The sequence below is a fragment of the Streptococcus sp. HMSC064H09 genome, assembly GCF_001812625.1.
Taxonomy (GTDB): domain Bacteria; phylum Bacillota; class Bacilli; order Lactobacillales; family Streptococcaceae; genus Streptococcus.
Window position 1 is genome coordinate 184,381 of record NZ_KV809582.1, and the last position, 57,671, is coordinate 242,051.

At 40.1% G+C, this 57,671-nt stretch carries 50 protein-coding genes and 1 other annotated feature (1 of these 51 running past the window's edge); of the genes, 6 read left to right on the plus strand and 44 right to left on the minus strand.

Annotated features, from left to right (window positions below):
- The 13 genes from HMPREF2867_RS06350 to HMPREF2867_RS06410 all read right to left on the minus strand — a co-directional run.
- A partial coding sequence (locus HMPREF2867_RS06350; RefSeq protein WP_256263065.1) for an SH3 domain-containing protein occupies positions 1–1,360 on the minus strand: 1,360 nt, incomplete at its 3' end.
- Positions 1,361–1,644: 284 nt separating this feature from the next.
- Positions 1,645–2,202 (minus strand): transcriptional regulator, encoded by a 558-nt coding sequence (locus tag HMPREF2867_RS06355; RefSeq protein ID WP_070576508.1) that lies wholly within the window; start codon positions 2,200–2,202, stop codon positions 1,645–1,647.
- A gap of 97 nt (positions 2,203–2,299) precedes the next feature.
- Positions 2,300–3,619 carry a sensor histidine kinase gene (locus HMPREF2867_RS06360; protein ID WP_021144602.1) on the minus strand — a complete coding sequence of 440 codons (1,320 nt, stop codon included), beginning with the start codon at positions 3,617–3,619 and terminating at the stop codon, positions 2,300–2,302.
- A complete protein-coding gene (locus tag HMPREF2867_RS06365; protein ID WP_021144603.1) occupies positions 3,616–4,350 on the minus strand; it encodes a response regulator transcription factor in 735 nt (244 codons plus the stop codon). The genes HMPREF2867_RS06360 and HMPREF2867_RS06365 overlap by 4 nt, the downstream gene beginning before the upstream one ends.
- A 209-nt stretch (positions 4,351–4,559) precedes the next feature.
- On the minus strand, positions 4,560–7,115 hold the full coding sequence (locus HMPREF2867_RS06370) for an SH3 domain-containing protein (RefSeq protein ID WP_070576512.1): 2,556 nt from the start codon (positions 7,113–7,115) through the stop codon (positions 4,560–4,562).
- A gap of 175 nt (positions 7,116–7,290) precedes the next feature.
- Positions 7,291–9,909, minus strand: coding sequence for an alanine--tRNA ligase (gene alaS / locus HMPREF2867_RS06375; protein ID WP_060973372.1), 2,619 nt, complete (start codon positions 9,907–9,909; stop codon positions 7,291–7,293).
- Positions 9,910–9,933: 24 nt separating this feature from the next.
- A complete protein-coding gene (locus tag HMPREF2867_RS06380) occupies positions 9,934–10,419 on the minus strand; it encodes an LURP-one-related/scramblase family protein (protein ID WP_070576515.1) in 486 nt (161 codons plus the stop codon).
- Between the two features lie 337 nt (positions 10,420–10,756).
- On the minus strand, positions 10,757–11,899 hold the full coding sequence (locus HMPREF2867_RS06385; RefSeq protein ID WP_002886735.1) for a peptidyl-prolyl cis-trans isomerase: 1,143 nt from the start codon (positions 11,897–11,899) through the stop codon (positions 10,757–10,759).
- Positions 11,900–11,960: 61 nt separating this feature from the next.
- Positions 11,961–12,668, minus strand: coding sequence for an O-methyltransferase (locus HMPREF2867_RS06390; protein ID WP_070576518.1), 708 nt, complete (start codon positions 12,666–12,668; stop codon positions 11,961–11,963).
- A gap of 71 nt (positions 12,669–12,739) precedes the next feature.
- Complete coding sequence (locus HMPREF2867_RS06395) at positions 12,740–13,960, minus strand: L-lactate MFS transporter (protein ID WP_002890134.1); 1,221 nt, start codon at positions 13,958–13,960, stop codon at positions 12,740–12,742.
- Positions 13,961–14,176: 216 nt separating this feature from the next.
- Entirely contained in the window at positions 14,177–15,982 is a 1,806-nt protein-coding gene (gene pepF / locus HMPREF2867_RS06400; protein WP_070576521.1) for an oligoendopeptidase F, read from the minus strand.
- Between the two features lie 10 nt (positions 15,983–15,992).
- Positions 15,993–16,952 (minus strand): competence protein CoiA, encoded by a 960-nt coding sequence (locus HMPREF2867_RS06405; protein ID WP_070576639.1) that lies wholly within the window; start codon positions 16,950–16,952, stop codon positions 15,993–15,995.
- A gap of 1,300 nt (positions 16,953–18,252) precedes the next feature.
- The gene (locus tag HMPREF2867_RS06410; RefSeq protein ID WP_070576524.1) at positions 18,253–20,190 is read right to left on the minus strand and encodes a GbpC/Spa domain-containing protein; all 1,938 of its coding nucleotides are present in this window, start codon (positions 20,188–20,190) and stop codon (positions 18,253–18,255) included.
- Between the two features lie 644 nt (positions 20,191–20,834).
- On the opposite strand from HMPREF2867_RS06410, the gene HMPREF2867_RS06415 reads away from it, so the two are divergent.
- From HMPREF2867_RS06415 to HMPREF2867_RS06425, 3 genes are all read left to right on the plus strand, one after another.
- Positions 20,835–21,341, plus strand: coding sequence for a CPBP family intramembrane glutamic endopeptidase (locus HMPREF2867_RS06415; RefSeq protein ID WP_247914606.1), 507 nt, complete (start codon positions 20,835–20,837; stop codon positions 21,339–21,341).
- A 239-nt stretch (positions 21,342–21,580) separates the two neighbouring features.
- The gene (locus HMPREF2867_RS06420; RefSeq protein WP_002885507.1) at positions 21,581–22,477 is read left to right on the plus strand and encodes a LysR family transcriptional regulator; all 897 of its coding nucleotides are present in this window, start codon (positions 21,581–21,583) and stop codon (positions 22,475–22,477) included.
- 10 nt (positions 22,478–22,487) lie between these two features.
- On the plus strand, positions 22,488–23,333 hold the full coding sequence (locus HMPREF2867_RS06425) for an aldo/keto reductase (RefSeq protein WP_070576530.1): 846 nt from the start codon (positions 22,488–22,490) through the stop codon (positions 23,331–23,333).
- Positions 23,334–23,566: 233 nt separating this feature from the next.
- On the opposite strand, the gene metG is transcribed toward HMPREF2867_RS06425, so the two are convergent.
- The 21 genes from metG to gdhA all read right to left on the minus strand — a co-directional run bounded on the left by metG (position 23,567) and on the right by gdhA (position 46,459).
- Entirely contained in the window at positions 23,567–25,570 is a 2,004-nt protein-coding gene (gene metG / locus HMPREF2867_RS06430; RefSeq protein ID WP_070576532.1) for a methionine--tRNA ligase, read from the minus strand.
- A gap of 155 nt (positions 25,571–25,725) precedes the next feature.
- A complete protein-coding gene (locus HMPREF2867_RS06435) occupies positions 25,726–26,595 on the minus strand; it encodes a hypothetical protein (protein ID WP_070576534.1) in 870 nt (289 codons plus the stop codon).
- Between the two features lie 102 nt (positions 26,596–26,697).
- Complete coding sequence (locus tag HMPREF2867_RS06440) at positions 26,698–27,576, minus strand: hypothetical protein (protein ID WP_037601893.1); 879 nt, start codon at positions 27,574–27,576, stop codon at positions 26,698–26,700.
- 130 nt (positions 27,577–27,706) lie between these two features.
- Entirely contained in the window at positions 27,707–28,753 is a 1,047-nt protein-coding gene (locus HMPREF2867_RS06445) for a hypothetical protein (RefSeq protein ID WP_037601891.1), read from the minus strand.
- Positions 28,754–28,905: 152 nt separating this feature from the next.
- Complete coding sequence (locus tag HMPREF2867_RS06450) at positions 28,906–29,604, minus strand: hypothetical protein (protein ID WP_070576537.1); 699 nt, start codon at positions 29,602–29,604, stop codon at positions 28,906–28,908.
- A gap of 121 nt (positions 29,605–29,725) precedes the next feature.
- Entirely contained in the window at positions 29,726–30,790 is a 1,065-nt protein-coding gene (locus tag HMPREF2867_RS06455; protein ID WP_070576544.1) for a PhoH family protein, read from the minus strand.
- A gap of 79 nt (positions 30,791–30,869) precedes the next feature.
- A complete protein-coding gene (locus HMPREF2867_RS06460) occupies positions 30,870–32,117 on the minus strand; it encodes a LysM peptidoglycan-binding domain-containing protein (protein WP_070576547.1) in 1,248 nt (415 codons plus the stop codon).
- A gap of 238 nt (positions 32,118–32,355) precedes the next feature.
- Positions 32,356–32,571, minus strand: coding sequence for a YozE family protein (locus HMPREF2867_RS06465; protein ID WP_002885591.1), 216 nt, complete (start codon positions 32,569–32,571; stop codon positions 32,356–32,358).
- A gap of 8 nt (positions 32,572–32,579) precedes the next feature.
- The gene (cvfB, locus tag HMPREF2867_RS06470; RefSeq protein WP_070576550.1) at positions 32,580–33,437 is read right to left on the minus strand and encodes an RNA-binding virulence regulatory protein CvfB; all 858 of its coding nucleotides are present in this window, start codon (positions 33,435–33,437) and stop codon (positions 32,580–32,582) included.
- 89 nt (positions 33,438–33,526) lie between these two features.
- Complete coding sequence (gene frr / locus HMPREF2867_RS06475; protein ID WP_002885567.1) at positions 33,527–34,084, minus strand: ribosome recycling factor; 558 nt, start codon at positions 34,082–34,084, stop codon at positions 33,527–33,529.
- A 14-nt stretch (positions 34,085–34,098) separates the two neighbouring features.
- On the minus strand, positions 34,099–34,836 hold the full coding sequence (gene pyrH / locus HMPREF2867_RS06480; protein WP_002885551.1) for a UMP kinase: 738 nt from the start codon (positions 34,834–34,836) through the stop codon (positions 34,099–34,101).
- A gap of 236 nt (positions 34,837–35,072) precedes the next feature.
- A complete protein-coding gene (locus tag HMPREF2867_RS06485) occupies positions 35,073–36,296 on the minus strand; it encodes a sensor histidine kinase (protein ID WP_070576553.1) in 1,224 nt (407 codons plus the stop codon).
- Positions 36,297–36,309: 13 nt separating this feature from the next.
- Positions 36,310–36,987, minus strand: coding sequence for a response regulator transcription factor (locus tag HMPREF2867_RS06490; protein ID WP_060972076.1), 678 nt, complete (start codon positions 36,985–36,987; stop codon positions 36,310–36,312).
- A 1-nt stretch (position 36,988) separates the two neighbouring features.
- Positions 36,989–37,612, minus strand: coding sequence for a GTP pyrophosphokinase (locus HMPREF2867_RS06495; protein ID WP_070576554.1), 624 nt, complete (start codon positions 37,610–37,612; stop codon positions 36,989–36,991).
- 148 nt (positions 37,613–37,760) lie between these two features.
- Positions 37,761–38,384: a GNAT family N-acetyltransferase gene (locus HMPREF2867_RS06500; protein WP_037601875.1), complete on the minus strand. Its 624-nt coding sequence runs from the start codon at positions 38,382–38,384 to the stop codon at positions 37,761–37,763.
- 107 nt (positions 38,385–38,491) lie between these two features.
- On the minus strand, positions 38,492–40,270 hold the full coding sequence (locus tag HMPREF2867_RS06505) for an ABC transporter ATP-binding protein (RefSeq protein WP_070576556.1): 1,779 nt from the start codon (positions 40,268–40,270) through the stop codon (positions 38,492–38,494).
- Positions 40,260–42,074, minus strand: coding sequence for an ABC transporter ATP-binding protein (locus HMPREF2867_RS06510; protein WP_070576559.1), 1,815 nt, complete (start codon positions 42,072–42,074; stop codon positions 40,260–40,262). The genes HMPREF2867_RS06505 and HMPREF2867_RS06510 overlap by 11 nt, the downstream gene beginning before the upstream one ends.
- 3 nt (positions 42,075–42,077) lie before the next feature.
- Positions 42,078–42,521 carry a MarR family winged helix-turn-helix transcriptional regulator gene (locus HMPREF2867_RS06515; RefSeq protein ID WP_070576561.1) on the minus strand — a complete coding sequence of 148 codons (444 nt, stop codon included), beginning with the start codon at positions 42,519–42,521 and terminating at the stop codon, positions 42,078–42,080.
- Positions 42,522–42,709: 188 nt separating this feature from the next.
- Positions 42,710–43,120, minus strand: coding sequence for a peptide deformylase (locus HMPREF2867_RS06520; RefSeq protein WP_070576564.1), 411 nt, complete (start codon positions 43,118–43,120; stop codon positions 42,710–42,712).
- A 157-nt stretch (positions 43,121–43,277) separates the two neighbouring features.
- Positions 43,278–44,819, minus strand: a complete 1,542-nt coding sequence (locus tag HMPREF2867_RS06525) for a glycosyltransferase family protein (RefSeq protein WP_256263066.1) — start codon at positions 44,817–44,819, stop codon at positions 43,278–43,280.
- A gap of 287 nt (positions 44,820–45,106) precedes the next feature.
- Positions 45,107–46,459, minus strand: coding sequence for an NADP-specific glutamate dehydrogenase (gene gdhA / locus HMPREF2867_RS06530; protein WP_070576571.1), 1,353 nt, complete (start codon positions 46,457–46,459; stop codon positions 45,107–45,109).
- A 357-nt stretch (positions 46,460–46,816) separates the two neighbouring features.
- Here gdhA and HMPREF2867_RS06535 point away from each other — a divergent pair, with 357 nt between their 5' ends.
- The 3 genes from HMPREF2867_RS06535 to HMPREF2867_RS06545 all read left to right on the plus strand — a co-directional run bounded on the left by HMPREF2867_RS06535 (position 46,817) and on the right by HMPREF2867_RS06545 (position 49,315).
- Positions 46,817–47,923 carry an AAA family ATPase gene (locus HMPREF2867_RS06535; RefSeq protein ID WP_070576574.1) on the plus strand — a complete coding sequence of 369 codons (1,107 nt, stop codon included), beginning with the start codon at positions 46,817–46,819 and terminating at the stop codon, positions 47,921–47,923.
- Between the two features lie 58 nt (positions 47,924–47,981).
- Complete coding sequence (locus HMPREF2867_RS06540; protein ID WP_002890096.1) at positions 47,982–48,743, plus strand: NUDIX domain-containing protein; 762 nt, start codon at positions 47,982–47,984, stop codon at positions 48,741–48,743.
- Between the two features lie 68 nt (positions 48,744–48,811).
- Positions 48,812–49,315: an HdeD family acid-resistance protein gene (locus HMPREF2867_RS06545; protein ID WP_002886681.1), complete on the plus strand. Its 504-nt coding sequence runs from the start codon at positions 48,812–48,814 to the stop codon at positions 49,313–49,315.
- A gap of 85 nt (positions 49,316–49,400) precedes the next feature.
- Here the strand turns inward: HMPREF2867_RS06545 and HMPREF2867_RS06550 are convergent, their stop codons facing one another.
- From HMPREF2867_RS06550 to gtfB, 10 genes are all read right to left on the minus strand, one after another.
- Positions 49,401–51,281 carry an ABC-F family ATP-binding cassette domain-containing protein gene (locus HMPREF2867_RS06550; RefSeq protein WP_070576578.1) on the minus strand — a complete coding sequence of 627 codons (1,881 nt, stop codon included), beginning with the start codon at positions 51,279–51,281 and terminating at the stop codon, positions 49,401–49,403.
- Between the two features lie 83 nt (positions 51,282–51,364).
- Positions 51,365–52,567: a CCA tRNA nucleotidyltransferase gene (locus HMPREF2867_RS06555; RefSeq protein ID WP_049545669.1), complete on the minus strand. Its 1,203-nt coding sequence runs from the start codon at positions 52,565–52,567 to the stop codon at positions 51,365–51,367.
- A complete protein-coding gene (gene dapB / locus HMPREF2867_RS06560) occupies positions 52,564–53,331 on the minus strand; it encodes a 4-hydroxy-tetrahydrodipicolinate reductase (RefSeq protein ID WP_070576580.1) in 768 nt (255 codons plus the stop codon). Before dapB ends, HMPREF2867_RS06555 begins: the two co-directional genes overlap by 4 nt.
- Positions 53,332–53,391: 60 nt before the next feature.
- On the minus strand, positions 53,392–54,234 hold the full coding sequence (locus tag HMPREF2867_RS06565) for a DegV family protein (protein ID WP_070576584.1): 843 nt from the start codon (positions 54,232–54,234) through the stop codon (positions 53,392–53,394).
- Between the two features lies 1 nt (position 54,235).
- A complete protein-coding gene (locus tag HMPREF2867_RS06570) occupies positions 54,236–54,610 on the minus strand; it encodes a DUF1149 family protein (RefSeq protein ID WP_002885550.1) in 375 nt (124 codons plus the stop codon).
- A gap of 199 nt (positions 54,611–54,809) precedes the next feature.
- Positions 54,810–55,505 carry a GNAT family N-acetyltransferase gene (locus tag HMPREF2867_RS06575; protein ID WP_070576586.1) on the minus strand — a complete coding sequence of 232 codons (696 nt, stop codon included), beginning with the start codon at positions 55,503–55,505 and terminating at the stop codon, positions 54,810–54,812.
- A gap of 56 nt (positions 55,506–55,561) precedes the next feature.
- Complete coding sequence (rpmA, locus tag HMPREF2867_RS06580) at positions 55,562–55,852, minus strand: 50S ribosomal protein L27 (protein WP_002885483.1); 291 nt, start codon at positions 55,850–55,852, stop codon at positions 55,562–55,564.
- A 35-nt stretch (positions 55,853–55,887) separates the two neighbouring features.
- The gene (gene rplU / locus HMPREF2867_RS06585; protein ID WP_002885597.1) at positions 55,888–56,202 is read right to left on the minus strand and encodes a 50S ribosomal protein L21; all 315 of its coding nucleotides are present in this window, start codon (positions 56,200–56,202) and stop codon (positions 55,888–55,890) included.
- 40 nt (positions 56,203–56,242) lie between these two features.
- Positions 56,243–56,317, minus strand: a sequence feature (ribosomal protein L21 leader region).
- A 112-nt stretch (positions 56,318–56,429) separates the two neighbouring features.
- Positions 56,430–56,966, minus strand: a complete 537-nt coding sequence (locus HMPREF2867_RS06590) for a GNAT family N-acetyltransferase (protein ID WP_060972064.1) — start codon at positions 56,964–56,966, stop codon at positions 56,430–56,432.
- A 4-nt stretch (positions 56,967–56,970) separates the two neighbouring features.
- On the minus strand, positions 56,971–57,671 hold the 3' portion of the coding sequence (gtfB, locus tag HMPREF2867_RS06595) for an accessory Sec system glycosylation chaperone GtfB (RefSeq protein WP_060972063.1). 619 nt of this gene lie beyond the right edge of the window; only the last 701 of its 1,320 coding nucleotides appear in the window; the start codon falls outside the window, past its right edge; it ends in the stop codon at positions 56,971–56,973.

A 57,671-nucleotide genomic window follows, 5' to 3' on the forward strand; every position in this document is an offset into this window, starting at 1 on the left:
CTTTAACTTCTTTGCCACCACCTGAAACATTAGTAACGACAACATCAAAGCCATTAGACGTTTGGTTGTTAATGGTAAGATTACCAGAAATACGGTTTTCTTGTGGCTTAGACTCAGTAGCTTTCAAGGTAGCAATATCCGCATAACGACGTGTACCACTGTAGCTAATATAAGAAATCCATTGGTGGTTATCCGCAGTCAAGACCTTGTCATAGTTCACTTTGTAGCCTTTTTCCAAGGTATAAAGTGTTTCTGCTGAGGCCTTAGGTTCATTTTTAACATTCAAGCTACGTGTCACATTATAAGTACCACTTGCTGGAAGCTTTTCAGCACCAGTAACTTCTGGTTTTGCTTGATTAGTCTCTGTTGGTTTAACAGTTGGTGTTTCAGCTTTAGCAGGTGTCAAAGTCGCAACATCTGCATAATAGCGAACATAGTCATAACCAAGGTAAGAAATCCATTGGTGATTATCCGCAGTCAAAACTTTGTCATAGATAACATGGTCACCCTTACTGAAAACAAAAGTAGGTTTGAGGTCTGCTTTTGGTTCTTTCTTAATATCTGTGTCACGTGTAAAGTAGAAAGTTCCTGTCGCTGGGATGTTCAAAGCACCTGTTGTGGCTTGAGTGCCATTAGAAGGCTTGCCATCCCCATTACCACTATTACCGTTACCACTACCAGCTGCCACTGGTTTCACTGGCGCATAACGACGCACGCCAGAGTATGATTTGTAGCTAATCCATTGGTAGCCGTCAGCCGTCACGACTTGATCGTAGAAGACGCTATCCCCTGGATTTACATAAAATTCAGCCTTGGCAGACACCTTGGGTTGATTCTTAATCTCTGTACGTTCCTTGTAAACATAAGTTCCTTGACTTGGAAGGTCGCTGTCTGTAGTTGTAGCTGGTTGGCTCACCAAACTAGTATTGACAGCTGCTATCGTTAAGGAAGATAGCTCAAGGTTAGTGGCTGTTTCAGATGAAGCATTTGTGTTCCTTGTCGCTTCTGAGCTAGCAGTTGTTGATTCAGAAATTTTATCTGCTGCTTGTGAGGTACTAGCACTCACTTCACTTCTAGCCTCGCTAGTAGCAGTTTCACTAGCGGTTTGGCTAGTTGTTGAGACTTGGCTAGCTTTCTCACTTGATGCTACCCCACTGAAAATATCAGCTGCTGTCACAGCATCACTATCTGAGGTAGCACGCACAGTGGCATCTGAAGGTGTTGAAACTTCATGATGCTCATCAGCCAAAGCTTGACCTGCAAAGACCAAACTTGCTCCTAAAAGAACTGATGCTGCCCCAAATGAATATTTACGAATGGAAAAACGTTGTTGTTCGTGTAAAAATTTTTCTCGTTTCATATCAATTATTCTCTCTATCGAATTGATGTTACTGTTTGATTGTAACACTCAGTGACAAACATTACAAGTATTTTACAGAATATTACTGAATATTTCTCACTTGTCCATTAGTATACCAAATTTATTTGACTTGTTCACACCTAAATCATAAACTGTCCAATTTTTGTCATAATCGGAAAATGACTGATTATACTTATATATTCGTTGTTTTTCCAAAAAAATGGAAAATAAAGTAAAAACACGACAGCTTTAAATGCCATCATGTTTCATTTTTGAACCTTTTATCAATGTCCTACATCTGAATATGAAATGTAGTATCGTTGACCATCCTTAACAAAACTATACCAGTTTCCATCAGGTAAAATTTCATATTTGTCCCAATCAACATCCCCTGCAGGAAGTTTAGAAACAGCTCCACTGTCTTTATCTGGCGTAGCATAAACAGGCGTTTCCTCATCAAGTGTCAATGTTCCAGAAGTAGCTGTCCAAGCACCTCGACCACCTTCAACTTGAGAAGCTGGTGTTGTTGCTTCAGCCACTTGACCACCATCTGTAGCGCCTGCTTGAGCTTGTTCTTGAGAAGAAGCTTTAGGTGCTACTGCTGAGGTCTGATTGTCATTTTCTTCATTTGAAACTGATGAAGATGATGATTGAGTTGATTTTTTACCCTTCTTAACAGCCTTACTTGAGCTTGAAGATGATTTCTTAACCGTCTTGACTGGACTACTACTTGTGCTAACACGCGCCGACTCATGACTATTAAACTTAGTCACTAAGAAGACAGCGAGGATAACTACGATAAGAGCTGCCACGATACCAATGAGTTTACTTGTATTTTTCATGAGTGATATTCCTTTTCTGATAATTTACTAGGTTATTATAATATATAGACAGCTAAATTTTTCATTGAAGTCATAAACGGTGGTTTTTTCGTCATAATCAAACCACATCTTCTATTTTTAGTGTCTGTTTAAATCGATAGTCTCTAGATTGTGTTGACAAAGAACAATTAGGGTACTTCCCTAAAATCTCTCGAACAGTGGACAAACCTATACCGCGGCCCTCTCCTTTACTTGAGCGACCAAGTTTAAAGATACCGACTGTATTGATAGACTCTTGAGCAATGGTATTCTCCACTATCACCACCTTTGTCTCTCCACTGATAAGAGCAATGTTTACTTCTTTAGCACTGCTATCCAGACTAGCTTCAATAGCATTATCCAAAAAAATAGACAACACTGTTATGAAATCCAACAATTCCATCCTTGATACCTCAAAGACGTCGCTGACCTCAAGGTGAATGGTAATAGACTGTCCCTGTGCTTCCAAAATTTTACTAGCCAGGACACCTTTAACAGCTTCATCTTTAATATTAATCAAGTTGGCAATTTCGTACTGTTTTCCTTCAATCCGAGTCTTTGTTTTTTCAAGGATGTTATCGTAGATATCGGAAATAATAGCCATATCCTTGGAGTCAATGCCATATTTGATACTAGACAAGACATTTAGGTAATCGTGCCTGAAGCGACGAAGATCCGTATAAAGTTGCTCGATTTGTTGACTATAATGAGCCAAATCACTCATTTGCCTATCTTTTTGGAGTAGGACTTCTTCTTTTAGTCTCTCACTGAAGGTCGCATTGATATAAACAAGGGTCGCAAGAAAGAGTAAAGCATAGGTCACCACGAGATAAACATGCCAATCTCTTCCTCCAGGGCTCTGTTGCACAAAAAAGGTAATATATTGGAGAAGGAGGGCATAAGATAACATTGATATATCTATGAGTAATAAAAAGTACTTTGAAAATGACTTTCGAAAACCATAGTTCAATGCTTTGAAATCCACTTTTAAGGTCTTAATGATTAACCAAAACACAGGAAAGACTAGCAACTCAATGACAAGGTTTAAATGAAAATGGTTAAGTACAATCAGATAATGACGATTGATGACCAAGGCAATCCCATAAATAATAAGATTGTGAACAAGACTTTCTATGATGATTGGAAACAAGCCATAGAAAATATCTAATAACCTATTGCCATAACGATTTCTGTAGAGGGAATAAACAACCAAGAAGGCATGCCCTAAAACATAGGATAGCGCTGGAGAGAGCACAAACAAAAATCGGATAATCAAGGGGATGATGATATACCATCTTAGCTTTATCTTCTCGGAGGTAATGTATTGATAAATGAGAATAAAGAGGATAATCTCCGCTAAAAAATCTAGATTATCCAACAAAAAATTGATTGCTGTCATAGGCTGATTCTCTCAAGCAATTTCTTTAGTTTCAACTTTGAAACATAGCAAACGCCACCATTTTCAAAATAGACTGTCCCCGTACTTTTATCTAATTTGATGATATTTTCTGGGTTGATAAGGAAAGATTTGTGGCATTTAAACAGTCTAGGGTCACTCTTTTCGATTTGTGAGAGACTGCCATAAAACTCAATCTGCTCCTCTTTGGTATAAAGGATAACCTTGTGAACAATGTCTGATGTCTCAAAGTATAAGATATCATGAAAGGGAACCTGAATAACGGTCTTAGCATTCTCAATCCGAAAAGCATCTTCTGGATTCTGACTCTGTGTCTTTTTGCAGGTTAATAAGATAACACTTTCCACACGCTTTTGAAAGTCCTCACCCTCCAAAGACTTATCAATAAAGTCTAGAGCTGCCAGTTGGTATTGAAAAGTCAAGGGAAGATACTCTGAATGGGTCGTGAAGAAAACAATATTGGCATAGGGATCATTCCTGCGAATCTGCTTAGCCACTTCCAAACCTTTTTTAGTATCGTCTTTAATTTGAATGTCCAAGAAAAAGAGCTGATGAGACCCTCGCTCGGTAATAGACTCTAACAGTTGATTGGGTTTGTCAAAAACCTCAAAGTCCCCCACTTTAATATTATTTTTCTTAAGAATCGTATGAATAACCTCTTCAATACGATTTTGTTGGATAAAATGATCCTCTAAAACATAGATGTTAAGCATGGCATAACTTCCTTTAGCATAATCTTAAGAGAAATTCTAAGTTAGAGCATTTCTTTAATAAATGAACCTCTCTTATTTATTTAAAATGAGATTTTTTGTTCTCTTTACCTATTTTACATTTTTATTACAAAAAAACAATAGTTTGTAACATTTTTTTGCTTCATTCACCAAAAAAACACCACCCTCAAAAGAGAGTGATGTTACGAATCTTAAGAAATATCCACATAGCGTCTTGCACCGCTATAGGTTACATAAGACAACCAGGTATGGTCATCTGCTGTAAGGACCTTGTCATAGCGAACGGACATGCCTTTATCATAGTAGGCTAACTCTGGGCTTGCAACGCTTGGTTGAGCCTTGATAGAGCTCGGTTTGGTAAAGGTATAGGTGCCAGTTGCCGCTAAGCTTGGGCTTGCTGGTTGAGCAACTGCTGTTGCCTTAGCATCAATAGCAACGTATCGGCGGTTGCCTCCATGGCTGACATAAGAGAGCCAGGTATGACCATCTGCAGTCACCAATCTGTCATAGTTAACGGACATACCAGCATCATAGTAGGCCAACTCTGGACTTGCCACACTTGGTTCTGCTTTAATGCTAGAGCGTTCCTTGAAAGTATAGGTGCCAGATGAAGGTGTACTTGGTTGGACTGGTTGTTCTACAGGTTTAGTTACACTCGTTGGTGCGATAGCCACATAGAAACGATGTCCTGAATAGCTAAGGTAAGAAAGCCATGTATAGCCATCATTATTGACAACCTTGTCATAGTTGACTGACATACCAACATCGTAGTAGCTAACATCTGGGTTGGCTACCAAAGGTTGAGTCTTAATGCCAGAACGAGCAGTAAAGGTGTATGAACCTGAGGCTGGAAGATTGTGGCGAGTTGCATTTTGAACTGGAACAGTTGTGCTAGTGCCTCCAATACCTACCATCTTACCATCTTGAACATAGTAGAGATGGACAATGTATTCGCCTGCTTCAGCCTTATGATCACTAACATTGATGCGAACCTTGTAGCTACCATCACTTTGTCTGTCAGCTTGGTGCCATACAAGATCATCTTGGCCGTCCTTAGCTGTCCATACTGGAACACTTACGCCTTGGATAGCTTTATCTCCACCAGAAACATTAGTGATATGAACATCGAAACCGAGGTTAGAGAGATTTTCAATATTGATAGTACCACTTGGTTTGCTTTCTTGTTGAGCAAGTTTAGACACGGCTACATAACGGCGGTTGCCATTGTAGCTGAGGTAAGAAAGCCATTGGTAACCATCACCACTGACAATCTTGTCGTAGTTGACTGACATGCCAGCATCGTAGTAGGCCAACTCTGGACTTGCCACACGAGGTTCTGCCTTGATGCTAGAACGTTCTCTGAAGGTGTAAGTTCCTGCATCAGGAAGGCTATAGCTAGTAGTTGTATGAGTTTCTTCAACTTTGGCAGGAACTGTGTAAGTTGTGCCACCCACACCAACTAATTTACCATTAGTTTCAACATAGTAAAGATGAACATTGTAGAGGCCACGTTCATTCTTGTGGTCAGTTAGACTGACGTTAACCTTGTAGTTACCATTGTTAAGACGAGTCGCATTGTACCAGATGATGTCATCTTGACCATTCTTTTCAGACCAGATTGGAACAGATACTCCAAGGACACCGTTTTGATCTGAAACATTACTGATAACCACACTAAAGTCACCATTGTTATGACTTTCAATAGCGATATCGCCTCTTGGTTTAGCTACAGCCTCTGCAACAGCACCTAGGTCGACGTAACGACGAGTACCACTGTACGAAGTGTAAGAAATCCAACGGTGGTTGTCCGCAAGCAAAGATCTATCGTAGTTGACTGACATACCAGGATCAAAATTGAACTCAGTCTTAGCAGTCAAGCTAGGTTGGTTCTTCACATCTGCAGGTTTAGTGAAATAATAAGTACCACGTTCAGGGATAGTTTCATCTCTAGTCGCTTCAGTAGTGCTACTAGTATTTTCGGCCTTCAAAGCTGCGATATCAGCATAGTAGCGTTCATAGTCGTAACCAATGTAAGAAATCCATTGGTGATTGTCTCTCTTCAAGACCTTGTCGTAGATAACATGGTCGCCTGCACTAAAGACGAAGGTAGGTTTGATATCCATGATTGGCGCAGTACGAATTTCTGTTGTGCGACGGAAATAATAGGTACCGTTTGATGGAATATCAAGAGAACCATCAGCAGTCACTGGACCATCCACACCAGGTTGAGGAGTATCCACAGCTTCACGGTCAGTAACTCTAGCTTCTGCTACTTCTGAAGTTGCTGAACGGTTAGTCTCACTTGCTACTTCAGAGCTAGCTACTGATGACACTTCAGAACGTGGGCTAGCCACTTCTGATCTAGAAACAGTAGCAACAGCAGATGCAGAATGAGCAACCTCTGCCGGTACTTCCAAAGAAGCAGCCTCGCTAGCCACTACACTATTAGCTTCAGAAGAGGCAACCTCACTGCTAGCAAGCTTAGGTCTTGGCGCTTCAGATCTTGAAGCTGGTTGATTGAGGACATCGGTAACAGCTTCTGAAGTTGCCTGGTCGATTTGAAGTGGTTCAGAATTATTTACAAAAACTTCATAATCCTTGCTAGTACTTGTGCTGTTGGCTTGTTCCTGAGCCAAAGCATGTCCACCAAGCATCAAGCTCGCACCAATCAAGACTGATGCAGCTCCAAAAGAATATTTACGAATTGAGTAACGTTGACGTTCCTTAACAACATATGCCTTTCTCATTTTGATCACTCTCACTTTCTAGGCTGTTTGATAAACATTGGAACCGTTTTCATATTTCTATTATACCCCTTTGGAATATTTTTTACAATTATTTCAATATTATTACTAAAGTTTTTAAAGAAAAAAGATAGGATTTTCATCCTATCTTTTCAAGTTACTTTTATTGTATCACATCTTAGAGCTGTTCTGCTACTGCTGAAAGAAGATCTTGGATACCATTGGCATCGCTACCACCGGCCATGGCCATATCTGGTTTACCACCACCACGACCTGATACGATTGGTGCGAGAACCTTGATAACATTACCTGCGTGAACATCTTTAGACTTGCTTGCTACAAGAACATTAACTTTTTCGCCAATGTGAGCTGCAAGGACAAGGACGTCAGAGTAGTCTGCTTGTTTCCATTGGTCCGCGAAGGTACGAAGGGCACCTGCATCAGAAACTTCTACTTGGCTAGCAATGTAACGAACACCGTTAGCTTCTTTAACATCTTTGAAGACGTCACCAGCTGCAGCTGCAGCTGCCTTTTCTTTAAGCGCAGCATTTTCTTTTTGAAGGGCATGCAATTGCTCTTGAAGGCTAGCAACCTTGTTAGGCACTTCTTTCAATTGTGGTGCTTTAAGTGTTGCTGCGATTGCTTTAAGGGCATCTTCTTCTTCACGGTAAGCAAGGTAAGCTTCACGTGATGTCACTGCCAAGATACGGCGTGTTCCTGAACCGATACCCTCTTCTTTGACAATCTTGAACATACCGATTTCAGCAGTGTTGGCAACGTGCGTACCACCACAAAGCTCAACAGAGTAATCACCGATTGAAACGACACGAACATTCTTACCATATTTTTCACCAAAGAGGGCCATAGCTCCCATTGATTTAGCAGTGTCAATATCTGTTTCAATAGTTGTTACTGGAGTAGCTTTCCAAATTTCTTCGTTGACTTGTTCTTCGATAGCACGCAATTCTTCTGGAGTTACAGCCTCAAAGTGAGTGAAGTCGAAACGCAAGAATTCTTGTTCGTTAAGAGAACCGGCTTGAACAGCATGATCACCGACGATGTTATGAAGGGCAGCGTGCAAGAGGTGAGTCGCTGTATGGTTCTTCATGACACGGTGACGACGTGTGTGGTCAATTTCAAGTTTGTAGTTAGCTCCTACAACAAGTTCACCTTCAACTTCAACAGTGTGAAGGGCTTGTCCATTTGGTGCACGTTGAACATCAACAACACGCGCAACGACTGTACCAGCTGCATCTGAGATTGTACCGTGGTCTGCTACTTGTCCACCCATTTCAGCGTAGAATGGTGTTTGTTCAAAGACAAGAAGGGCTTGACCAGAGTTAACACTATCATGACGAGCATCATCAGCAACGATTACGCTCAAACGGCTTTCAGCAGTTTCCGCTTCATACAAGAACTCAGATGGTTCAGTGATGTTAGCGAGGGTTTCATTTTGCATCCCCATAGAACCACCTTTAACCACGCTAGCACGCGCACGGTCTTGTTGTTCTTTCATGGCAGCTTTGAAACCTTCATGGTCAATCTTGAAGCCTTCATCTTCAGCCAACTCTTCTGTCAATTCCACTGGGAATCCGTAAGTATCGTAAAGTTTAAAGATGTCTTTACCTTCAAGCGTATCTTTACCAGATTTCTTAAGGTTAGCAAGAAGCTCGTCAAGCATGCTTGAACCTGCATCGATAGTACGTGCAAAGGTTTCTTCTTCACGTTTAACAATCTTCTCGATAAAATCTTTCTTCTCAAGAACTTCTGGGTAATAGCTTTCCATAATTTGACCAACAGTTGGAACAAGTTTGTACAAGAAAGCATCAGAAATGCCGAGACGACGACCATGCATTACTGCACGACGAAGAAGACGACGAAGGACATAACCACGACCTTCATTACCTGGAAGAGCACCATCACCGATGGCAAATGCCAATGAACGAATGTGGTCAGCAATAACCTTGAAGCTCATTGTGTCACCATCTGGATCGTAAGTTTTACCAGACATTTTTTCGATTTCACGAATGATAGGCATGAAGAGGTCTGTTTCAAAGTTTGTTTTAGCCCCTTGCATTACGGCTACAAGACGTTCAAGACCCGCGCCCGTATCAATGTTTTTATTAGGAAGTTCCTTGTATTCTGAACGGGGAACTGCTGGGTCTGCGTTGAATTGTGACAAAACGATGTTCCAAATTTCAATGTAACGATCGTTTTCAATATCTTCTTCAAGCAAACGGATACCAATATTATCAGGGTCAAAGTCTTCGCCACGGTCAAAGAAGATTTCAGTATCTGGTCCTGAAGGTCCAGCACCGATTTCCCAGAAGTTATCTTCAATTGGAATCAAATGACTTGGTTCAACACCGCAGGCAATCCAACGGTTGTATGAATCTTTATCATCTGGATAGTAAGTCATGTAAAGCTTGTCTTTTGGAAAATCAAACCACTCTGGGCTTGTCAAAAGCTCATAACCCCATTCGATAGCTTCATCACGGAAGTAATCACCAACTGAGAAGTTACCAAGCATTTCAAACATAGTGTGGTGACGAGCTGTCTTACCAACGTTTTCGATATCGTTGGTACGGATAGCTTTTTGTGAGTTAGTGATACGTGGATTTTCAGGAATTACTGAGCCATCAAAGTATTTTTTCAAAGTGGCAACCCCTGAGTTAATCCAAAGAAGGGTTGGATCGTTAACTGGAACCAAGTTAGCTGATGGTTCAACAGCGTGACCTTTTGATTTCCAGAAATCAAGCCACATTTGACGAATTTGTGCTGAAGTAAGTTGTTTCATTGTTTCTCCTTAATCAATTGTTTCTTATTTTGAGCTATTCTCGAGCATTTCCACATAGTCAATAGCGACACATAGGGAAATGGCTAAATCGGCATAAGTATTTTCATAAACGATAACAGTATAGGTCGATGTTAGATGGAAGAGTTCCTTTTGAATCCTAGCAACTACCTGATCTTGACTATTAAGCAGTTGAAAATCCAGGTCCCAAATATTCCCCTCTATTCGCAAGCCAAGATTATCGACATCATACTTATCACGAAGAAAGGTTAATTTTTTACGAATGTAAAAACTCGAACCATCCTGTAAATTCACCGTAAATTTGGGTAAGAGACTAATAGGCTCCTTGGTGATATGACTGATCTCACGACCATCCTCGCCAAAAATCGTAAAGGTCTTTGGAATCTTAAAAAAGGATCCTTCAACCTGATAGGCAACTCTACCTTGATCATCCTTGATATCAAAGCGTTCACCACCCAATCGAAACTTCTGTTTGACAAAATAGGTTTTCATAAGCTACCTCCAATAATGTCATACATTCATTCAAAAAATACTAAAAGAATAAAAGACAAGGCCACTAAACGAAGGGCGACGTGAACCGCGGTACCACCTTCATTCAATGAACTTGTCATTCTTATTTGTCTTTAATTGTGAACTTTGAGTAGCAAGTAACCAGATTCGTCCGTGGCTCGCAGCGACCGCCATTTTTCTGTATCAGAAGCAATGATTACCAATCTCAAAGGGATGGCCAAAAATGTCATGATATTAGAACTTTCAGCCACTCTCCATTTTAACGTGTTTTAGGTCTTAGGTCAAGCTGATAATAGCATTATCAACTCTATCTTGTGATTTATTTGCTAGAGCTTGATGATGAACTTGATGAAGCTCCAGAACCAGTCACATACTGGTCAAGAATTGCGCTAAAGGCCTTGTCTACAACTTTAACATTATATTTCTTAAGGACCTTAGCAATCACTGAATTAGTGAAGTTAGTATCAGATTTCTTACCATTGATGATAACCTTAGTCAAATCATCCTTATAGTTTTTCCAATCTGCATTTTTCTCAGATTTTGAAACAGTTTTAACGATGTAGTAAGTTGCAGCACCAGTTGAGCTGTTTGAAACAGTCACTACGTCAGAAACAGCATTAGCATCTTGTTTGAAGGCTGCTGTCAAAACATCTGCTGGGAAGTCTTGAGAAGCTGAGTTAACTGTCTTAGAAGTTACTTCCAAGCTGTTATCTTTAGCAACTTGTGAGAAGTCTGCTCCTTCTGCCTTAGCTTCAGAGTCCACCTTATCTGCCACTGCTTTATCAGTAGTTGAAACCACTTGCACCTCAGTATTTGGTGTGTAGTTATCATAGGCAGCCTTGTAATTGGCTTCTGTCAAATCTTTTTGTGCGGCTTGGTTAACAGCATACTCAACCAATTTTTGTGTACGGATTTGAGTACGGTATGACTCTTCTGTTTGACCATAGGCTGCAAGTACTTGTGAGAATTGATCTCCGTATTGTTCTGAAGCTTGCTTATAAGCTTTGTCTACGTCTTCTTTGCTGACTTTGCTACCATATTCTTTTTCAAGAGCCTTTTGCAACGTTGCACTCAAAACACTTTGTTGTGTTTGGCTGCTACCTTTAAGTGAATCAAAGACATCACCGACAGTAACAGTATCACCTTTCATAGATACCAAAGTTGTTTCTTCAGTCGTTTTGTTCCCTAGAGAAACATACATAGCACCTGCACCAACGAGAGCTGAAACAGCTACAAGGGCAAGACCTCCAAGGAAGCGGCCACCTGAGCTTGGTTTACCAGCATCACGTGTCTTTTTCGTTTTAGCACGTTTAGCTTTTTCTTTCGCTTTTTCACTAGCGAGGGCGATGCTTTCCTCTTCTTCTTTTTGGCGATCAAGATGCTCTTGTTCTGCGTCTTTGTCTGCTACAACCTCTTCAACAGTTTCTTCTGTCGACTCAAGGTTTTCATTTTCTTTAGCCATTCTATCTACTCCTTAAATTGTCAATATCTTTGTTATTATACCACACTTACTTAAATAATGCTTAATCTGGCAAGATAATATTTTCAGAATTTTTCCGAAGCATAAGAAGTCCGTCACTCATAGGTACCAAACTAGCAGTCAAACCAGGGTTATCTAAGGTCGCATCAAAAAGACGATGCAAACCACGGTAAATCGTACGCTGACCACGACGAATCTCCATGATGTCTTTGGCAATATCCCCCCCTTGGAAGATATCATCAAAGACAATGACACCACCTACCTTGAGACGTTTTAGGATTTCAGGCAGAAAGACGATATATTTAGACTTGGCTGAGTCCATAAAAACAAAATCATAATCAGTGTCCAAATCTTGCAAAACTTCTGCTGCATCACCTTCGACCAAGGTAATTTGTTTGCGGCTGTCATACTTGGCTAGATTTTCCTTGGCAAAGCCAATCATTTCTTCATTACGATCAACCGTCGTAATCTGAGCATCAGGGGCGTACTCAGCCATAAGAAGAGCTGAAAAACCAATAGCAGTTCCTACCTCAAGGATTTTCTTAGGCTGCAAGGTCTGTAACAAAAATCGGAAATAAGCAACAACTTCGTGCTGGATAATTGGAATATTTTCCTTACGAGCAAAGGCCTCCAGCTCAGCCAAATGCCCTTTATTTTCCTGAAGATGCGTTCTCATGTAGGCCACGATATCCTTGTTTACCACTGGGCGACGCATGTTGTGATTTGCGTTTTTACTATATGATTTAACCATGTGTTTTATTATATAAAAAATCCCTAGCGAGTGCTAGAGATTTTTCTTATCTATAACTCAAATCCTCATCATTAGACTACTTGACGAATAACCTTCTTTTTCAAGAGGTAAGCAATAACTAAAGCTACCACGTAAAGAGCAATGAAAACAAGCAAGGTCATCTGGTAAGATTTTGTCAATTCATAGGTTACCGACAGGAGCATTGGTCCCACCAAGGCTGCCATAGCCCAGGCAGTCAGAATATAACCATGAAGGGTAGCCAATTCCTTTGCCCCAAAGATATCGCTAAGGTAGGGAGGAATCAAGGAGAATCCTGCCCCGTAGCAAGTCATCAGAACAGCCATCGCAACCACAAAGACAAGTGGAACTTGCAGGACAATTAGAAGGATAGCCATAACGATATTAACCACAAAGAGGAGGATAAAGGTCTTCGGACGCCCAATATAATCCGACAAGCCTGCCCACAGAAGGCGACCAAAACCATTAAAGATTCCCATAACACCTACAACAACCGCCGCTGATTCCGCTGACATCCCAACCATATCTTGAGCCATTGGAGAAATTGCAGAGACAAGGGCTAACCCACATGAAATATTGATAAACAAGATAAGCCATAACCAGTAGAAAGTTGACGATTTCAGAGCTTCATTAGCCGTAACCCCTTTGCTCAAATCAGCAGCCTGACGGTTCGGACTCTTGTCAGCCAACAGTTGTGCTTCCTCTACACTTGGTCGTTTAATAAATTGTGAGACAAAAAGCATCACAATAAAATAAACAACTCCCAAGATATAAAAGGTCTGCTCAACGCCACGTGCCTGAATCAGATATTGGGCAATAGGACTGGTTAGCAGTGAGGCAAAGCCGAAGCCCATGATGGCAAGACCAGTCGCAAGTCCACGCTTATCAGGAAACCACTTAATAATAGTTGAAACAGGTGTAATATAACCTACACCCAGTCCTAGACCACCAAGAATGCCGTAACCAAGATAAAGTATCCACAGCTCTCCCTGAGCAATGGCAACTCCTGTTAGAATGTTACCTCCGGCATAGAGAACAGCCGACATACTCCCAGTCACTCTAGGACCAAATTTTTCAACCAAACGTCCCATGAAGGCTGCAGAAAGACCAAGACAAAAGATGGCCAATGAAAAGGCAAAAGAAACTGAAGATTGATCCCAGCCAGTCTGGGCCATAATAGGATTACGATAGATACTCCAAGCATAGGTAGACCCCAACATAAGATGGAGTAAGACACCACACGTTGCTACAAGATAACGATTGGTTGTTTTCACAAAAAACTACTTTCTATTTCTGAACACTGTTCACTTATCAATTATAAAACGTTAGGTTTTTAGTCTATCATGAATATAAACAAGGAGCTATAAATATGCTCATTAGTGATTTTCCGTAGCAATTAGGGCTTGTATATTGTGAACGTTCGTTTTTTAGATGTAAAAAGAACCACTCTTATTCAGAATGATTCTTTCATATAGTATAGTAACTTCTTTTTAAGAAAGGTGAACACCTTTTTCAACCAAGGCTTCCAATTCAACGAGACGGTCTTCAAAAACTTTGAAGGCAGCATCCAAGTAGTCGGTATTGGTCATATCAACACCAGCTTTCTTGATAACTTCCAAAGGATAATCTGAGCTTCCCGCCTTAAGGTAAGTAAGGTAAGCTTCTTTATCCTCCTCAGTACCGTGAACAATTTTTTCAGCCAAGTAGCTTGCTGCTGCAAACCCTGTAGCGTATTGGTAGACATAGTAATTCATGTAGAAATGCGGAATACGTTCCCACTCAAACTGAATTTCGTAGTTATCTTCAGCTTTAAGGTTATAATATTTCTCATTGAGGTCTGCGTAAAGTTTATTCATGAAGTCGGCTGTCAAGATTTGACCAGAGGCATCTGCTTCATGGATAGCATGCTCAAACTCAGCAAATTGGGTTTGACGGAAAACAGTTCCCTTGAAACCATCCAAATAGTGGTTAAGAATAGCAAAACGTGTTTTGTCATCTTTTACCTCTTTAAGAAGCGTTTCTGTCAAGATATTTTCATTAGTTGTAGACGCAATTTCTGCCAAGAAGATTGGGTAATCTCCATAAACATATGGTTGTGTCTGACGTGTGAACGTTGAATGCAAGCTGTGGCCGGTCTCGTGAACCAAGGTAAAGAGATTGTCCAGAGTGTCTTGCCAGTTCAAAAGCATGAAAGCATTTGTATCATAGGCACCACCTGAGTAGGCACCTGAGCGTTTTCCTTTGTTAGGGTGAACGTCAATCCAACGTTCCGTAAAGGCTGCATGAACCCCTTTACTATACTCTTCACCAAAGATTGCCAAGACTTCTTCTGCTTTCCTGAGGGATTCTTCATAAGTAAGAGCAGTTTCAGTCTCAGAAAGTGGTGTATAGACATCATACATCTTAAGCTCATCAAGTCCCAAGACCTTCTTACGCAAATCAAGGTAACGGTGCAAAAGTGGTAAATGCTTGTTCACTGATTCCAAGAGTGAGTCATAAACACTCTCTGGAATAAAATTAGCCGCAAGTGCTGCATGACGTGCCGAATTATAGTGACGAACTTTGGCTTGGTAATTGTGAACCTTAACAACGCCTTGAAGTGTTTGTGCATAGGTATGTTGGAACTGCTCGTAAGTACCGTACATCGCTTCATAAGCACCCTTACGAATATCACGGTCCTTAGATTCCATGAGGGTGATAAAGTTACCATGTGTCAACTCAACCACATCCCCTTGGCCATCTGATACCCATGGGAAGAGGATATCAGCATTATCCAAGACATTAAAGGTATCCGTTGGACCGTTGAAAATATCACCGGCTGCTGCCAAGAGTTCTTCCGCTTCTTGAGAAAGAACGTGATCCTTGTTGGCCAAAAGACGTTCGAAATAGTGGTCATAAAGTCCAAGACCTGGCTCTTGTTCTTTAAATTCAGCTAATTTCTTATCATCCAAGGCCATAAATTCAGGCTCAAAGTAAGCAAAGGCTTCACTCAACTGTGAATAAAGGTTTGAGGCCTTTGCTTGGTACTCTTGATACAGACCTACTGTTGTGTCTTGGTCATTTTTCATTGACGCATAGACATAGATTTTCTCCAAGCGACGCATAAGGCTCATATAAAGTTCTGTTGCCTCAAGCAAGTTCTTAGCAGAATCCAAGAGATGACCTGCATAAGCACTAGCCTTCCTCAAATCCTGAACAGTGCTTTCATATTCGGTCTCCCAATCTGCATCTGTCGCAAAAATGGTCGTCAAATCCCATGTGTATTTTTCTTCTAAATGAGTACGATTGTCTGACATAATATTCTCCTTAATTGTGTCTATTCTTTTCTATTTTAGCATAAAAGGTGGGAGGGTAGAGAGTTTGTCGATAAGAAAAATGACTTTTTCGATAATATTGCTTAAAAAGCTTTTCAAAACCTTCAAGTGACTGTCTAATTTGTACAAAACCCTGCCTAGATTCAGGAAATCTTACTTGTGGGAAAAAATCCTGATCAGACAGACATAACAAATTCATTCCTCTAAGATAGGCTTCTTCCTGCCTTCTCATCCACCTTGGATTTTTCCCCATTAATTCTCGTTGAATCACATGTGAGACTTTCTTTCGCTGAGTCACTTGATAGGTCTCAACCTTTTCTGCTTGATAAGGATAACGTAGAACTGCCATCAGATTTTCGGTTAAAGGCCAGGTCTTAGTTAAGTAATAGACTTTCCCAAAAATATCCTCATAGATAAGATACTTAAGTCTAATTTCCTCTTTCTTCCAATCAAGCTCCCATAGATGAAATCCTATATTAGCCGTAAAATAGAGAAAGCCCCGCTGTAAGTCTGTTAAACGCCGTCCCAACCATAGGTCTTCCCCCAAAAGCCAACGCACTTCATAACCTGCTTGGTGATAGGCACGTGTCCTCTCTCTCAAACGTTGCTGAGATAAACGAGAACACTGAACTTCCAGAGCCAGGGAATCACCAACAAATAAATCTGCAATTTGCCCCATCTCGGACAAAACCTTTTCAATACAAACTCTTTCACCATGATTAACTAAGGACTTATATAAGGCTGCCTTAAGGGATAAATGTTGGGCCGATTCATTCTCCGAGAAGAACTGACAATCTTGTAAAGACTTATGAGCAAAATGCGGACACATTACCTGCCCCTGCCTCAATAGGACAACTCCCTGACAGCCCGGACAGCTGTAGGATTCCTTACGTTGCAAACTAGTTTCTAGAGCTGAAACGAGGTCTCCCTCCTGATTTTTTGCAATTAACACGACACCCTCCTTCATGCACTCTCTTACTTATTCGTAAAAGAATTCACAAAATAAAAAACATCTAGATTACTCTAGATGCGTCCCCCATTCAAACTGAAACTTGCTCCCTGATGTATGGAAACTTAGGTTTATAGGTGTATTGCTTACCTTGGGATACAAGTGCCGCTCAGTCCATTTGATCTCTTTTCAATAATCTCGATACCTAAAGGAAAATCCCCCAACTTTCCTAGGAATCAGGATCTTGAAAACAGTTTCTATTCCACACGACCTTTAAAAATAGTCAATGTAGCATAGACAGATGCTCTCACAAACATCTGGTCAAATTCCGTCACTGAAGCATCATCCCAATATGCTTATCACCCTTTTGTTCCGCAATCCCACTAAAAACTTAATCCTTGAGTTGATAATGAGATAAAACAATTTTTAGACTTTTACAAGTTAAAGTCTTTATTTACTAACATTGAACCACCATTTCCCTAGGTGCAGTTCAATACCAACAAACGCAAAACCGTGTTGGTCCAAAATGGTTTCTAGTCAAGAGTATCTTATGATTGATAGTCAGTCAATCTGAAGAACTTTCCCTCTAGCTCCTTGACGCAGAACGTCATACTGCTTACAAGATACTATTTCCTAGAAGAGTATTGGCTAAAAAAGCCACTCTCAAAACATACCACCTATCAGTCATTAGGTTTAATCCACCTTCTGATAGGTATATTAGCAGTTACTGCTTTATTTTCTTTCCCTCTTTGCTTTTGAAGATTAGTCTCTACCGATTCTGCTGTTTTTGAATCTGTCGTTTGCTCTACACGGATTAAAAATACCGCTAGCTCCCGCTACGATGATGCTGATGTTTTAAATCGATTAATCTGATTTGTTTGCTGTTTAAATCTTCTCTTTTTAAATCATCACAATGAAACATTGGAATTTGATAACTTAGAATTCCAGATTCTAAGCTAGTCTTTTTTTGGACTAGGGAGTCACCCTGCCAAAAAAACAAACTCTTCCTAACACAATCTATTATACTGTATTATAATTTTTTGTCAATTAATTTATTTCATATTTTTTGAAAATAATATTTAGACCCTTGTTTTTTACATGGTTAGCTATAGAGAAAAGCCTATAATATAGGCCTTGTTTGCAGTTTTGAAAAAATTAGAAAATGTATATCATTTTTTCTTTTTTGAGTCTAAATCAAGTAGTTTTACTAAATGTCAGAAAATTTCATCTTTCTTATTTCTAGCTATCTTGATTCTTCCAAACCAAAAAAGCTAGGAAAATTTCCTAGCTTTTTTGTATTATCTTAGTGTTTACGTTTGTAAGTTGAGATACCGAACAAGGCCAAAGCTGATGTCACCATAGCTGCACCTGCTGCTGCAGAAGCTGCTGTTGATTTTTCACCAGTAGCTGGAAGAGCTGGAACTTCTTCTTTTACAGGTACTGATGTTGGTGTTACAGGTTTACCTGGTGTAGGTTCTGTTGGAGTTGTTGGTACTTGAGGTTTTGGTTTCTCAGTTGTTTCTTCAACAGACACAAAGTTTTTGTGGTAAGTAACTGATGCTGAAACAGTATTTGGAAGAACTGGTTTATTTGGTTCTTCTGGCAATTCAGGAACAACTACTGTTGAGTTAGTTGCGAACCAGTAAGCAGTTGGAACGTTAAGGTTATTTCCGCTTACGATGAAGTCCATTGGTTCACCCTTGAAGATTGTTGCAGCAGCACCATAGTAGGCATTCTTCGTACGAGGTGTTCCATCTGGGTTAATCGCATCCCAACCTTCATCTGTGACTTCACCAGTTGTTGGGTCTACTGTTGAGTCACTGTTAAAGCGTGAACCGTTAGCCACAAATTCGTTATCGTTTGTTGCATAAGCATAACCATCCTCATGCAAAGTGATAGATGAACCAGGAATTTGAACGTATTCATTACCATTCAAACCAACTTTTTCAATGTGGTTCCCAAGCTCAGTATTCCAGTGGTTAAGTGATGAGATACTCAAAACTGATCCATTCTTAGACAAATCAAGTGGTGTCACTGATGATTCAGTTTCAAAGAAATTCAAGTTCATCTTAACATGAAGTTTTTTGTTAGTGTCGTCAGTTTGTGAACCAATGAAAAGTGTCTTCGTTGGATCGTGGTACAACTTAACAATGGCTGAACCATCTGTACTTGGTGTTTCTACCAAAGTGTAAGTTGCAACGATTTTCTTAACTGGAGTACCATTGAATGATGTTCCGTTTAGATTGTTGTATGTTACAGTCAACGTTTGACCTGTAGCCATCTTCAACCATACATCTTCAGTATATTCACCATCAGCATTGATAGTGTACTGTGTACCGTTAGCTGCACTGAAGTCACTTGGAATGTAACGAGATGTGTTGAATTGTTCAAGGATTTCATCTACTGAGTGACCTGATTGGATTGTTTTATCCAAGTAGTCAACTGAACCTGCTGAGTTTTCAACAGTCATAGTAGCATTAGATTCTGTTTTATAAATCAAGCCAGTGGCATTTTCAGCCAAGCCCTTTGTCAAAAGACGAGCTGTTGTTCCACCAGTATATTCCTTGTATGATTTTTCCCAAGCAGCATAAGCAAGAACGTCTTGGTAGTATTTGTCCAATTGTGTTTTGTAATCTGCAAGTTTTTGATTATATTCTGAAACCGCAGTTGTCAAAGCTGTTGTTTGAACTTTGTTGTCATTGTTAGCAGCTTCGACGCTAGTGTGTTTCACACCTGCTTCTTCTGTAGCTGTGAATCCTCCTGTTGCAACAACATTTGCTTTAGCAGATGTAAGAGCTGCATCAGCTTCTTCACGAGTCAATTTATTTTCAGAAACAACTGTATTTGAAGCTTCTTGAGCATCTTTAGCTGCTTGATCTTGAACAGCTTTAACATCAGCAGAATCTTTTGATGCTGCTGCAGTCGTTGTTGCAGCTTCAACAGCGTTATCGAAGTCAGGATTTGAAACTTCAGCAATAGCTTTAGTTGTTGTTTTTACAGTAGTATCTGTTTCAGTAGTAGTTTTTTCTTCTGTTCCAGGTACTGTAGTGACAACCGCTGCATCACCTGTTGTTTTAACAAGATTAGCACTTGATTCTGCAGTCGTATTTGATACGGTTGCATCAGTATCAATAGTTGCTGTTACATCTTTAGCTTCATCCGCAGCTGCTACGCTTGTAGCCGCGAGTCCTGCAAGCAATACGCTTGAATACAATGTTGTTTTAAATGGATTGACTTTCATTTACACTTTCTCCTTCTTGGTTAACATTTTATTAACCTATTTTCTTCACCGTTTAATATACTACCGTGATTTTCAAAATTTGGCAATAGTTTTCTGAAAAAAATATTATATATTTGCTACACGTTTTTAAAATTTGACACACTTTTGTTATAATTCAATCATTTCTTTACAATTAATTGTAATTCGTAAGGGAATCACAGAGTTTTCACTTATTACTTTCTTACAGCCGTTCATTTTTTTCTCATAAAGGACTGTTTCTAAGATAGCATATGTATTCTACTATATTCGGATTATCATGAAGTGACCTCTTCATTACTAAAAACACATAAAAAACACCTTCAAGACCTTGACTTTAAGCGTTTTTCGTAGTACGCTTGAAAAAAATGTTAAGAAAGTTGGGGGACTTTTCAATGACAAAAAAAGAAATGAGATTGCTGATTCTTCTTGGGGTTAGTTTTATTTTAGCGAACCTTGTACTGCGTTTGCTTCTTAGGCCTCTGCCTGAGAATATAGGTTATCTCATTAAAACGCTTGGCCTTATGTGTCTATACTATTTCCTCGTACAGAGACGCCTTGGATTAAAGATCAAATCGACTAAAAAGATAAGTTGGTCTGAAACCTTAGGGGTTTGTTGGTTTCTTCTTTTGGCAGATTTCTTCTATGTTTCTGCGGTTGCTTTTGGGATCAGTAAAGCACCTCACATGATAGGAACTGCCTTGGTTATTGCCTTAGGAGCCGGGTTTTTTGAGGAATATTTTTTTCGTGGACTTTTCCTTAAACTCGCCTTCCAAGATGGTATTAGATCTTCAAAACAGGTTTTAGGAGTCGTTTTCTTATCTGCCATAATTTTTGGACTAGCCCATCTTGGAAACCTCACTCACCAGCCCTTGAACGCTACCTTGTTCCAGGTTTATTATGCGACAGCTATAGGCATATTCTTTGCTGCTATTTACCTACGTACTGGTAGCCTCTGGTGGACTATTATTCTGCACTGTTTGGTTGATTTTGCCAGTGTCCTTCTCTCGCAATCAACACAGGCTGCACCAGCTACAAGTATCTGGCATTTCATTTTCTGGCTACCTTTAATTGCCCTAGGACTCTTCCTTATTCGTCCTAAAAAATTGAAAGCCATTAGATATCTTAATGACTAATATTTCAAACTGCATCCCACAAGTTAGATTTTTGGTGTCTAACCTGGGGATGCAGTTTTTCATTTATCAGCACCACATTCTTACAACTTATCTCAATTTCCATTATTACTCCAAAAACGATTTAATCATAGAAATTTCATATCAGGTCTTCATCTATTCCTATCAGAATTTTGCTGATTTTAGACTTCTCATTTTGTTATAATATGACCTACAATCATATTTTTTTAAAGGGGATGCTTATGAATTTTCAACAATGTCGCTATGTTCAGACTATCGCTGAAACAGGGTCTTTTAGTAAGGCTGCTAAAAAACTCTTTTTGACTCAACCTAATCTCTCAGCATCCATCCGTGATTTAGAGGAAGAACTTGGAGTCCAACTCTTTGAACGTTCCAATACAGGAGCTAAACTAACTGATGACGGTCATGATTTTCTCAAATACGCCAAACGTATTCTTGGAGAGCTAGATCTACTAGAAGGACGCTATCGCAAATCCTTTAAGAAATCATTCACTGTTGCCAGTCACCACTACGATTTCTTGTCACTTCCCATGGCTCACATTGCCCAACGTTTTCGTAGTGATTATCAAGAATTTCAACTGATTGAAACAACAACTAGGAAGATTCTCAAAAGCGTTGAAAGCTTCGAAAGTGATCTGGGGATTATTTATCTAGATGAAGATAACGACCATATCCTAGAACGCAGTTTCCAACACATGGATTTAACTTTTACCCCACTTGGAGAGTTTGAAACCAAGATTTTCTTAGGTCGCCAACATCCCCTAGCTCACAAAAAATCCCTCAACCTCAAAGATTTAGAGGGATACCCACAGGTCCGCTTTCGTCAAGAAAGCTCTGGAATTCATTTTGACGAAGATCCTCTCGAGGTTCTGCCTGACCAACAAGTGATTTACAGTAATGACCGAGGCAGTGTCATGAATTTGCTCTGTGCCTCAGATAGTTACGCTTCTGGCCTCGGTATTGTTAATAGTTTCATTAAGGACCAAATTGTTTTACTTCCACTGAAGAACAGTCCCAAGCACACCTTGGGGTTTGTGACAAATAATAAACAGAAACAATCCGCAATTATTCAAGCATTTATCGAGGAAATTCAGGATAGCTTACTACCCCACCACTAAGGAGAAGAAAATGGAATTTCAAACACTTAACAATGGCATCAAAATACCCGTGCTTGGTTTTGGTGTCTGGCAAATTTTCGATCAAAAGGAATGTCAAAAAGCCGTTGAAGACGCTCTTTCTGTAGGCTATCGATTAATTGATACTGCTAGTCTTTATCGAAATGAGGAGGCTGTTGGACGTGCCATTAAGTCATCTGGTATCCCTCGAGAGGATATTTTCTTGACTAGTAAAGCCTGGATTAGCCAGCTCGGCTACGAAGATACCAAATTAGCCCTAAAAGAAACACTTCGCAAACTAGATACTGACTATCTTGATTTATATTTGATTCATCAACCTTTTGGCGACTTACATGGTGCCTGGCGTGCTATGATTGAGCTTCAGCATGAAGGACTTATTAGAGTCATTGGGGTTTCTAACTTCTCAACAGGACGTTTGGCAGATTTTGCCTTGCAAACACCTGTTATTCCAGCAGTCAATCAAATCGAGTTGCATCCCTATAAACAACACAAACTGATTCAGAAAGCTGATAAGAAATTCGGTACCCTAACACAAGCCTGGGCCCCTTTTCACAGAGGAGAGGATGGTATTTTTCAGGACTCAACTCTGACTGCTATCGCTGACAAACATGGCAAGACAGTTGCTCAGGTCATCCTCAGATGGCAAACCCAACAAGGCATTCTGACCATTCCTAAAAGTACCCATATCGAACGGATGAAGGAAAACTTTAATAGTTTTGACTTCCACTTAGACCAAGCAGATCTTGATGCTATTAGTAGACTGGACCGATACCCAAATGCTTATGGTCCTGATGAAAGTGTGGAACGCATTAAGCATTTATTGAAATATAGTGTATAAGAAAACGAGTTCGACTGAACTCGTTTTTCTTATACTCTAGCTCCTCTTGTGGCTTTCTTTAAGTAGTGACGGAGCTTAGGTGATATTCTCCAGTAAATAATTTTCAGTTTTAAGGAATCAGAACTCCTAAGTGCTAGACTTAGATGTCTTTCAAGCGCTTTACTCACAACCGAAGTTTAGTAAAAAACAGTTTAGCAATTCTACGAATTGAAAAACTGTTTTTATATAATATTTTACCCAATCACACTTCCGTTTGGAACAGATGGATCTACTGTCAAGACAGTGAGTTTGCCGTCATGTTCTGCGGAAAGAATCATACCTTGGCTGACATATTTTTTCATCATCTTACGTGGTTTGAGGTTAGCCACGACTTGAAGTTTTTTGCCGACCAATTCTTGTTCGTTTGGATAGAATTTAGCGATACCTGAGAGGATTTGGCGGTCTTCTCCGTCGCCAGCGTCAAGACGGAAGCGAAGCAATTTGTCTGAACCTTCGACTTTTTCCACTTCTTTAACTTCAGCAACACGGATTTCAACCTTGTCAAAGTCGTCAAATTTGATTTGGTCTTTTTCAGACTTAAGTTCGACCTCTTCTGGGTTCCATTCTTTCTCTTGAGGTTTGCCTGCGTTCATTTGAGATTGGATGTAGGCAATTTCTTCGTCCATGTCAAGACGTGGGAAGATTGGAGTTCCTTTTGAAACGACTGTCACATTTTCTGGGAAGCCTGAAAGTTCAAGATTTTCAAGGTCAAATGCTACTGGCAAACCAAGTTGTTCCATAATGGCATTTGAAGTTGTCATCATGAATGGTTGGATGAGGTGGGCTACCACACGAAGACTAGCAGCCAAGTGAGCCATAACAGCTGCCAATTGTTCCTTGTTACTATCTTCTTTGGCAAGTACCCAAGGAGCTGTTTCATCGATATACTTATTGGTACGTGAAATGATGTTCCAAACGGCGTCCAAGGCACGTGGGAAATCTACAGCATTCATTTGTTTGTGGAATTCTTCAATATTTTCAGCCACAACCTTAGCCAAATCAGCATCAAAGTCTGTAACGTTCTCAACATAGGCAGGCACTTGACCACCGAAATACTTGTTAATCATGGCAACTGTACGGTTGAGGAGGTTCCCCAGGTCATTAGCCAACTCGTAGTTGATACGGGCCACATAGTCTTCTGGTGTGAAGGTACCATCTGAACCGACTGGCAAACTACGCATGAGGTAGTAACGGAGTGGATCAAGACCAAAACGCTCTACCAACATTTCTGGATAGATCACGTTTCCTTTAGACTTAGACATCTTACCGTCTTTCATGACGAACCAACCGTGGGCAACAAGACGTGTAGGCAATGGCAAATCAAGAGCCATAAGGATGATTGGCCAGTAGATTGAGTGGAAACGAAGAATATCCTTACCAATCATGTGGATAATTTCGTGGTTTTCATCATTTTGCCAGAACAAATCAAAGTTACCATGCTCATCCTGACCATAACCAAGGGCAGTAATATAGTTGATAAGAGCATCAATCCACACATAAACCACGTGTTTTGGATCTGACGGTACTTTTACTCCCCAAGTGAAGGTTGTACGTGACACAGCCAAATCTTCCAAGCCTGGCTCGATGAAGTTTTTAAGCATTTCATTCATACGACCATCAGGTTGGATAAATTCTGGGTGTTCTTTAAAGAAGGCAGTCAAACGGTCTGCGTAGTTGCTGAGTTTAAAGAAATAGGATTCTTCAGAAACAAGCTCTACCTCATGTCCTGATGGAGCTACCCCACCAATGACATTACCTTGATCATCACGGTAAACTTCTACCAACTGGCTTTCAGTGAAGAATTCTTCGTCTGAAACTGAGTACCAACCAGAGTATTCACCAAGATAGATATCTCCTTGTTCCAAGAGACGCTCGAAAACTTGAGCAATAACTTTTTCATGGTAATCATCAGTCGTACGGATGAATTTATCGTATGAGATATCCAAAAGTTGCCAGAGGTCCTTAACACCAACAGCCATACCATCCACATACTCTTGTGGTGTGATGCCTGCTTCTTCAGCTTTTTGTTGAATCTTTTGGCCATGTTCATCAAGCCCAGTAAGATAGAAGACATCATAGTTCATCATACGTTTGTAACGTGCCAAGACGTCACAAGCAATGGTTGTATAGGCAGAACCAATATGCAATTTACCAGATGGGTAGTAAATAGGTGTTGTGATGTAGAATGTTTTTGTCATTTTAATTTCCTTTCATGTGTTAACAAATGGGCTAACACTGATGATATAACATCTTATTATAGCACGTTTTGGACACTAAAAAAACCAGACTAGCTGGTTTTAAATAATATTAATTTGCGAGGAACATAAGATTCACTTTGAATGACATTCGCAACTTAAAAGCTTAATATTAACCTTTTCAACTCCCTATCCTTCTTAGAGAATTTATCATAGTCAGATTGTAATTTTTCCTCTTTTGCTTTGGACAAGCGTTTGAAGGTCCGCACAGAATGAATTTCCCCATCTCCATCATAGCTAATAATTGTTAGTCTGTCTCCTATTAACTTATAACGATAAGTCCTTTTCAACTCTGATTTATACCTTTTTCTATACTCTTTTATGTCTCTCTCAATTCCAGACTCAGTTTTAAGAGGAGCACCCTTATAGTATTTTCTTAGAAGCTTACCAACCATATCTTCATATTCTGAAAGTGTCCAAGTATGCTTAAGACTCCTTGACCAAGCGTCACAGTCGAAATTATAACCAGTCATATAATCTATCTTATAAACATAGCCTTCGCCATTACTTAAAAAATAATCACATGTTTTTAAATGATTGCCTCTTACTTTAACAAAGTCTCGAACATATATATCGATGGATTCATTATACTCTAAAACATCAACCATCTCTTTCTCATCTTTGTCATAATAATAGTGAGATTCAATTAGATAGGTTCCCTCAGGAATTTTACCTCTTTGCAGGTGTATAAAGGCGTAAGAACCTAAGGAAAGTGCCACTAGAAGGATTGTCCCAACTAGAGAAACTATTATGATTTTTGCCTTCTTAGACAATCCTGTTTTAGGAGTCCTAACTTGTGAAACTGGTTGTGTCACCTGTTCTCTGAGTTGAACTTGTGGCTTGACTTTCTCTACCTTAGGCCCTTGAGAAATAAAATCGCCACTAGATTTAGCCTGTTGGATTTCTTCCACTGTCGGTTGTCGATTATTGATTATTTCGAAATAGTCTAACCACTCTTTTTCATTCATGATAGTACCCCCTTCCCATTTCTACTTTCATTTTACCAGAAAAATACCTTCTTAAACGCTTTTCATAAAAGAAAAAACCAGCTAGGCTGGTTTTAAACATTACTAGTTTTGAAAGCGCTTTTTATCAGCTCTAACATCACGTTCATAGTCATAATCTAATTTCTTCACGTCATCCTCTGATAGGCGTTTGAAGCTTCTTTCTTCTGTAAGTTTACCTTTCTTATTATAAGTTGTGACGATTAATTTATCACCCTTAACCTTGTATCGAACGGTTTCTTCGAGAGATTCTTTGTAGGATTTAACGTAAATCTTTTTACTTTCATCGTTATCAGCCTTAGTTCGATATTCACTTATTTTGTATTGATTATCTACTGCCTGGTCAATGACTTTCGTATATTCAGATAGTGACATGTTTGGTTTAAGCGTTCTAGACCAAGCATCTGGACGGTATGCTTCGTCAGTATCATAGTCTGTAAAGTCAACCAGATTGTTCCCGCCAGCTAAGGTATAAAAATAAAATTTAACATTGTTCCCTTTGACTTTAACAAAATCATGAGCCTCTAGGCCACTTTCCTTGAAAGATTCCATACCATCAACCATTTTCTTCTTATCTTTATGGTAAAAGCGATAAGTTTCAAGTAGATAGGTTCCTTCAGGTATTTTACCACCTTGCAGGTGCATAAACGCATAGCCACCAAATGAAAGTGCCACTAGGACAATCGCTCCCACCACAGAAGCAATAATAATTTTAGCTTTCTTAGACAAGCCTGTCTTAGCAGGAGCAACTTGTGAAACGGCTTGTGTCACTTGATCACTCAACTGAGATTGTTGAGGATTAACACCCTCGTCCTTAGACTCTTGAGAAATAAATTCCCCATTAGCTTTTGCTTGTTGGATTTCTTCCTCTGTCGGCTTACGATTATTGATTGTTTCGAAATAATCTAACCACTCTTTTTCGTTCATAAAAGTCCCCTTTTTCATTGATATTTCCATTCTACCAGAAAAAAGACTCCAAAGCTATTTGACTATTTTCATAAAAAGAAAAGCGGTACCAAGATGGAGTTTTAGCTCTCCTTCTTGTACCACTTTGCTCATTTACATCATTGGCTGATTAAATTTTATCAATGCCTCTTTTGCTGCTTTTACTATCGTCAGAGCCTGATTTAGAACCACTACCATAGTCATCGCTGTAACCATAACCGTAGTCACCTCCATAACCATAATTAAAGTAATCCTTATACTCGTCGTACTGATCACTATAAGTCTTCAATTCTTTCTTATAATCTTTAATTGCATCCTTATAATCATCCCAACGCTCTTCAGCATCCCCCTTACTCATACGCTTAAAAGTAACACGGGATTGAAGCTCTCCATCCTTGTCATAAGTAGATAGCGTATACTCGTTACCTTTTTTGACGTAAGTTCGTTTTTCTTTGAGAGATTTCTTGTAAGATTTTACAGATTCTTTAACGGCTTCTTTTGTAGCGTCTTTAGTGTAAAAAGAATAATCCTTAGACATATCTTTCATGAAGTCTTTGACTGTAGATTCAAGCTCTTCAACTGTTAAAACTTCTGTCTGAGTTTTATTCCATGGATCGAACTGCTGAGGGATTTCATGTTCATACTCTAACAAGCTAACATAAGGTGATTTATTGTCCTCGAGATAAGAATAGTATCTAGATCTATTATTTTTTACTTCTACAAAGGAGTAGACATCATCAAATTCATCGAAAGCATTTACCATCTTATCTTTATCTTCATCACGATAAGAATAGGCCACTACCTCATATGTTCCATCCGCAATCTTACCTGATTGGTAGCGCCATAGTGAATAGCCTCCAACGATAAGTAAAATCGCTGCCAAGGAACCTAAGACTGATGCCAAAATAATCTTAGTTTTCTTAGACATACCTTTTTTAGGGGGTACTACTTGTTGGAAGGTTGCTGTTGCTTGGGCAAACTGAGGCTGTTGCGTCATAGCAATTACAGGTTCAGCTGGTTTAATCGGTCTTTGCTCCGTCACTTGTCCATTTGAGCTAAAAATATTAGGTCGTTCAAGGATAAACTCGCCTGCTGCTTGAGCTTGAGATAACTCTTCGGGAGTTGGTTTACGACCGTTGACTAATTCAAAGTACTCAATCCACTCTTGCTGGTTCATAATAATCTCCTTTTTTATTGGTCTACTGTTCTATTGTACCAAAATAAATGGTGAAATAGTATTTGACAATTATCATAAAGACTGTAAGTTTTTTTAATAAAACATTTGGCTATGATTCTCGATAGTAAAGAGGTACTTGGTCGGTAAGTAGTTCAACGCCAGATGAGATAATCCCCATCATGCCTTGAATAATTATAATACTTCAAGGAATACTCATAATCCCAATCATAACCACTTTTGACCTCTTTGGCTTCCTCTGAGCTCAATCGTTTAAAAGTTCTACGCGACTCAATATGTCCATCATCAGCATAAACAGTCAGAACGAGACCATTAGGTCGCTTTTCATAAGTTCTTTTTTGCTTCAACATTTTTTTATAATCGTCTACACACCTTTGGACAGATACTTCCTTTACGTTTGAGTACTCCTCTCCCTTTTTAGAAATCTTATCAATATGAGAAATCACTAGAGCTTTATATTCAGAGACTGTTAGATCCTGTTTCAAAGTCCCAGTATGTGGGTCAAAAGTCTGTGGAAGCTTTTCATCGTGCTCAAATGGTGAGACAAAAGGTTCCCCATCCCCCACAAAAACATAATAAAATTGAGATTTCATATTCTCAACAACTATAAAATCCTCATATAAACTATCATTATTCTCTCCCCGCTTAGTCCAATTTATCAATTCATTGGAATATGCTGATTTAGCCTCATATTTTACCATCTGATAGGTACCATCTGGAATATAGTTCTCTTGATACTTCCAAAACCTTCCCTCTATAATGGCTATTAAGACTACTGCCACAAGGCCAAGAACCGAAATAAGAGCAATCTTCCATTTTTTTGCCTTAGTCATACTTCTCCCCCCATTTTGGCCTATTCTTCAATACTATTTTACCAAAAATAGAGAGGAAATCTGTGACTTGACTATCAAAGAAAAAGAGGGGGAGAACACTTACTCTCAAACCTCTTTTCATCTATTTACTTTTAACATCCTCAGCACCAATGACTGGGTATTCGGTCAATCCTGATACTACTTCTTTAGCCTGGTCTGATTCTTCTGATTTTTTCTCAAGATCAAACTTAGGTGCATCTTTTTCATAAGCATTAATGATATCGGCAACAACTGGGTGACGTACGACATCACTGGCAGAGAAATGAACAAAATCAATAGCCTTGATTCCCTTCAATTTCTCCATGGCATCGACAAGACCAGATTTAACACGACGTGGAAGGTCAATCTGGCTCATATCTCCATTGACAATCATCTTAGAATTAAACCCAAGACGAGTCAAGAACATCTTCATCTGCATGATGGTTGTATTTTGCGCTTCATCAAGGATAACAAAGGCATCTTCGAGGGTACGACCACGCATATAAGCAAGAGGGGCAATCTCAATAATTTCACGTTCCATTAGGCGAGTCGTTTGCTCTTTGCCAAGAATTTGATAGAGGGCATCATAAACTGGACGAAGGTAAGGATCTACCTTTTCCTTGAGATCGCCAGGCAAAAAGCCAAGACTTTCACCTGCCTCAACCGCCGGACGTGTTAGAACAATACGTTTAACTTGACCACGTTTAAGAGCTGTAACTGCAAGGGTAACCGCTAAAAAGGTCTTCCCTGTACCGGCTGGACCAATCCCAAAGACCACATCATGATTTTTAATGCTATCAACATAGACCTTTTGTCCTAAAGTCTTCACTCGGATAGGCTTACCACTATTGTCCTTGATAATCTCTTCTTCATATAAAGCAACAAACTTATCAATCGAACCATCTTGAGCCATGGTCAAGGCTGCGACAACATCTGAAGTGTTAACTAACATCCCTCGCTCCACTAAAACAAGGAGGGCTTGAATGGTCAAGCGGGCCAATTTGACACTTTCTTCGTCATCTCCAAGGATTTGCACACGCTCTGTTCGAGCATGAATGATAACATTTAGGTTTTCTTCGATAAGTTTTAGATGGCGCTCATTGGTCCCAAAAAGTGACAAGACATCATCTGGGTGATTTAGGGTAATTTCAACAGAATACTCTTGCAAATAGAGTTCCTCTTTCTTTCGTCTTTTTCTCCATTATATCAAAAAAATCACGCCAGGCGTGACTTTTTGTAATTCTTAATTATGCGTTGAATGATACGTGAACGTGGTCATAGTGGTTTTCAGTAACGCTACCACGGTCAGGCATTTGGTTCCAAGTGTTGGCTGGTCCGTAGATATTATCTACTGGTGCGTAGAATTGTTGTCTGTAGATGATGTATGAAATACCTGCATTTGAGATATTGTCTACAGCATATTGTGCGACTTGATTACCAACTTCTGAACCAACTGGTACCATAACGTCAACGGCAAGTCCTTGACCATGGTCTTGTGGGTCACCTTCACGGTAACCACCGATATCAGTAAGACCGAATTGTGCTGCTACATCTTGACGGAAAGCTTCAGCTTGTGGTTGAAGGTGTGGATCCGTTGGAAGTGTATTTGTTGATGCAGGTTGTGCCGCTGGTGCTTCTGATGCTACTTCTGATGTTGCTGCTGGTTCTACCGCTGGCTGTTCTGCTGGCGCCTCTGAAGCCGCTGGTGCCTCTGAAGCAGCTTCTGATGTTGCTGCTGGCTCTGCAGCTGGTTGTTCTGCTGGTGCCTCTGAAGTTGCTGGTGCTTCTGAAGACGCTTCTGATGTTGCTGCTGGTGCTTCTTCTTTTACTTCAGGTTGTTCTGGTGTTGCAGCAGCTGGAGTAGTTTCTGCATCAGGTGTAGCTTCTGCTGACGCAGTTACATGATCAATAGCATCAGCAACTGGTTGTTCAGTTTCTGCGTATGCTGGTGCTTCTGATGCTGATGCGATAGCTTCTGTTACTTCTGAAACAGCTTGAGTTGATTCTTCTGTAGCAGGTGCTTGAGTAGCTGTTGTGCTTACTGTTTCAACTGGAGCCGTCAAGTCCGCCGCAACTACAGATTGACCGTTTACAGTCACTTCGTTAGTTGTCAAATTAGCTTCTGCAACTACAGGTGTGGTTGATGTTTCTGAAGCTGGAGTTTCAACTTTAACAGAGACTGCTTGATTATCAGAATTGTAAGTTGCTGTCAAGACTGTTCCAGGGTAAATCAAATCAATGTTTGTAATTTGATTGATGTTAGCCAAAACGTTCACATTGATACCCATTGCTTCAGCGATACTTCCCAAAGTATCACCGTATTGAACTGTATAAGTTTGTTGGTTATCACTTACAGCGATATCTGCTTTGATTTGATCTACTGAACGTGCTGCCCAGTTTGAAGTTTCATCGGCATGTACGTGACTTGCAGCAAAAAGTGAAAGTGCTGCGGTCGAGTATAGAAGAGCCTTTGTTGTTTTAGATTTTGATAACATGTATAATTCATTCCTTTTTAACAATTTTAACATCTACAATAATACCACACTTTCCATCAAAAAAGTTATGATTTACTGCTCTTTAAAGCAATTACTAACTAGTTGTAACAAGCCTAATTTATTGAAAAACATCTGATATATTTGTAAAAAAATGTAACAATTCATCCCATTTCAAATGGTAATTACTTTTTAAAGAAAATGCTAAAAGTCATTATGCTTATCGTAAACTTAGTCACTATTAATGGGCTAGATAATCTTCCCAAATCTGGTCAAACTGCCCTAGATTAAAGGAAAAGCTAGCTTGATCTTCCAAGTAACGACTGACTTCTTCAAAGTCATCAGTATGCTTCGGGAAGGTTGAATCTTCAAAAGCCAAATCAGCCAAGATTGCTACTGGTTCATTGGATTTGGGATTACGCTGGGCCATCAGCCAAGTATAAAAGGATTTTCTCATGCCTTCTCCTAACCGATTAATTCTGTTCCAAACTGATCTTGTTTGATTTTTTTTGCCTTCATTAGACCACCTAGAGCCTTCTTAAATTGACCCTTAGAAATACCGAAGGTTGCCTTGATATCTGCTGGTGATGACTTGTCATTAAGTGTCATAAAGCCACCATTGCTCTCTAAATAGGTCAAAATCATCTGAGCATCATTTTCAAGCATTTCAAAAGAACGTGGCTTAAGAGAAAGATTGAGGGTTCGGTCAACTTCTCTGAACCCAATCACACGCGCTTCAAGGACCTGACCTAAACGTGGCTCTGCATAACGTTCTGATGGATGGATGAAACCAAGCATGTTATTCTCTGGCAAATAAACAAAAGTTCCTGACAATTTGAGACGGTAGGCAATAGCTGGCCATTTTTGGTTTTGCATATTATCATAAGCAGGTCCAGCCATACGTTGAAAGACCTCAGGTTCGGCAGGAAGTCCCCAAATACGGTCTTTTTTGTCAACATCGAGTTTGATGAAGAGTTTATCCCCCTTCTTAGGCCAAAGCTCTTTGAGTTCTGGCAAAACATCGAGAGAGACAACAATCTCCTTATCTGGAATTCCTACGTCTACAAAGACACCCAAATCCTTACGGACTTCAGTGACCTCTCCCCAATCATAAGAATCACGAGTTGCCTTGATTTCCTTTTGTGTTAGACGTGATTTTTGCTTGCTATCTGTATAGGCGAAGCCTGTCACCATGTCACCAATAGCGTGTTCTCCTTCTTCTTTAGATAAAGCAAAAGTCACACCGTCCTTTTGTACAAAGTAAAATTTATCATTTTCATCAGTTACTAGGGCAGTAATGATCGTTCCAAGTAATGTATTCATCTTTTTCCTCTAAAAAGAGAGTCGGACAAGGAAGCTAACATAGTCCATGCTCTTTTGCTTCTGTCCCACTCTCCTTATTTTTCTATTGATTAAACAGTAAGGAGTTCTTTTTCCTTTTCTGCTGTCATGCTGTCAATCTTCTTAACAGCGTCATCAGTTGCTTTTTGGATATCTTTTTCCAAAGCTTTTAATTGATCTTCTGTGATTTCTTTGTCTTTTTCTTGCTTCTTAGCTTCATCCATAGCGTCACGGCGGATGTTACGGATAGCGATTTTAGCATTTTCGCCGACTTTTTTCACTTCTTTAGCCAACTCTTTACGTGTTTCTTCTGTAAGTGCTGGGATAACCAAGCGCACAACAGAACCATCATTAGCTGGGTTGATTCCAAGGTCAGATTCATTGATCGCACGTTCGATATCAGCAATTGAACCTTTATCAAATGGTGAAATCAAAAGGACACGTGCTTCAGGAACCGTGATTGAAGCCAATTGGTTAAGTGGTGTTGGAGCACCATAGTATTCTACAGTGATACGGTCAAGAAGTGAGGCATTGGCACGACCTGCACGGATAGAGCCAAATTCACGGGCCAATGACTCGTGTGAGTGGGCGAAACGTTCTTTTGCTTTTTCAATAATTGCGTTTGTCATAAATTCTCTCTTTCTTACTTGTGTGATTCTGCTTTGTTAGATACGGTTGTTCCAATTTGCTCACCAAAGATAACACGTTTGATGTTTCCTGGTTCGTTCATGTTGAAGACAACAAGGTCAATGTCATTATCCATTGAAAGGGTAGAAGCTGTGGCATCCATAATTTTCAAACCACGTTTGATAACTTCCACGTGTGTCAATTCATCAAATTTGACAGCATCAGCGTTTTTACGAGGGTCGTCATTGTAGACACCATCAACGCCGTTTTTAGCCATAAGAATAGCATCAGCTTCAATTTCAGCTGCACGAAGAGCCGCTGTTGTATCTGTTGAGAAGTATGGCGAACCAATACCTGCTGCAAAGATAACAATACGACCTTTTTCAAGGTGACGAAGGGCACGACCACGAATATAAGGCTCTGCCACAGATTTCATATCAATCGCTGTCTGAACACGTGTATCAACACCGAGTTGTTTCAAACTATCTGCCATAACAAGGGCATTCATAGTTGTTCCAAGCATACCAGTATAGTCTGCTTGAACACGATCCATTCCTGCTTCAGCTGCAGGTTCCCCACGCCAAAGGTTACCACCACCGATAACTAGAGCAATTTGAATACCTGAATCCGCTACCTCAGCAATTTCTTTAGCCATAGCTTGGACAGTTGGAAGATCAATCCCAACACCTCGTTCACCAGCTAGAGCTTCACCTGAAAGCTTAATGAGGACACGTTTGTATTTTGGTTCTGCCATGATTTCTCCCTATTAACTATTTTGTTTTATGATTTAATTCTTAGCTGAGATTCATCTTTCCTAAGTCGTCAATTACCATCCTTTTAAGGTGGTTAAGGGGCTTATTCAAGCAACTCCTTTTTATGATTAGGATAGGAAAATGTTCTCTTTTTTTGCAAAGAAAACACTAAATCTTCATCCTTACTATTTTATCATAAATTAGGGTTTTCACCTAGTCAAATATTTAAAAAATATCCTTACAAGATAACTGTAAAGGTGATGGTGTCATTTTTATAAGAGGCAAAGATACGCCCCTTAAATAATTTGACCATACTTTGAGCCATGGAAAGGCCAATGCCAAAACCTTTGTGTTCTTTGTTATTATGGGATTCTTCAATACGATAAAAACGCTCAAAAAACTTGCTATAGTCAACAGCCTTACCTTCTTTATAGGTGTTTGACACTTCTAAACGAGCCCGTTTTCGCGTTCTTCCAATCTGACGAAGTCTTACCGTAACTGTCCCTTCTGGATCACAATACTTGTTAGCATTATCCACAAGGAGAGTTACAAGTTCAAAGAGAGACTTCTCCTCAGCCTTTACATGGATATCTGGGGCGATATCCATAACGAAGGATTTGCCATCTCGGACGACAGGTCCCTTAAAGTCCTCGGCTGCATCCTCTGTAATATAGGAAAAATCCACATCTTGAAGAACAATGTCCGGCTGCTCTTCCAGACGAGATAGAGCCACAAGAGAATTGATTAGATTGGTCAAACGTGCCACCTGGTCATTAGTTGACTTGGTCCATTCATTCTCCCCTGTCATGAGTTCCTGTAGCTCCGTATTGGCAGAAATAATGGCCAATGGTGTCTTTAATTCATGACTAGCATTGGTAATAAAACGTCGCTGCTTTTCGTAGTTTCGAATGAAGGGACGAATGACGATTCCTGATAAGGCACTGACAATGACGACAAAAAAGATAAACCCAAACATTGATAAGAGGATAGAAAGACTGAGCAAGGCTTGGGAAGAATTGTAATAAGAGGTCGTGTCCAGGAAGACCACAAGAATCTTATTTTTGCTGACTTTGCTAACCTGATAACTCAGATTGATATTTTTTTCTCTAATTGTTCCAAGAGTATTCGTCATACGGCTAGCTGCAAGTGCATAGCTAACAGCTTCTTCATCATCTATTAAAGAAGTATGGCTGGTATCCTGACTGACCACTTTATCACCAGATAAGGTCACACTGAAAAAACGAAAACTATCCGATGGAATTTCATGCCCTTGATTGGTCTCAATTTTTTTAGTTTTTCCGAAACTACCATTATTTTCTGTAAGCGTGTTGAGAACCTTACTAATTTCCTGTTCTGTTTGAAAGGACCTCACAGTATTGATGATTCCCACTGTAAAAACCAAGATAAAGAGAATAGCCAAGGAAGCAATCGTAATAAATTGAAGTCGTAAACGTCTAAACATGAACTACTCCTCTCTAATTGGCAAGAAGGCAAAAGTCACCACCCTTTTCACCAAGAATGCTGATATCGGCCTGGATGGCTTGCAATTTCTGACGCAAATAGGAAATATAGACCCAGACAATCGACTCGTCCACATCTTCCTCATCATCCCAGATGGTCTTAAAAAGGTGCTCAGTCGTTAATTTCTTGGCAGGATTGAGCATGAAGTGAGCCATTAGCTTGGTCTCTCTGCTCGAAAGTCTAATGGCGTTGCCAGCTACCAACTCCTGTTCCTCCTGATCCAAACGTACAGAACCAAGTGTCAAAATTTTGGCAGTAAAGGTCTCACTAACACGACGCTCTAGCGAGCGCAAACGAGCCAAAAGTTCCTTAAGAGAAATCGGCTTGGTCAAGTAATCGTCTGCCCCAGCGTCAAGTCCTGTTACACGATCATCAACTTCAGCCATGGCCGTCAACATAATGACATGCGTCGTATTCCCAGAGGAGCGAATCTCTTTCAGGGCCTCAATACCTGTTTTAATGGGCATCATGATATCCATAATCATTACTTGATAGGCATTCTGTGCGGCTAGGTCAACTGCCTCTTGACCGTTAAAGGCCTGATCCACCTCATAGCCTTGATGCTCAAGAGCCGCCTTGTAAACTCGAGAAAGAGCTTCCTCATCCTCAGCTAGTAGAATTTTCAAAGCCATTCTAGTCCCCTCCTTCTTGAATTAAGTTACGGATGGTCTGCATGGTCAAATCACATGAAGCTAATTCATCCGCGCAGCGCTTAAGCTCACGGGTAATCATTTCTGGATTCTTGATATCGTGCTTGTACTTCATCTGATGCTCCAAACTGGCCCACGAATCCTGAGCGATGGTCCGAAGCTGAACCTCAACAAAATAGGTTCCTCTCTCATTTCCTAAGACATCTGGAAACTCGGTTTCTACTTCCAAAATGAGATGGTATGAACGATAACCATTAGGCTTAGCATTTAAAATGTAATCTTTCTCGTTGTAGATAGAAACACCAGGGATAGCCTTAATGACATCGATAGTCTTGTAAATATCATCGACAAAGCCACAAACAATTCGAATCCCTATACTGTCACGGATTTCCTTGAGGGCAGACTGGCTGGTTTCAGGTAAATTTTTCCGACGACACTTTTCACGCATAGAATCGCTCTCTTTGATTCGTGAAATAAAATGTTCATAGAGTTTGAAGCCTGTTTCTTTTTTGCTAGTAATATTAGCCGCAATAATTGGGTCTGTTATTTCTTGTAAAATCTTAGGGAGACACTGAGCATATTCCCCATAAATACTTGGAGTTGACATATAAACCTCCTCTAATAGCGTTTCTTAATTATAGCATAGATAGGCTTAAAAATAAGGAATGAGCCAGACAAGAAGGACTCTAAAGCTAAGAAAAAAATCCAGCCGAAGCCAGATTCAATTTGCTTATCTAAGTTCAATTAACACAAGGCTATGCATCAAGTGGTTTGACAAAAGGCCAGTTGCCTAGTTTGTGTGTTTCATAGGTCAAGACCTTATAACCACATTGCTTGTAGCCATTTTTCTCATAGAAAGGCACATTGTAATCGCGATTGGTAATCAAGCCAAGACTACGACCTCCTGTACTACGTACAAAAGGTTCAACCCCTTCAAGCAAGAAACGACTTCCTATACCTTTTCTTTGATAATCTGGAGTTACTGCTAACATCATCAGATACCAATCGTATTCTGCAGAATCCTCCAGATGTCTTTCAGACTCTTCAACAAAATTAAAGTACTTAAACAACTTAGTGATGCTTATGAAACGGAAAAGCTTGGTCGCTCCGTTCTGGAGATAGTTAAGCATAGAAATCGTCTGATGCTGTAAAATAGCTGCCGCAACAATGCGACCATCCTTTTCAGCCACCAAACACGAATCCATCTTTATAGCTAAACGCACCAACATTTCCTGCAAGGCTAAGACAAATTCCTCATACTGTTCAGGATTCTTTAAATTAGTGGCAATCATTGAAAGATAGGGATAATCTTCAAAGGCATCTGCACATACTTGTGCCACTTCCTGAACTTCGTCTAGTCTTGCTTTGCGATATTGCATCTTAATCTCCTAATCTGTCTGTTTTTTTCAGTATAACACAAAACGCATGACTGACAGTCATACGTTCTATGGCTTTTTGTAAAATCTTATAATTTTATAAGAAAAGTTTAGGCAACTTCTTCTGTAAATTGACTATTATAAAGATCAGCATAGAAACCATCTGCTGCCATAAGCTCATCATGATTTCCTTGTTCAATAATATTCCCATCTTTCATCACAAGGATTAGATCTGCATTTCGAATGGTTGATAAGCGGTGAGCAATGACAAAGGAAGTCCGACCTTCCATAAGTTTGTCCATGGCTTTTTGAATCAATTCTTCTGTTCTGGTGTCAACAGATGATGTCGCTTCATCCAAGATAAGAAGAGGGGCATCCTTAAGAAGGGCACGTGCAATGGTCAAGAGCTGTTTCTGACCAACTGATAATGTCACAGAATCATCCAAATAAGTGTCATAACCTTTTGGAAGTGTGGTGATAAAGTGGTGAACACCGACAGCCTTGGCTGCAGCAATAACTTGCTCGTCAGAGATATTTTCTTGGTTGTAAATTAAATTATCACGAATAGTACCTTCAAAGAGCCAAGTGTCCTGAAGCACCATAGAGAATTGATCATGGACAGTTTCACGTTTCATGTCGCCAGTATCCACACCGTCAATGGTGATATGGCCTTGATTGATGTTATAGAACTTCATAAGCAAGTTAACAATAGTCGTCTTACCAGCACCTGTTGGACCAACAATCGCAATCTTTTGACCTGGCTTAGCAAGAGCTGAAAAATCATGAATAATAGTCTTTTCAGGAGTATAACCAAAGGAAACATGATCAAAGACAACTTGACCTTTAGTATCTGTCAATTCAGCTGTCTTACTTGATTCGTCATCCATATCTTTTTCTTCCAAAAATTCAAAGATACGACCAATAGCTGCAGTAGCTGACTGGAGTTGTGTAATCCCTTGTGCAATTTGAGAAAGAGGTTGTGAGAAAATACGAACATAAGTCATGAAGGCTACCACATCACCAATAGTCAAGCTACCATCAATAACCTTAATAGCTCCCACAAGACAGACCATGACGTAACCAAAGTTCCCAATGAAAATCATAAGTGGCATCATAATACCTGAGATAAACTGAGATTGCCACATCGATTTATAGAGCTTATCATTAAGTCCCTTGAAAGCTTGACTACTTTCTTCAGATGCATTGTAACTCGTTACAACTGCTTGACCTGTGTAGATTTCTTCAATATATCCATTAATGTTAGCCAAATTTTCTTGTTGACGTTTGAAAAGGGGTTGTGAGAAACCCATGATGAAGGCTACTAGAACAAATCCTATCAAGACAGAACCAATCGCAGTAAAAGCCATAGTGACATTTGAGTAAAACATCATAATAATGGCTGCGACCAAGAGAATACTTGAAGTAATTAGGGTACCCAGACCTTGACTAAGAGATTGTCCCAAAAGGTCAACGTCATTAGTCACACGAGAGAGGGTGTCCCCTTGAGAATGACTGTCAAAATAATTAAGGGGAACACTGTTGATTTTCTTTTGGATAGCTGTACGGAAACGTTGTGAAAAGCGTTGTGTAACCGTCGCAACCGTAAAGCTTTGTAAGTAACCCACAATCGCTGAAATGGCATAGAGAACAGCCAAGGTCATAGCAATACTTGCCACCTTATCCAAATCAACACCTGGAATCGTCCCCATCTTGGTAGGTGTAATACCTTCAGTAATAGTATTGGTAATTTCTTTAAGCTTATCTGGTCCAATAACTGTAATGACTGCTGAAATAATTGCTCCAACAATCGCAAGGACAAAGGGAATTGGGAAACCTTTAATATAGGGTTTTAAGCGTTTATAGGACGATGTTTTTGGCTTATTTTCCATTTTCTAACTCCTCCTTAGACAATTGTGAATAAGCAATTTCTTGGTAAACCTCATTGTTAGCCAAGAGTTCCTTGTGGGTTCCTTGCCCGACTACTTTACCTTGATCAAGTACCAAGATTTGATCAGCATCCATAATAGTAGAGATACGTTGAGCAACAATCAACTTGGTCATATCTTGTGTTTTTTCAGACAATTCTTGACGCAGTTTACGATCGGTCTTATAGTCCAAAGCTGAGAAGGAATCGTCAAAAATCAAGATTTCAGGCTTACGGGCAAGTGCACGCGCAATAGCCAAACGTTGCTTCTGGCCACCTGAGAAGTTAGACCCAGCTTGAGCCACTTCTGCCTTAAGTTGGCCTTCTTTATTTTCAACAAAGTCTTTTCCTTGAGCCAATTCGAGAGCTTCCCAAATCTTAGCGTCATCTAGGGGACTGTTATTGCTCGTTCCCATTGTCATATTTGACGTGATATTACCTGAGAAAAGCACAGCCTTTTGTGGAATATAACCGACTATATTGTGCAAGGTTTCGTGGTCAAAATGTCGTACATCCACACCGTCAACCTTGATAGTTCCTTGCGTGGCATCATAAAATCGTGGGATAAGGTTGACAAGCGTTGATTTACCAGATCCAGTCGAACCAATAAAGGCAACCGTGTCACCCTTTTTAGCTTTGAAGCTAACATGCTCCAAAACAGGCTCTGAAGTTTCAGAATAACGGAAAGAAACATCATCGAATTCGACAGTGCCCACGTCTTTAGGTTTTTCAGAACTATTTTCAGGGTAAGAGACTGAAGATTGGGTATCTAGAACTTCATTGATACGGCCAGCTGCTACAACGGCACGTGGAAGAAGGAAGAAAACGACAATCATCATCATGAATCCCATAACAACCTGCATGGCATAAGACGAATAAACCACCATATCTGAGAAGAGATGGACCTTGTCTTCCATGGCACCAGCAATTTTCGTTGGATTAGTTGGAATCTTAACATCTTCAATCAGATGCGCACCAATCCAATAAATAGCCAGTGTCAAACCGCTGGATACAGCAGTCATTACCGGTGTCAGTAAAGCAAAAGAACGACCGATAAAGAGGTTGTTTTGGGTCAAATCAGTATTGGCCTTTTCAAATTTATCCTCTTGATAACTTTCAGCGTTATAGGCACGCACCACACGAATTCCTGTAAGAGATTCACGCGTTACGCTGTTCAGTTTATCGGTCAGAGTTTGAATCAAGCGTTGCTTAGGCATAACCATAATCAAGAGGAAGAGCATGAGAATGGCAATCACTGCCACAGCGACAAGCAAGGCAAGGAGCCAATTTCCATTTTTATCGGCAATCTTTGTAATCGCCCAAATGGCCATGATAGGCCCCTGTGTAATGACCTGCAATCCCATGGTAAGTACCATCTGCAATTGGGTAATATCATTTGTCGTACGGGTCAAAAGACTAGGAATTGAGAATTTCTTAATCTCTGCATCCGAAAAACCTAGAACCTGATGGAAGATATCATCACGAAGACGGGTGGTAAAACTTGCCGCTGTTCTAGCAGCTAAGAAACCAACCACTACAGAGGCCATAAAGCCTGCAAATGACATTAAAAGCATTCGCATCCCTGGGGCATCTGTATTCCAGGCAAAAATATCCGACGCCTTAGTTCCCTTAGTTGATAAGAGTGTCGTAATATCAGACATATAGTCTGGAATTTTCAAGTTTAGATAGACGTTCAAACAAACAAATATCACAGCTAAGATAATCATGCTTAACTCTTTTGTCGTCAAACGTTTAAAAATTTTAAACATAAGTTACTCCTTATTTTTTTCTAAATTCTTATGAATTTGGTGAAAGACCCGAAAAGCTGTTTCAGCATCCTCTTTCGAAATGCCTTCTAATAACTGTTCATGGATAGCCTCTCGGAAATGTCCAACATCTTGGGCCTTCTTTTTACCCAAGTCTGTCAGATGAACATACTTGTAGCGTTTGTCCTTGTCCGATGTCACCAATTCAACGAAACCGTTTTTCTCCATACGTTTGACCAAATTACTAGCCACTGATTTAGATATAGATAGCCTTTTCTCGATATCTTTGATAAAGATTTCTTTATCTTGGTTCTCAAACAAGTACCTGACGGCAAACCCTTGTGGACCAGCTAAATGCTCAACGCCGTAAGCTTTGCCTAGCTCTTGCACTCTAGATTCCATGGTATTGATGAATTTTTTGATTTCATTAAAAGGATCTTTTCCATGCATCGCAAGTTCCTCCTTAAATAATTCTCATGGATACTATTTTAGTTCTTATGAGAACTATTGTCAAGAAGAAAAGTTCTTATAAGAACTAAAAAAGAGTGAAAAAGAATATTGCTTTCCACTCTCACTCCCGTAACCGTGATTATTAAGGCTTTAGACTCTAAAACCTAACAACGCTTGAGCTAGGCTATCTAAATGATAATCCCCTCCAAATGATCCAATTCATGTTGAATAATTTGGGCTGGCATGCCAGAAAAACTTAGCTGTTTAGGCATCCATTGTTCATCTAAATAAGCTACCTCAATCGACTCATAACGTCTGGTTGGACGACTGCCCTCTAAAGACAAACAAGACTCCTCTGTTTGATAAGGTGAGGACTTGCTGACTAAAACAGGATTAAACATGACTAGATTAACAAAACCGATATTTACGATAATGACACGCTTTTTAACGCCAATCATATTGGCAGCCATACCCACACAGGCATCCTTATGAAACTCCAGTGTATCACGTAAATCTTTGGCCAAATAGAGGTCTTCTTTGGTCGCTTCTGTCGATTTTTGTCCAAGGAAAAAGACATCCTTTACGATTGTTTTTATCATCTATTTACTCCCTTTTCTTATCTAAACTATGGAATGATATATCCTTCTTTTATCGGAACCAAAGGTTTTCATTTCCATATTAATCACCTTGACCTATTATATCAAAAGGCGTCCCTTCTAGTAAAACAGACAAAAAAAGAAACCCGCAGGCTTCTTTTTAGTCATCTTTTTTCACTCTATACAAATAACCAATAAACGCCAAAAGACTAATAGTTGAAACACCCATCGCCAATTTGGCAACTGGGCTATAGCCATAGGTCAAAACGATACCATGCTTACCTGGTGGTAGACCTAGATTAGTTGGATTCTTTTCCTTAGCTAAGTAAGTAGTTACTCGCTTCCCATCAATCCTCGCTTCTTGTCCTTTATAGTAGAAAACTGGTAACGACAAAACCTTAGTTTCTTTTGACTCATTGTTTACTGTAAGTGCTAGCTCCTTTGGAGAACGGCTGATGGTTGACTTAATTTCCTGATTATCCAAGAAAAGATGTTTGTCAAAGACAAAGCCAAAAGGCACTCCTTTATTGGTATAATCCCCATTTATATTTTTATAAGTTCCCTTGGCCAGCATTTCTCTCATAACTTTTGTATCGCTTGGCAATATATTCTTGGCTTTAGTCATCTTATCTTGGACAGTAACAATCTGAAACATATTCAGACAAAGACCAAACAAGACAAGTATCGTCGCTGCCTTCATAGACATATTTTTCAAGATATTCGCTAAGGCTAAGCTGAAGAAAAGCAAGGCAAAACTCCATAATCTCCAAGGAAATTGAAGGTTGGACACTGGACTTGCCTGTAAGAACTGCCAAGGAAAACTATTCAAAGTCAAAAAGGCCAAAACAAAAGAAATAAAAAGGTAAATTCTAGCTTCCTTATCCTTCACAAAACGCTTAGCAAAAATCAGGCTTAGCAATAAGCCCAGGAGATAGAGAAGATTTACTGATGGAGTCCTTAAATCACTTTTTAGAATCAACTCCCAGTTGTCTGCCAGACTTAAAGCTGTCTTTGATAGGAGCGGTTTAAAAGTCGTTCGTAGAGTGACATACTTGAATTGCTCTATCATAGGAACAAAGAAAGCTAGAGACATACTAAGAGTGACAAGGGTGGCCTTAAGAAATCCTAGGACACGTTCTTTTTTATTATCCCAAATCCAAAAACTAGTTACCACCGCAAAGAAAATCCCAACAGAAGCCAAAAGGACCGATAAGACATGGGAATAAACTAAACCAAGCATCCCAAGAGTCAAAATCCACCATTTCTTGTAATCTCCAAAAGTTATCAAACGAACGCCAACGAAAACTAGAGGTAGAAAAATCATCGCTAGCGTTTCGCCAACGGCCGCCCGGTAATAAGAATTGTGCAAGAAATACCCCGAAAAGAGATAAAAGGTAGAAAATATCATCACCTGTTTATCAGAATATTTCAATAAACGTAATCCGTAAAAACTAAGCAAACAAGTTACAAAGCGAACAAGAAACTGAAAACTCATCCAGGCTACAAAGACCGACTGAGTCAGCTTATAGATTATGAAAATAGGATAATAAGTTAACCAGGGATAAAAGGTATTGATTAATTGTCCGGTCCCTCCGTTAGTCGTAAAATTAATAGGACTCTTCCAGACAGTATCCAAAGATAAGAGTCGGTTAATGTGAAAGACAATATCATCACCATAAAGCTTGTCCCTAAAAAAGAACATAGGCAGTATTGACACCATACTGATTAAGAAACTTATTAGAATGATTGTCTGATTAGTATACTTCTTCTTTTTTACCCCACAGGGACCCTTTCCAACACTCAAAATTATTCCTCTCATATTCTAATTCATAAAAATCTGCTCTAGAAAGAGATTTCTTACAAGGTCATTATACCAAAAAAAGCACGGAACTCCTCTTCCTCCTAAGTCTGTCTAAACAAAAAAAAGAAACCCGCAGGCTTCTTTTCTTATTTTATCGAGAGGCTTATTAATTAGGTCAAGGCTGTTAATTAAACAATACCTTGAGCTGACATAGCGTCTGCAACTTTAAGGAATCCAGCGATGTTGGCACCCACAACAAGGTTACCTTCATGACCAAATTCTTTAGCAGCTGCTGCAGCATTTTCGTAGATACCTTTCATGATATCGTAAAGTTTAGCATCAACTTCTTCGAATGTCCATTGTGTACGTCCGCTGTTTTGTGCCATTTCAAGAGCTGATACAGCAACACCACCAGCGTTAGCAGCTTTGGCAGGACCAAATGATACACCAGCTTTAAGGAAGACATCAATAGCTCCCAAAGTTGAAGGCATGTTAGCACCTTCTGAAACAGCCAATACACCATTTGCTACAAGTGTTTCTGCATCTGTTTCATCCAATTCATTTTGAGTTGCACATGGGAATGCCAAGTCAGCTTTGATAGACCAAACTGTCTTTTCACCACCAGCAGGTGTGAAGGTTGCATTTGGACGAGCTTCTGCATATTTAACGATACGTTCACGTTTAACTTCTTTGATTTCTTTCAACAAGTCAACGTCGATTCCGTCTGGATCATAAACAAAACCAGATGAGTCAGAACATGTTACAGCTTTAGCACCTAGGCTTTGCAATTTTTCAATAGCGTAGATGGCAACGTTACCAGCACCTGAAACAACTGCTGTTTTACCGTTAAAGTTTTCACCACGTGCATTAAGCATTTGTTCTGCAAAGTAAACAGCACCGTAACCAGTTGCTTCTGTACGAGCAAGTGATCCACCCCAGTTCAAACCTTTACCAGTAAGAACACCTGTGTACTCATTACGAAGACGTTTGTATTGGCCATAGAGGTAACCAATTTCACGTCCACCAACACCGATATCACCTGCAGGTACGTCTGTATCTGCACCAATGTGTTTGCTCAATTCAGTCATGAAGCTTTGGCAGAAACGCATGATTTCGTTATCTGATTTACCTTTAGGATCGAAGTTTGATCCACCTTTACCACCACCGATTGGTTGACCAGTCAATGAGTTTTTAAAGATTTGTTCGAAACCAAGGAATTTAATGATTGATTGGTTTACTGATGGGTGGAAACGAAGACCACCTTTGTAAGGACCAATAGCTGATGAGAATTGTACACGGAAACCACGGTTTACTTGTACTTGTCCTTTATCGTCAACCCATGGCACACGGAATGAAACGATACGTTCTGGTTCAACCAAACGTTCCAAAACGTTTTCTTCAATATATTTAGGATATTTGTCGAAGACAGGAACAAGTGAATCGAAAACTTCTTCAACTGCTTGAAGGAACTCAGCCTCATGGCCATTTTGAGCTTTCACTTTTTCAAAAACGCTAGCAACGTACTCTTTACCTGTTGTCATATCAATGTTTCCTTTCAAATAATTACCTTAGTAATTTAATTACATGAATAGTATAAATTTTCAGAATCTTCTTGTCAAGTATTTTCTGCTATTTTTTTGATTTTTATGTTAGGTTTTATGACATAACAAGTGATTTATCTTTTTTAAGCTACTCCTAAAAAGTTATCAATTCAACAATGTAAGCGAATTCTATTTTTCTAGTTTTTCTCCAAAATTTTTTAAACTTTTTTTCAACTTTAAAGCTAAAATAACCTAAAAACAATTTAGTAAATTTACTATTTTTACATTTACAAAGATCCCCAACTATGTTATTATGAATTTAGTAATTTTACTAAATCTTGGAAAGGGTCATTTTTTATGAAAAGAAAGCAATTATCAGGAAAGCACATCGGCATTGTTTTTGGAACTTTCGCTCCAATGCATGTTGGGCACGTTGATCTTATTACCAAGGCAAAACGCGCTAATGACAATGTGCTCGTCATCGTAAGTGGCAGCAACACACAAGAAGATCGAGGGACACGCGCAGGCCTATCACTCAACCGCCGTTTCCGTTATGTTCGAGAAGTTTTCTATGATGATGAATTAGTCGTTGTGGATAAACTGGATGAGGCTGGGATGCCAGCCTATCCCGAGGGATGGGTACCTTGGGTTAATCGTGTCAAAGAGCTTATCTCTAAAAATACGGATAATCCTGAAAAGATTACCTTTTATGTTGGAGAGCCAGAGTACGTGACCGAGCTCAATCGCTATTATCCTCAAGCTCAGGTAGAACTCATCGAACGCTCTATTATCAACATCTCTGCTACCGAGATTCGCGACAATCCTATGGAAAATTGGCGTTTTATCACCAAGCCTTTCCGCCGTCACTTTACTCGTAAGGTCCTTGTCGTGGGCTCTGCTAGTGGTGGAAAAACTACTCTTGTTAAAGATTTGGCCCGAACTTACAACGCTCCCTGCTCTCTTGAATATGCTAGGGAGTATCAAGAAAAGTATAATGTACGAGATGACGAGTTAGATACTAACGATTATATTCACCTCCTGACAGATCAATATGCCCAGACCTCTGATATCATTGATAAAGGGCAGCACTCAGGACTTATCTTTGCCGATACCAACTCAACAGTCACAAAAGTTTATATCGACTACTATTTGAAAGAAAATATTTCTAAAGAAGAATTTGATATGCTGGATCGGCTCTATCAGGTAACTCAAGCCCGTGAAAAATGGGATTTGATTTTTGTAATTCTGCCAAAATCAAACTATGTGGATGATGGCTTCCGTGACATGACTATGGCTGATAGCCAAACACGTGACTGGTTTACCAAGCATCTCTTAGACCTCCTATCACCATTCAAGGATAAAATCGTTATTTTAGGGGAAAATAGTAATAGTGACAGCTTCTTTGCGGACAACTACCACAATGCCAAAAAAGCAATCAAAGAACGTCTACACATCGATATTTAAAAGACCAATCCAACGTAATCATCGCTTAAAACTTACAACACAAACATGGAGGAAACATATGACTAGAACCTTCGAAAACTCTGGTAGCGAAAAGGAATTTTTGGACATCTATCAGCGAGAGGAAATGGATAAGTACGTTAAGCCCTCAGTGACCGTTGACTCGGTCATCTTCCGCTATTATGAAGGAAGAGTCCAAACCTTACTTATCAAGCGAAAAAACCATCCCTTCATGGGGAAATACGCCTTCAGTGGTGGCTTCGTTCAGGAGCAAGAAGATCTCAATCTAGCTGTCTGTCGCGAAGTACAGGAGGAAACATCCATTACACTCAATCCTGATCATATTGAGCAACTCATTACTGTGGGAACACCTTATCGGGATCCTCGAATGTGGACCATTACAGTGGCTTACCTCTGCTTCATGACCTTCAATGACATTCAAGTGGAAAAGGCTGCCGACGATGCAGCGTCTACGCATTGGTTAGACATTGCCATGGTAGACGGTCAACTGCAACTTGTTGATGGTGATAAGACGCTGTCACATGATGACCTTGCCTTTGACCATTGGGAAATTCTCTTAACAGCTATGGAACGTATCAAGGGACGACTCGAATACTATCCAACTATTCTTTCCATTATGCCCGAGGAAAACACCTTGACCACCTACCGCCAACTTTTTGGTACCTTCAATGAAGACTACCTCAAGATGGATTCCACAAATTTCTTGCGTCGCTTTAAACACCTCTTCCAAAAAACAGGTCGTCAGGTAGCTACTAGAACCAGAAAGGCTGCCACCTACACTTATCATATCAAGCCACTCTAAAGTAAGGTCTTTGTTTGACAATTTGATACTTACATAGTAGTATTAAGAAAATTAATAAGAGGTATCCTATGAAAAGTTTTACATTAATTAGTGGAATTCTCATTACACTCTTGGGTGTCTTTTTCTTCGCTAATCCTACAAATCTTCTTGCCATCGTTGGTTGGCTATTTGCCCTAGTGATGCTGGTATCTGGTGTTTCAAGTCTCATGGTTTATTTTAAACGAGATAACGAAAACCGCTCCTTCTTCCAACTACTTCAGAGTATCATTTCCATCGTTTTTGGTATTATCCTGCTATCAACATCAGCATGGGTGCTCTCGGGCGTAGCTGTAACCATTATCGCTTGGTGGCTTCTTGTCTCAGCATTTACGCAAGGCTTTCAAGCTTATCGCCAACGTCAATTCGGCTTCTCAGGTCAACCTGCCCTATCAATTGCCTTGATTTGTCTAGTCTTTGGACTCCTGCTCTTTAGTGCTCCGTTTTTCTCAGCCTTTCTTATTGGGCGCTTGGTAGCTTCCTTAATTATCTTCGCGGGGGTCTCTGTCCTCTCCTTTTCGTTCCGCTTGTGGTAGGAAGAAAATAGTCACTACATAAACATAAAAAAGCCTTGCAATTCACATTTGCAGGGCTTTTGTCATACTTTGATTACTAAAGAGCTTATCCTTCTAGCTCACTCAAATACTCATAACGTTCATACTTTTCAAGCAAGGTTTCGTTAGCAGCATCCAAGTCTCGTTGGAGGGTGGCTAACTGTCCATAATCACTAGCATTTTCAAGCATGGCTGCTTCAATCTCTTCGATTTTGGCTTCAAGGTCAGCAATCTCATCCTCGATGGTCGCCCACTCTTGTTTTTCAAAGTAGCTCATGCGTTTTTTGTCTTCTTTGACTTTCTCAACTTTAACGCTAGCTTGCTCTTTTTCCTTCTCTAAGAGGACTGCTTGCTCTTGGAAGAAGGCTTTTTCATCAAGGTAGTCAGTGTAGTTACCAAAGAACTCACGCACACCACCCTCTTCAAAGGCTAGAATCTTGTTCGCCACCTTGTCCAAGAAATAGCGGTCGTGACTTACGGTAACGACAGGGCCGCCAAAACCATTGAGGAAGTTTTCCAAAACTGTCAAAGTCGCAATGTCCAAATCATTTGTCGGCTCATCCAAGAGCAGAACGTTAGGCTTTTCAATCAGAATCTTAAGTAGATAAAGACGTTTCTTTTCCCCACCAGAGAGCTTGGCAATCTGTGTCCCATGGGTAGAACGAGTGAAAAGGAATTGCTCTAAGAGCTCTGTGATACTAGTTGTTCCAACCGTTGTCTTAACCTCATCTGCAACTTCTTGCAAGTAGTTAATGACACGCTTGCTTTCATCCATGTCCTTAATTTGCTGCGAGAAATAACCAATACGTACCGTCTCACCAATATCTAGGACACCAGCTGTGGGCACAAGGTCGCCATTAATCAGATTGAGCAAGGTCGATTTCCCGACACCATTATCCCCAACAATACCGATACGATCACGATTTTGCATGATAAGATTGAAATCACTGAGAATTTGCTTGCCATCTTCATAAGCAAAATCGACATGCTCGAAGTTCACTACTTTCTTACCAATACGGCTAGTCTCAAAGTTAATTTCAAGATCGTCATTATTAACCGTTTGGTGAACCTCACCCTTAAGCTCCTTAAAACGATTGATACGAGCTTGTTGCTTAGTCGCACGTGCCTGTGGTTGCGTTCGCATCCATGCCAACTCCTGCTTATAGAGTTGCTTTTTCTTGTGAAGAACTGCTGCATCTCGTTCATCTTGTTCAGCCTTTAGACGCACATAGTCTTGATAATTTCCCTGGTATTCAATCAGATTAGCCTGGTCTAGCTCAAAGATACGTGTGGCCACATTGTCCAAGAAATAACGGTCGTGGGTAATAAAGAGGACCGTTTTTTTAGAAGACTTGAGAAAATTAGTCAACCAAGCAATAGTATCAATATCCAAATGGTTAGTTGGCTCATCCAAGAGCAAGAGATCTGCATCATTCAAGAGAACCTGAGCCAACTGCACACGGCGACGAAGACCGCCTGAGAGGTCCCCGACCTTTTGCGAGAGGTCTGACAATCCCAACTTAGACAAGACTGTCTTAACCTCGCTCTCAATGGACCAAGCATCTAGACTATCCATCTCAGCCATAACCTTCTCCAAGCGAACCTGATTCTCCTCAGAATATTCTGCCATAAGGGTTTCATATTCTCGAATCAAAGCCATCTCACGAAGGTCTGATGACAAGACAGTTTCAAGAACCGTCTTGCTATCATCAAATTCTGGCTCTTGAGTCAAATAAGCAATCTTATAGCCATTAGCCTTGGTGAAAGGTGACACATCACCATCAAAACCAATACGCTCAGATACAACATCTAGCAAGGTTGTCTTACCTGTCCCATTGACACCAATAATCCCAATACGATCCAAATCATGGATATTGAATGAAATCTCTTTAAAAACCGTCTTATCTCCAACGGACTTGGTTAATTTTTCAACAATAAAATCTGACATCTTACTTCCTTCTTACAAATAACACCGCTACGGATCCTACGCATGCTCTGTAGCGGTGTGTCATTTTTATCACGTCTCTAGACTTATTTCATAGCTTGAACAAAGGCCATGATGGCTTCCTCGGCATTAGCTAGTTGACCATCAACGATGGCATTTTCGATAGCCTTAAGTGCACGACCAAGGTCCGGACCAGGTTTGAATCCTAGCTCCTTCATCAGTGTGCCACCATTCACAACGATTTCGTGCTTATCATGGATGAGCAACTGACCATCCAACTCGGCAATACGCTCATAATCGACGTCCAAGCCCTGAGCTCGTCTCAAGGTTTCAGCCTCCTCTAAGAGTTCCTTACCATACTGATAAACATCTTGCTTGGTCACAGCTCTCTCCAAACGGAAATTGAAAATGTCAACCAGGGACTGAACTGTCTTTTGGAAATTAACAGATGTCTTCCATTTTTTAAGAAAAGAGCGTGGATTATCGTGCTTGAGAGCCAGAAGAGTTGCTGCCCAGGCCTGCTCAGAACTTGTAAATCTAAAGTCATCAGCATAATCTGATACAAAAGACTGCCATTTCTCTGCTGTCTCTTGAAAATCTGGAAGATACTGATAAGCCTTAGTTGCTAGAAGTGCCTTGATTCCTTTTTTCCAATGTGGTGCCAAAAGCAACTTATCGAACTCGATGAAACTTCGCTCAATCGAAATCTTTTCCAAAAGAGGAGCATGGCTGGTCATAGCCTCAAAAGTCTTTTCTTCAATATCGAAATCTAAGCTCGCTGCAAAACGTAGGCCCCGCATAATACGAAGAGCATCCTCGTTAAAGCGTTCCTCAGCCTTACCAACAGCCCTTAAGACACGGTTGTCCAAATCAGCAAGACCATTGAACTTATCAATAATCTCAGCATTTTCATTAAGGGCAAAAGCATTGACTGTAAAATCACGACGCTTAAGATCCTCTTCCAATGAACGCACAAAGGACACGCTAGACGGACGACGGTAATCCACATAGACGTCCTCTGTTCGGAAGGTCGTCACCTCATACTCACCGCCATTTTCCAAGACCAAAACGGTCCCATGCTCAATACCAATGTCTACCGTACGCTCAAAAATCTGTTTAGTCTCCTCAGGATAAGAAGACGAAGCAATATCAACATCGTGAATAGGACGGTTGAGAAGGGCATCGCGGACCGATCCACCAACAAAGTAAGCCTCAAACCCTGCAGCCTTAATTTTCTCTAATATTGGTAAAGCCTTCTGAAATTCAGAAGGCAAATAACTTAATCTCATAGTAAATGTTCCAAACCATAAACAAGCTGATTACGTTTAACCACTTCCTTAATACCGAGGTTAACCCCACCCATAAAGGAAATGCGGTCGTAAGAGTCGTGACGCAAGGTCAATCCTTCTCCTTGGGCACCAAAGATAACCTCTTGGTGAGCCACAAGACCTGGCAAACGCACACTGTGAATGCGGAAACCATCAAACTCAGCACCACGTGCCCCAGCAAGTGTTTCCACCTCATCCTCAGCTCCCTGACGTTTAGTCTCGCGAACCTCACGAATAAGTTCAGCTGTTTTCACTGCTGTACCTGAAGGCGCATCTTTTTTCTTGTCATGGTGAAGCTCAATGATTTCAAGATCTGGGAAATATTTGCTAGCTTCTGCCGCAAACTTCATAAGAAGGATAGCACCAATAGCAAAGTTAGGCGCAATCAAACCACCAATAGACTTGTCTTTAGAAAGGTCTGTTAATTCCTGAATTTGTGCTTCAGTAAATCCTGTTGTACCCACAACTGGTGCAAAACCATTCTCCAAAGCAAAACGAGTATTTTCATAGGCAACAGCAGGCATCGTGAAATCCACCCAGACATCTGCATCAAAGCCAACCAAATCCGATTTATCTGTGAAGACAGGAATACCGTCCACTTCTTTTTCTGTCGCAAATGGGTCAAGCAAGGCAGCCAAAGTCAATTCGTCATCTCCCTTGACCATCTCAACCGCAGTTGAACCCATTCTTCCTTTAAATCCAGCAACAATAACTTTAATAGACATGTCATTTTTCCTCTCTATTGATTTTAATCATAGACAAGCCCCATCCCACATGGATAGTACTTATTTGGTAAATTTAGGTGTTAGACCTAATACTAGCGCTCCTTCACCCAAGTGTGTCGCAATTACGGCACATAAGGATACCACTGTTGAAACGCTAATCCCCTGTGCTTCTAGCTGTCTTTTAAATTCCTCAGCTTTTTCAGGAGCATTAGTGTGAAGGATACTAAGCTCCATTTCACGATTTTCCTCAGCTAGGGCAACCAAACGTTTCACAGCTTTCTTCTCTGTACGCACCTTTTCAAAAACAACGATTTTTCCTTCGTCATTAAAATTCAAAATAGGTTTGATAGACAAAAGATTTCCTAAAATCGCCGAACCATTCGACAAACGACCACCCTTAACCAGATGATTAAGATCATCCACAAGAATATAGGCCGTCGTTTGGTCAACTTGCTCCTCAAGCTTCTTCAAAATGTTCTCAAAAGACATTCCTTGGGCTGACCAATGCAAAACGTTTCTCACCATAGCTCCCATAGGAGCTGCTGTGATTTTTGTATCAGGAAAAGCAATCTTCAACTTGGCATGGTCCTCAATCAAAAACTGACTATTGGCCCAAAAACCAGAGATTCCTGAAGAAAGGAGAAGCCCAATGACATGGGTATAACCTTCCGCCTCCAACTCCATAAGCAAGTTATCCAAGTCAGCTAGATTTGGTTGTGATGTCTTGAGCAGTTCCTCAGAGTTTGCCATTTGTTCATAAAACTGATTGACATCCAAGTTTTTTCCTTCAACAAAAGGCTGCCCCTCAATGATGACTGGAATATCTAAAACATAAACATCAGCATGGCCCTGAATCTCAGCAGGGAGATTAACCGATGAATCCGTAATAACTGCAAGAGACATCTTAGAACTCCAAGTTGATACCTGGGCGATCCAAGGCAATTTCAGTTACTTCATAAGTCAAACGTTGAAGCGTATCCAAGAGCGGTGCAGCCAAGGCTTCTGCTTCTTCTTGTGAGAAGTCTTTTGGTTCATTGACGATACGGTTTTGAATATGGTCCATTTGAGAAACAATCCCTGAGATAACAAACTCATCACGGACAATCATAAATTGCAAAACAGCTACAACAGACGTATTGTTAGCTTCTTCATCTTTATTGTGCAACTGGAAAGTTACTTCAACATTTGTTTTAGGCACACCATTCTCTTTTTCCCACTCATGGTTACGAACATCATAGTGGTAACGGTTAACAAATACTTTTTCGCGAATTAAATCCATTAGTCATATTCTCCTTGATACAATTACTCTTTATTATAGCATAAATATGCTTTATTATGGGAATATTATTGACAGAAAAATGAGTATTTAGACTGATTTTGACAGCGATAATAACCACTAGAAAAGTAGGAGCTTTGATTTAGGACTAAGACTACTAAAATAAGGCTCCTTCATCAGAAGGGAGCCCTTATATTGCCAGCTAACAGTCCCTCAAAGAACGTTTCTGCTGTCCCTTTTCATCAAAATTCTCAGGAGCTAGCCAATTCTCAAATCGTTTCTTAAGTTCTGGCCACTCACTGTCAATAATCGAGAACCAGTCCGTATCACGGCTACGTCCCTTATAGATAGCATGGTTACGAAAACGCCCCTCATAGGTGAACCCTAAACGCATGGCTGCATTGGCAGAAGGGCGGTTGAGACTATCACATTTCCACTCATAACGACGATAGTTAAGATCTTCAAAGACATATTTCATAAGCAGGTATTGAGCTTCTGTGGCTGCTCGAGTCTTTTGTAAAGCAGGTGCCAAAATCACTCGCCCCATCTCAACACTGCGATTTTTGGGTGTAATAGCCATGAGTGAAAAGGTTCCTAGAACTTTACCTGAAGCCTTATCCCTGATGGCAAAGAAATAAGGATTCTGGGATTGCTCATAATCCTCCAAACACTGACGTACAGCTTCTTCAGATTCAAAAGGGTCCGCATACATATAGGTCCAATCCGAAAGAATCTGATTAGTAAAGTAAAAGTCTAAAATGTCCTCATAATGCTCTGCCACTGTCAAATGTTCAACGCTACAATAACGACCTTCTAATAGAGCAACATCTGGCATTTTACCTGGACTGGCATCTGCTAGACTTGGCCCTACTTCTTGTTGGTAGTGATTTAAAGGCATAGGATTCTCCTTTTTCATAAAGAAAAGCCTACACAAAAGTGCAGACTTTAGCTTAATTATTTAGCAACTGGGTATACAGATACTTGTTTTTTGTCGCGACCTTTACGTTCGAAACGTACAACACCTTCAACTTTAGCGAAGAGTGTATCGTCACCACCACGGCCTACGTTTACACCTGGGTAGATGTGTGTACCGCGTTGACGGTAAAGGATTGATCCACCTGATACAGTTTGTCCATCAGCTGCTTTAGCACCAAGACGTTTAGCCTGTGAATCACGACCATTGGAAGTAGAACCCCCACCTTTTTTGTGGGCGAAAAGTTGCAAGTTTTCAAGAGTTTTCAACATAAGATTGTGTCCTTTCTTAGTGATTAGTCGCTAACTTACGCGTTGATAGCGTTGATAACAACTTTTGTATAAGGTTGACGGTGACCTTGTTTACGGTGGCTACCTTTTTTAGGTTTGTATTTGAAAGTAACAACTTTCTTTTGTTTACCTTGTTTTTCGATAGTTCCGACAACAGTAGCTCCCTCAACAACTGGAGTACCTACTACAGTTTTATCACCACCGACAAGAACAACTTCGTTAAAAGTTACTTCTGATCCAGCTTCAGCGTTGATTTTTTCAACGTAGATCGCTTGACCTACTTCAACTTTAACTTGTTTTCCACCAGTTTTGATGATTGCGTATGTGCTCATGATGCACCTCCTATTAAAATTTTTAATTTGTCTGAGGTTTCCCTCTGTGAAGACTCGCCTAGTACTGCGGGGGCGAACCCACTTGTAAACAGTAGTCGTGCGGTTGCACAGGACGTGCATTTAGTCAACGTTACAATTCTATCATTTTTTCCCTCTAATGACAAGAGAAAAAGTTATTTTGATTATTCTTATTCTGCTCATTGAAATTTATCAAAGTAACGATTACCCTAATCAACTCTTATTCCATATTTTCCTAGGAAAGTCTTAGCTAGAGCCCGCTCCAGATCAACTAAGGAAAGGCTCTTATCCGTTGTCAAAATTTGATAGCGTTCACTTCCTTCGAAATAGAAGTGATTCAATGCCTGATAGCCATTTCGTTCATAAAATGCTAAACGTTTTAGACGTTGAACCCTATTAGAGACTTGCTCCTCATCCATAGGCTCAATCGTAAGCACACACGGTCGTTCTCCTGCTTCTTCCCTAACTTGTGCCAAAATCTGACTGCCATATCCCTGAGACTGTTTACTTTCTTTAACCGCGAGAAAGAGTAGGTAGACCAGGTTATCAGTACAGATTGCATAGGTAAAACCAATAAAAACTCCCTGATCAAAATAAGCCAAGAAAGATTGTCCATTTTTCAAACTGTTCCAAGACAATTGCCAGAGTGGGAGCCTCTCCTCCACAGGAAAAGCCGCTTCATAAAGTGAAGCGACCTTCTTGAATGTTGGTGTCAGAGGATAAATGTTACGAACCTCTAGTGTCATTTTCCTAACCAATAACCTTCTTATAATCTTCTGGTGTTGCTACATGAGCGTGCTCACGTTGACGATCAAGCAAGTGACTAAGGAAGTCACGGTTGCCCAAGGCTTCTTTAAGGGTTTGCTTAAATTGCCCAGCATTCATAGGTGAGAAAATATTGCTTGGTGCAGTATAATCTGGACCATGGCTTGTGTTCGTGAAAGCCAGGATAAGCAGGTTATTTTCAAAGGCAGCACGTGTCGCTGACAGGATTTCATTTTGGTGGTTAATATCTAAATAGAAATCAGCCTCTTGATAGAGACGCTTAACCTGTTCTGTTGTAATATTCGGATAAAGGCTAACATTACTATATTTAGCTAAATCCATCAAACGACTTGACATTTCAGTGATTGCCCCAATATGGTAGTGCATGGTAGGCACTTCACTAACTATGCTTTCCAAGTGTTCAATCTGATCTGAGTTGGTCAAGATAAGCGCTTGATTTTGGAAATTATTCTGACGGGCAAATGGATACATGAATCCGAGAAAGGCCACGCGAGAAGCCTGCTCTGGACTAACCAACTTTAGAAGATTCGTATATGCTGTGTATTCTTGCACTACAATCTTAGTTTGACGGTGATTGCTATCAAGAAGGAGGCGCATATTCCCAGGGACTGAATCAGTGATAGGCTCTTGCCAGAAGAGGACATCTTGACCAGAATTCGGAAGAT

What these genes read in the sequence shown, in the direction of transcription:
- HMPREF2867_RS06510 (WP_070576559.1), bottom strand. Translation starts at nt 42,074, where the DNA reads ATGTTTAAAATTTTTAAACGTTTGACGACAAAAGAGTTAAGCATGATT.
- HMPREF2867_RS06450 (WP_070576537.1), bottom strand. Translation starts at nt 29,604, where the DNA reads ATGACTAAGGCAAAAAAATGGAAGATTGCTCTTATTTCGGTTCTTGGC.
- HMPREF2867_RS06590 (WP_060972064.1), bottom strand. Translation starts at nt 56,966, where the DNA reads ATGACACTAGAGGTTCGTAACATTTATCCTCTGACACCAACATTCAAG.
- cvfB (WP_070576550.1), bottom strand. Translation starts at nt 33,437, where the DNA reads ATGAATACATTACTTGGAACGATCATTACTGCCCTAGTAACTGATGAA.
- HMPREF2867_RS06495 (WP_070576554.1), bottom strand. Translation starts at nt 37,612, where the DNA reads ATGTCAACTCCAAGTATTTATGGGGAATATGCTCAGTGTCTCCCTAAG.
- alaS (WP_060973372.1), bottom strand. Translation starts at nt 9,909, where the DNA reads ATGAAACAACTTACTTCAGCACAAATTCGTCAAATGTGGCTTGATTTC.
- metG (WP_070576532.1), bottom strand. Translation starts at nt 25,570, where the DNA reads ATGACAAAAACATTCTACATCACAACACCTATTTACTACCCATCTGGT.
- HMPREF2867_RS06490 (WP_060972076.1), bottom strand. Translation starts at nt 36,987, where the DNA reads ATGGCTTTGAAAATTCTACTAGCTGAGGATGAGGAAGCTCTTTCTCGA.
- HMPREF2867_RS06565 (WP_070576584.1), bottom strand. Translation starts at nt 54,234, where the DNA reads ATGTCTCTTGCAGTTATTACGGATTCATCGGTTAATCTCCCTGCTGAG.
- rplU (WP_002885597.1), bottom strand. Translation starts at nt 56,202, where the DNA reads ATGAGCACATACGCAATCATCAAAACTGGTGGAAAACAAGTTAAAGTT.
- HMPREF2867_RS06540 (WP_002890096.1), top strand. Translation starts at nt 47,982, where the DNA reads ATGACTAGAACCTTCGAAAACTCTGGTAGCGAAAAGGAATTTTTGGAC.
- pyrH (WP_002885551.1), bottom strand. Translation starts at nt 34,836, where the DNA reads ATGGCAGAACCAAAATACAAACGTGTCCTCATTAAGCTTTCAGGTGAA.
- HMPREF2867_RS06425 (WP_070576530.1), top strand. Translation starts at nt 22,488, where the DNA reads ATGGAATTTCAAACACTTAACAATGGCATCAAAATACCCGTGCTTGGT.
- gdhA (WP_070576571.1), bottom strand. Translation starts at nt 46,459, where the DNA reads ATGACAACAGGTAAAGAGTACGTTGCTAGCGTTTTTGAAAAAGTGAAA.
- HMPREF2867_RS06520 (WP_070576564.1), bottom strand. Translation starts at nt 43,120, where the DNA reads ATGATAAAAACAATCGTAAAGGATGTCTTTTTCCTTGGACAAAAATCG.
- HMPREF2867_RS06550 (WP_070576578.1), bottom strand. Translation starts at nt 51,281, where the DNA reads ATGTCAGATTTTATTGTTGAAAAATTAACCAAGTCCGTTGGAGATAAG.
- HMPREF2867_RS06545 (WP_002886681.1), top strand. Translation starts at nt 48,812, where the DNA reads ATGAAAAGTTTTACATTAATTAGTGGAATTCTCATTACACTCTTGGGT.
- HMPREF2867_RS06390 (WP_070576518.1), bottom strand. Translation starts at nt 12,668, where the DNA reads ATGGTTAAATCATATAGTAAAAACGCAAATCACAACATGCGTCGCCCA.
- HMPREF2867_RS06445 (WP_037601891.1), bottom strand. Translation starts at nt 28,753, where the DNA reads ATGAACCAGCAAGAGTGGATTGAGTACTTTGAATTAGTCAACGGTCGT.
- HMPREF2867_RS06420 (WP_002885507.1), top strand. Translation starts at nt 21,581, where the DNA reads ATGAATTTTCAACAATGTCGCTATGTTCAGACTATCGCTGAAACAGGG.
- frr (WP_002885567.1), bottom strand. Translation starts at nt 34,084, where the DNA reads ATGACAAACGCAATTATTGAAAAAGCAAAAGAACGTTTCGCCCACTCA.
- HMPREF2867_RS06535 (WP_070576574.1), top strand. Translation starts at nt 46,817, where the DNA reads ATGAAAAGAAAGCAATTATCAGGAAAGCACATCGGCATTGTTTTTGGA.
- dapB (WP_070576580.1), bottom strand. Translation starts at nt 53,331, where the DNA reads ATGTCTATTAAAGTTATTGTTGCTGGATTTAAAGGAAGAATGGGTTCA.
- HMPREF2867_RS06500 (WP_037601875.1), bottom strand. Translation starts at nt 38,384, where the DNA reads ATGCAATATCGCAAAGCAAGACTAGACGAAGTTCAGGAAGTGGCACAA.
- HMPREF2867_RS06485 (WP_070576553.1), bottom strand. Translation starts at nt 36,296, where the DNA reads ATGTTTAGACGTTTACGACTTCAATTTATTACGATTGCTTCCTTGGCT.
- HMPREF2867_RS06505 (WP_070576556.1), bottom strand. Translation starts at nt 40,270, where the DNA reads ATGGAAAATAAGCCAAAAACATCGTCCTATAAACGCTTAAAACCCTAT.
- HMPREF2867_RS06525 (WP_256263066.1), bottom strand. Translation starts at nt 44,819, where the DNA reads ATGTTCTTTTTTAGGGACAAGCTTTATGGTGATGATATTGTCTTTCAC.
- HMPREF2867_RS06355 (WP_070576508.1), bottom strand. Translation starts at nt 2,202, where the DNA reads ATGAAAAATACAAGTAAACTCATTGGTATCGTGGCAGCTCTTATCGTA.
- pepF (WP_070576521.1), bottom strand. Translation starts at nt 15,982, where the DNA reads ATGTCAGACAATCGTACTCATTTAGAAGAAAAATACACATGGGATTTG.
- HMPREF2867_RS06385 (WP_002886735.1), bottom strand. Translation starts at nt 11,899, where the DNA reads ATGGCTAAAGAAAATGAAAACCTTGAGTCGACAGAAGAAACTGTTGAA.
- HMPREF2867_RS06410 (WP_070576524.1), bottom strand. Translation starts at nt 20,190, where the DNA reads ATGAAAGTCAATCCATTTAAAACAACATTGTATTCAAGCGTATTGCTT.
- HMPREF2867_RS06370 (WP_070576512.1), bottom strand. Translation starts at nt 7,115, where the DNA reads ATGAGAAAGGCATATGTTGTTAAGGAACGTCAACGTTACTCAATTCGT.
- HMPREF2867_RS06570 (WP_002885550.1), bottom strand. Translation starts at nt 54,610, where the DNA reads ATGGATTTAATTCGCGAAAAAGTATTTGTTAACCGTTACCACTATGAT.
- HMPREF2867_RS06440 (WP_037601893.1), bottom strand. Translation starts at nt 27,576, where the DNA reads ATGAAAAAGGGGACTTTTATGAACGAAAAAGAGTGGTTAGATTATTTC.
- HMPREF2867_RS06575 (WP_070576586.1), bottom strand. Translation starts at nt 55,505, where the DNA reads ATGCCTTTAAATCACTACCAACAAGAAGTAGGGCCAAGTCTAGCAGAT.
- HMPREF2867_RS06360 (WP_021144602.1), bottom strand. Translation starts at nt 3,619, where the DNA reads ATGACAGCAATCAATTTTTTGTTGGATAATCTAGATTTTTTAGCGGAG.
- HMPREF2867_RS06365 (WP_021144603.1), bottom strand. Translation starts at nt 4,350, where the DNA reads ATGCTTAACATCTATGTTTTAGAGGATCATTTTATCCAACAAAATCGT.
- HMPREF2867_RS06435 (WP_070576534.1), bottom strand. Translation starts at nt 26,595, where the DNA reads ATGAATGAAAAAGAGTGGTTAGACTATTTCGAAATAATCAATAATCGA.
- HMPREF2867_RS06555 (WP_049545669.1), bottom strand. Translation starts at nt 52,567, where the DNA reads ATGAGATTAAGTTATTTGCCTTCTGAATTTCAGAAGGCTTTACCAATA.
- HMPREF2867_RS06460 (WP_070576547.1), bottom strand. Translation starts at nt 32,117, where the DNA reads ATGTTATCAAAATCTAAAACAACAAAGGCTCTTCTATACTCGACCGCA.
- HMPREF2867_RS06515 (WP_070576561.1), bottom strand. Translation starts at nt 42,521, where the DNA reads ATGCATGGAAAAGATCCTTTTAATGAAATCAAAAAATTCATCAATACC.
- HMPREF2867_RS06380 (WP_070576515.1), bottom strand. Translation starts at nt 10,419, where the DNA reads ATGAAAACCTATTTTGTCAAACAGAAGTTTCGATTGGGTGGTGAACGC.
- HMPREF2867_RS06465 (WP_002885591.1), bottom strand. Translation starts at nt 32,571, where the DNA reads ATGAGAAAATCCTTTTATACTTGGCTGATGGCCCAGCGTAATCCCAAA.
- rpmA (WP_002885483.1), bottom strand. Translation starts at nt 55,852, where the DNA reads ATGTTGAAAACTCTTGAAAACTTGCAACTTTTCGCCCACAAAAAAGGT.